Source organism: Nocardia sp. NPDC050793, from assembly GCF_040654065.1.
Lineage (GTDB): Bacteria > Actinomycetota > Actinomycetes > Mycobacteriales > Mycobacteriaceae > Nocardia.
In genome coordinates this window covers 1-57671 of the sequence record NZ_JBFAHG010000008.1, presented here as the reverse complement: position 1 = coordinate 57671, position 57671 = coordinate 1, and the positions used below count along the sequence as shown (strand labels likewise).

At 70.1% G+C, this 57671-nt stretch carries 48 protein-coding genes, 1 pseudogene and 1 riboswitch (1 of these 50 running past the window's edge); of the genes and pseudogenes, 18 read left to right on the top strand and 31 right to left on the bottom strand.

The genetic code is table 11. The features are described from left to right. The 5 genes from AB0H50_RS25325 to AB0H50_RS25305 form a co-directional block, all read right to left on the bottom strand. Positions 1-9243 carry the 5' portion of an amino acid adenylation domain-containing protein gene (locus AB0H50_RS25325; RefSeq protein ID WP_357457075.1) on the bottom strand. 4449 nt of this gene lie to the left of the window's left edge, so the window shows 9243 of its 13692 coding nt (coding positions 1-9243); it begins with the start codon at positions 9241-9243; the stop codon falls past the left edge of the window. A gap of 376 nt (positions 9244-9619) precedes the next feature. Next, the gene (gene lnt, locus AB0H50_RS25320) at positions 9620-11335 is read right to left on the bottom strand and encodes an apolipoprotein N-acyltransferase (protein WP_357457651.1); all 1716 of its coding nucleotides are present in this window, start codon (positions 11333-11335) and stop codon (positions 9620-9622) included. Positions 11336-11337: 2 nt separating this feature from the next. Next, a complete protein-coding gene (locus AB0H50_RS25315) occupies positions 11338-12936 on the bottom strand; it encodes an amidohydrolase family protein (protein WP_357457074.1) in 1599 nt (532 codons plus the stop codon). A gap of 55 nt (positions 12937-12991) precedes the next feature. After that, positions 12992-13474, bottom strand: coding sequence for an FxsA family protein (locus AB0H50_RS25310; RefSeq protein WP_357457072.1), 483 nt, complete (start codon positions 13472-13474; stop codon positions 12992-12994). A gap of 83 nt (positions 13475-13557) precedes the next feature. Then, on the bottom strand, positions 13558-14217 hold the full coding sequence (locus tag AB0H50_RS25305) for a response regulator transcription factor (protein WP_357457070.1): 660 nt from the start codon (positions 14215-14217) through the stop codon (positions 13558-13560). A gap of 119 nt (positions 14218-14336) precedes the next feature. Here AB0H50_RS25305 and AB0H50_RS25300 point away from each other — a divergent pair, with 119 nt between their 5' ends. Beyond that, entirely contained in the window at positions 14337-15038 is a 702-nt protein-coding gene (locus AB0H50_RS25300; RefSeq protein WP_357457068.1) for a DUF4132 domain-containing protein, read from the top strand. 41 nt (positions 15039-15079) lie between these two features. On the opposite strand, the gene AB0H50_RS25295 is transcribed toward AB0H50_RS25300, so the two are convergent. Continuing rightward, positions 15080-16258: a histidine kinase gene (locus tag AB0H50_RS25295; protein ID WP_357457066.1), complete on the bottom strand. Its 1179-nt coding sequence runs from the start codon at positions 16256-16258 to the stop codon at positions 15080-15082. A 91-nt stretch (positions 16259-16349) separates the two neighbouring features. Between AB0H50_RS25295 and AB0H50_RS25290 the strand changes: the two genes are divergently transcribed. Continuing rightward, positions 16350-17117, top strand: a complete 768-nt coding sequence (locus tag AB0H50_RS25290; RefSeq protein ID WP_357457064.1) for a TSUP family transporter — start codon at positions 16350-16352, stop codon at positions 17115-17117. Between the two features lie 95 nt (positions 17118-17212). Here the strand turns inward: AB0H50_RS25290 and AB0H50_RS25285 are convergent, their stop codons facing one another. After that, on the bottom strand, positions 17213-17869 hold the full coding sequence (locus tag AB0H50_RS25285; protein WP_357457062.1) for a helix-turn-helix domain-containing protein: 657 nt from the start codon (positions 17867-17869) through the stop codon (positions 17213-17215). 209 nt (positions 17870-18078) lie between these two features. Here AB0H50_RS25285 and AB0H50_RS25280 point away from each other — a divergent pair, with 209 nt between their 5' ends. Continuing rightward, positions 18079-19617, top strand: a complete 1539-nt coding sequence (locus AB0H50_RS25280) for a TldD/PmbA family protein (RefSeq protein WP_357457060.1) — start codon at positions 18079-18081, stop codon at positions 19615-19617. Positions 19618-19712: 95 nt separating this feature from the next. Continuing rightward, complete coding sequence (locus tag AB0H50_RS25275) at positions 19713-21029, top strand: metallopeptidase TldD-related protein (protein ID WP_357457650.1); 1317 nt, start codon at positions 19713-19715, stop codon at positions 21027-21029. Between the two features lie 65 nt (positions 21030-21094). Here AB0H50_RS25275 and AB0H50_RS25270 read toward each other — a convergent pair whose 3' ends face one another. From AB0H50_RS25270 to AB0H50_RS25260, 3 genes are all read right to left on the bottom strand, one after another. Beyond that, entirely contained in the window at positions 21095-21595 is a 501-nt protein-coding gene (locus AB0H50_RS25270; protein ID WP_357457058.1) for a DUF4333 domain-containing protein, read from the bottom strand. Between the two features lie 218 nt (positions 21596-21813). Continuing rightward, positions 21814-22200, bottom strand: a complete 387-nt coding sequence (locus tag AB0H50_RS25265; protein ID WP_357457056.1) for a PPOX class F420-dependent oxidoreductase — start codon at positions 22198-22200, stop codon at positions 21814-21816. Between the two features lie 52 nt (positions 22201-22252). Next, the gene (locus AB0H50_RS25260) at positions 22253-22801 is read right to left on the bottom strand and encodes a PadR family transcriptional regulator (RefSeq protein WP_357457054.1); all 549 of its coding nucleotides are present in this window, start codon (positions 22799-22801) and stop codon (positions 22253-22255) included. A gap of 118 nt (positions 22802-22919) precedes the next feature. Here AB0H50_RS25260 and AB0H50_RS25255 point away from each other — a divergent pair, with 118 nt between their 5' ends. After that, positions 22920-23639, top strand: a complete 720-nt coding sequence (locus AB0H50_RS25255; protein ID WP_357457052.1) for a glyoxalase — start codon at positions 22920-22922, stop codon at positions 23637-23639. A 31-nt stretch (positions 23640-23670) separates the two neighbouring features. Here the strand turns inward: AB0H50_RS25255 and map are convergent, their stop codons facing one another. Together map and AB0H50_RS25245 are read right to left on the bottom strand one after the other, a co-directional pair. Further along, complete coding sequence (map, locus tag AB0H50_RS25250; RefSeq protein ID WP_357457050.1) at positions 23671-24438, bottom strand: type I methionyl aminopeptidase; 768 nt, start codon at positions 24436-24438, stop codon at positions 23671-23673. 219 nt (positions 24439-24657) lie between these two features. Continuing rightward, on the bottom strand, positions 24658-24804 hold the full coding sequence (locus AB0H50_RS25245; RefSeq protein ID WP_357457048.1) for a hypothetical protein: 147 nt from the start codon (positions 24802-24804) through the stop codon (positions 24658-24660). Between the two features lie 354 nt (positions 24805-25158). Here AB0H50_RS25245 and AB0H50_RS25240 point away from each other — a divergent pair, with 354 nt between their 5' ends. The 4 genes from AB0H50_RS25240 to AB0H50_RS25225 all read left to right on the top strand — a co-directional run bounded on the left by AB0H50_RS25240 (position 25159) and on the right by AB0H50_RS25225 (position 28112). After that, positions 25159-27009 (top strand): hypothetical protein, encoded by a 1851-nt coding sequence (locus AB0H50_RS25240; RefSeq protein ID WP_357457649.1) that lies wholly within the window; start codon positions 25159-25161, stop codon positions 27007-27009. Further along, a complete protein-coding gene (locus AB0H50_RS25235; protein ID WP_357457046.1) occupies positions 27006-27197 on the top strand; it encodes a hypothetical protein in 192 nt (63 codons plus the stop codon). Before AB0H50_RS25240 ends, AB0H50_RS25235 begins: the two co-directional genes overlap by 4 nt. 109 nt (positions 27198-27306) lie before the next feature. Beyond that, complete coding sequence (locus tag AB0H50_RS25230) at positions 27307-27792, top strand: hypothetical protein (protein WP_357457045.1); 486 nt, start codon at positions 27307-27309, stop codon at positions 27790-27792. A 56-nt stretch (positions 27793-27848) separates the two neighbouring features. Next, positions 27849-28112 (top strand): helix-turn-helix transcriptional regulator, encoded by a 264-nt coding sequence (locus AB0H50_RS25225; protein ID WP_357457043.1) that lies wholly within the window; start codon positions 27849-27851, stop codon positions 28110-28112. Between the two features lie 196 nt (positions 28113-28308). Here AB0H50_RS25225 and AB0H50_RS25220 read toward each other — a convergent pair. After that, positions 28309-28551: pseudogene (locus AB0H50_RS25220) on the bottom strand (Dabb family protein); the annotation flags it as partial. A gap of 82 nt (positions 28552-28633) precedes the next feature. Between AB0H50_RS25220 and AB0H50_RS25215 the strand changes: the two are divergent. Then, on the top strand, positions 28634-29083 hold the full coding sequence (locus AB0H50_RS25215) for an SgcJ/EcaC family oxidoreductase (protein WP_357457041.1): 450 nt from the start codon (positions 28634-28636) through the stop codon (positions 29081-29083). Positions 29084-29638: 555 nt separating this feature from the next. On the opposite strand, the gene AB0H50_RS25210 is transcribed toward AB0H50_RS25215, so the two are convergent. The 3 genes from AB0H50_RS25210 to AB0H50_RS25200 all read right to left on the bottom strand — a co-directional run bounded on the left by AB0H50_RS25210 (position 29639) and on the right by AB0H50_RS25200 (position 34432). Beyond that, the gene (locus AB0H50_RS25210; RefSeq protein ID WP_357457039.1) at positions 29639-30148 is read right to left on the bottom strand and encodes a hypothetical protein; all 510 of its coding nucleotides are present in this window, start codon (positions 30146-30148) and stop codon (positions 29639-29641) included. 321 nt (positions 30149-30469) lie between these two features. Further along, complete coding sequence (gene cobN, locus AB0H50_RS25205; protein WP_357457037.1) at positions 30470-34126, bottom strand: cobaltochelatase subunit CobN; 3657 nt, start codon at positions 34124-34126, stop codon at positions 30470-30472. Between the two features lie 28 nt (positions 34127-34154). After that, a riboswitch (cobalamin riboswitch) is annotated at positions 34155-34282 on the bottom strand. A 6-nt stretch (positions 34283-34288) separates the two neighbouring features. After that, entirely contained in the window at positions 34289-34432 is a 144-nt protein-coding gene (locus AB0H50_RS25200) for a hypothetical protein (RefSeq protein WP_357457035.1), read from the bottom strand. Between the two features lie 69 nt (positions 34433-34501). Between AB0H50_RS25200 and cobG the strand changes: the two genes are divergently transcribed. Beyond that, positions 34502-35683, top strand: coding sequence for a precorrin-3B synthase (gene cobG, locus AB0H50_RS25195; protein ID WP_357457033.1), 1182 nt, complete (start codon positions 34502-34504; stop codon positions 35681-35683). Between the two features lie 22 nt (positions 35684-35705). On the opposite strand, the gene ddaH is transcribed toward cobG, so the two are convergent. Then, a complete protein-coding gene (ddaH, locus tag AB0H50_RS25190) occupies positions 35706-36551 on the bottom strand; it encodes a dimethylargininase (protein WP_357457031.1) in 846 nt (281 codons plus the stop codon). Positions 36552-36687: 136 nt separating this feature from the next. On the opposite strand from ddaH, the gene AB0H50_RS25185 reads away from it, so the two are divergent. The 4 genes from AB0H50_RS25185 (at position 36688) to AB0H50_RS25170 (ending at position 40215) form a co-directional block, all read left to right on the top strand. Continuing rightward, a complete protein-coding gene (locus AB0H50_RS25185) occupies positions 36688-37125 on the top strand; it encodes an Lrp/AsnC family transcriptional regulator (RefSeq protein ID WP_068066283.1) in 438 nt (145 codons plus the stop codon). 80 nt (positions 37126-37205) lie between these two features. Then, positions 37206-37841, top strand: coding sequence for a precorrin-8X methylmutase (locus AB0H50_RS25180; protein WP_357457029.1), 636 nt, complete (start codon positions 37206-37208; stop codon positions 37839-37841). Further along, on the top strand, positions 37838-39388 hold the full coding sequence (locus AB0H50_RS25175) for a precorrin-2 C(20)-methyltransferase (protein WP_357457027.1): 1551 nt from the start codon (positions 37838-37840) through the stop codon (positions 39386-39388). The genes AB0H50_RS25180 and AB0H50_RS25175 overlap by 4 nt, the downstream gene beginning before the upstream one ends. 299 nt (positions 39389-39687) lie before the next feature. Further along, entirely contained in the window at positions 39688-40215 is a 528-nt protein-coding gene (locus tag AB0H50_RS25170) for a PadR family transcriptional regulator (protein WP_357457026.1), read from the top strand. Here AB0H50_RS25170 and AB0H50_RS25165 read toward each other — a convergent pair whose 3' ends face one another. The 4 genes from AB0H50_RS25165 to AB0H50_RS25150 all read right to left on the bottom strand — a co-directional run bounded on the left by AB0H50_RS25165 (position 40216) and on the right by AB0H50_RS25150 (position 43776). After that, the gene (locus AB0H50_RS25165) at positions 40216-40965 is read right to left on the bottom strand and encodes a cobalt-precorrin-6A reductase (RefSeq protein ID WP_357457647.1); all 750 of its coding nucleotides are present in this window, start codon (positions 40963-40965) and stop codon (positions 40216-40218) included. Beyond that, positions 40962-41567, bottom strand: a complete 606-nt coding sequence (locus AB0H50_RS25160) for a hypothetical protein (protein ID WP_357457024.1) — start codon at positions 41565-41567, stop codon at positions 40962-40964. The genes AB0H50_RS25165 and AB0H50_RS25160 overlap by 4 nt, the downstream gene beginning before the upstream one ends. 111 nt (positions 41568-41678) lie before the next feature. Then, entirely contained in the window at positions 41679-42926 is a 1248-nt protein-coding gene (gene cbiE / locus AB0H50_RS25155; protein WP_357457022.1) for a precorrin-6y C5,15-methyltransferase (decarboxylating) subunit CbiE, read from the bottom strand. A 94-nt stretch (positions 42927-43020) separates the two neighbouring features. After that, positions 43021-43776: an SDR family NAD(P)-dependent oxidoreductase gene (locus tag AB0H50_RS25150; protein ID WP_357457020.1), complete on the bottom strand. Its 756-nt coding sequence runs from the start codon at positions 43774-43776 to the stop codon at positions 43021-43023. Between the two features lie 106 nt (positions 43777-43882). On the opposite strand from AB0H50_RS25150, the gene AB0H50_RS25145 reads away from it, so the two are divergent. Continuing rightward, a complete protein-coding gene (locus AB0H50_RS25145; protein WP_068066365.1) occupies positions 43883-44281 on the top strand; it encodes a PPOX class F420-dependent oxidoreductase in 399 nt (132 codons plus the stop codon). A 16-nt stretch (positions 44282-44297) separates the two neighbouring features. Here AB0H50_RS25145 and AB0H50_RS25140 read toward each other — a convergent pair whose 3' ends face one another. Then, positions 44298-45425 (bottom strand): Xaa-Pro peptidase family protein, encoded by a 1128-nt coding sequence (locus AB0H50_RS25140; protein ID WP_357457019.1) that lies wholly within the window; start codon positions 45423-45425, stop codon positions 44298-44300. Positions 45426-45576: 151 nt separating this feature from the next. Between AB0H50_RS25140 and AB0H50_RS25135 the strand changes: the two genes are divergently transcribed. After that, the gene (locus AB0H50_RS25135) at positions 45577-46545 is read left to right on the top strand and encodes a 5'-3' exonuclease (protein WP_357457017.1); all 969 of its coding nucleotides are present in this window, start codon (positions 45577-45579) and stop codon (positions 46543-46545) included. 491 nt (positions 46546-47036) lie between these two features. Here AB0H50_RS25135 and AB0H50_RS25130 read toward each other — a convergent pair whose 3' ends face one another. The 7 genes from AB0H50_RS25130 to AB0H50_RS25100 form a co-directional block, all read right to left on the bottom strand. Continuing rightward, positions 47037-47759 (bottom strand): DUF4333 domain-containing protein, encoded by a 723-nt coding sequence (locus AB0H50_RS25130; protein ID WP_357457015.1) that lies wholly within the window; start codon positions 47757-47759, stop codon positions 47037-47039. Positions 47760-47881: 122 nt separating this feature from the next. Beyond that, positions 47882-50581 (bottom strand): RNA helicase, encoded by a 2700-nt coding sequence (locus AB0H50_RS25125; RefSeq protein ID WP_357457013.1) that lies wholly within the window; start codon positions 50579-50581, stop codon positions 47882-47884. 3 nt (positions 50582-50584) lie between these two features. Next, positions 50585-51532 (bottom strand): twin-arginine translocase subunit TatC, encoded by a 948-nt coding sequence (tatC, locus tag AB0H50_RS25120; protein ID WP_357457011.1) that lies wholly within the window; start codon positions 51530-51532, stop codon positions 50585-50587. Positions 51533-51674: 142 nt separating this feature from the next. Beyond that, positions 51675-51935, bottom strand: coding sequence for a Sec-independent protein translocase subunit TatA (gene tatA, locus AB0H50_RS25115; RefSeq protein WP_357457009.1), 261 nt, complete (start codon positions 51933-51935; stop codon positions 51675-51677). A gap of 101 nt (positions 51936-52036) precedes the next feature. Further along, the gene (locus AB0H50_RS25110; RefSeq protein WP_357457645.1) at positions 52037-53068 is read right to left on the bottom strand and encodes a 2-dehydropantoate 2-reductase; all 1032 of its coding nucleotides are present in this window, start codon (positions 53066-53068) and stop codon (positions 52037-52039) included. Positions 53069-53087: 19 nt separating this feature from the next. After that, entirely contained in the window at positions 53088-54068 is a 981-nt protein-coding gene (locus AB0H50_RS25105) for a YafY family protein (protein ID WP_357457007.1), read from the bottom strand. After that, positions 54065-55060 (bottom strand): YafY family protein, encoded by a 996-nt coding sequence (locus tag AB0H50_RS25100; protein WP_357457005.1) that lies wholly within the window; start codon positions 55058-55060, stop codon positions 54065-54067. Before AB0H50_RS25100 ends, AB0H50_RS25105 begins: the two co-directional genes overlap by 4 nt. A gap of 90 nt (positions 55061-55150) precedes the next feature. Here AB0H50_RS25100 and AB0H50_RS25095 point away from each other — a divergent pair, with 90 nt between their 5' ends. Beyond that, positions 55151-55471, top strand: a complete 321-nt coding sequence (locus AB0H50_RS25095) for an MTH1187 family thiamine-binding protein (RefSeq protein WP_357457003.1) — start codon at positions 55151-55153, stop codon at positions 55469-55471. A gap of 11 nt (positions 55472-55482) precedes the next feature. Here the strand turns inward: AB0H50_RS25095 and AB0H50_RS25090 are convergent, their stop codons facing one another. Together AB0H50_RS25090 and pafA are read right to left on the bottom strand one after the other, a co-directional pair. After that, positions 55483-55863, bottom strand: a complete 381-nt coding sequence (locus tag AB0H50_RS25090) for a nuclear transport factor 2 family protein (protein ID WP_357457001.1) — start codon at positions 55861-55863, stop codon at positions 55483-55485. 109 nt (positions 55864-55972) lie between these two features. Then, on the bottom strand, positions 55973-57331 hold the full coding sequence (pafA, locus tag AB0H50_RS25085; RefSeq protein ID WP_218024195.1) for a Pup--protein ligase: 1359 nt from the start codon (positions 57329-57331) through the stop codon (positions 55973-55975). Positions 57332-57671: the final 340 nt, after the last annotated feature.

The window sequence follows — 57671 nt, the reverse complement described above, 5'->3', positions numbered from 1 at the left end:
TTGCGCCACGTGCTCGCGCACCGCGTCGACGTCCACGCCCGCCCGCTCGTCGGACGGCTGAACGAAGGAGACGATTCGGTCCGCGCCCGCGATGTGCCTGACCTCGGTGTGCGCGAATCGCACGCTGGGATGCGCGCCCAGCGCCGCGGTGATCTCACCGAGCTCGATCCGGAATCCGCGGACCTTCACCTGGTGGTCGCTGCGGCTGAGGTACACCAGCTTGTGGTCGGCGCTCCACCGCACCACGTCACCCGTGCGGTACATGCGCTCCCCCGGGGGGCCCAACGGGTCGGCCACGAACCGCGCGGCGGTCAGGCCGAAACGCTCGAAATAGCCTCGCGACACACCGAATCCGCCGAGGTACAGTTCGCCGGGCACGCCGACGGGGACCGGCCGCAGCCGATCGTCGAGCACTGTGGCCCGCGCGCCGCGCACCAGCGTGCCGATGGTGATCGGCGCGCCGACGGCCACCTCGCCCCCGGTGACGACAACAGTGGTCTCGGTCGGACCGTACACGTTCGACATCAGCCGTCCCGGCGCCCACCGGTCGACCAGTTCCGGTCCCCAGGTCTCGCCGCCGATCATCAACGAGCGCAGGTGCGGCAGCGGCCAGCGTTCGTAGTCGATGGTGGCCAGCGCCGCGGGGGTCATGAAGGTGTGGCTGACTCGCTCGCGGTCCATGAGCTCGGCGAGCTCGTCGCCGCCGTAGATGTCCGGCGGGCAGATCACCATGGTCGCGCCGGAACCCACCGCGAGCAGCAGGTCGAGCACGGCGGCGTCGAAGCTGGGCGAGGAGAAGTGCAGCGTCCGCGCGTCCGCGTCGACCCGCATCCGTTCCCTGAGCTCGTCGGCGAAGTTCGACACTCCGCCATGGGTGACCGCGACGCCCTTCGGCTTACCGGTCGAGCCCGAGGTGTAGATGATGTAGGCGAGCTCGGTCAGCGGCACGGTACGTAGCCGCTCGCCGTCCTCGATCGGGCCGTCGTCCGAGTGATCCAGCTCCGCGATCAGGGCCGGGTCGTCGAGCAGCAGCCAGGTGGTCGACACTGCGCCATGGGTCGACGCCGTGTCATCGGTCGGCACCGCGCCGTCGGTCGCCGCACGCAGCCGTTCGGCGTGCGTGGACGCCGTGACGCCGACCTCGCAGCCGGAGTCGGTCAGCATGTGCCGGACACGGTCGATCGGATAGTTCGGGTCCACCGGCACAAAGGCGGCGCCGGACTTGGCGACCGCGAGCACGGTGAGCACCGACTCGATCGAACGGGTCAGGCCGAGCGCGACCCGATCGCCCGCGCCGAGGCCGCGCGCGATGAGGGCACGGGCCAGGCGGTTCGAGCGCCGGTCGAGTTCGGCGTAGGTCAGCGAGATATCGCCGGAGCGAACTGCTTCGCGCCGCGCATTCCGCCTTGCCGTGGCGGTGAAGTAGTCCGCCAAGGTGAGCTGCGGTGTGGTCGCCCCGCCGGTCGCCGGGCCGAGCAGCCTGCGCTCGGTCTCGGTGCGCGCATCGATCTCGCGCACCGGCATGTGCGGGTCCGCGGTGACCGCGTCCAGCACGCGCAGGAAACGATCGACCAGCGTCTCGACCGTCGCGTCGTCGAAAAGCTCTGCTGCGTAGATGAATTCGAAGGCTCGTGCGCCGTCGTCGCGGGTCGCGACCCGCAGTTCCAGTTCGAACTTCGCGCGCGCGATGTCGAGTTCCTCGGCGCTCAGCGCCAGCGCGGGCAACTCCAGGGTCGGCGCGGGGCCGTCCTGAACGGTCAGCGCCACCTGGATCAGCGGGCGGTTCGCCCCGACCCCCGTGACGCTGCCCAGCGCCTCGACGACTCGCTCGAACGGCACGTCGGCGTTGGCCATCGCACTCAGTTCGGTGTCGCGGTCGGCGCGCAGCTGGGCGGTGAACGGCCGGTCCGGATCCACGTCCGAGCGCAGCATCATGGTGTTCACGAACATGCCGACCAGCTCGTCGAGCTTGGTGTCGGTGCGTCCGGCGACCGGCGTGCCGATGACGATGTCGCGTTCGCCGGTGACGAACCGCAGCAGCACGGCCAGCGCCGAGCGCAGCACCATGAACAGGCTGACACCCTGCGCACGCGCGAGTTCGGCCAGCGCGCGCTGCACCGGCTCCGGCACGGTGAACCGCACGGTGCCCGCCTGCTGTGTGGGATCGAGGGGCCGCGGCCGGTCATACGGCAGCGGCAGCTCGGCGGGCAGCTCGGCCAGCTCGTCGCGCCAGTAGGCCAGCTGCGCGGCCGCAGCGCTGTCCGGGTCGTTCTCGTCGCCGAGGCAAGCCCGCTGCCACAGCCCGAAGTCGGCGTACTGCACCGGAAGCGGCGTCCAGTCCGGCACCAGGCCGTCGCGGCGCGCCGCGTAGGCCACCGCGAGGTCGCGGGTCAGCGGGCCGAGCGACCAGCCGTCGGCCGCGATGTGGTGCAGCACGATGCCGAGCTGATAGCTCTGGGCACCGGTGCGCAGCAACGCGATTCGCAGCGGCGTGTCCCTGGTCAGGTCGAAGCCGCCGCGCGCGAGCACGCGCAACGCGTCCTTCGCCGCCGCCTCGTCTACCGCGATCGGCTCCACCGAGGGCAGCGCCCTGCCGATCGGCAGCACCAACTGCTGGGCGCCGCCGCTGTCCTCCGGGTACACGGTGCGCAGCACCTCGTGCCGCTCCACCAGGTCGGTGAGGGCAGCGCGCAGCGCCGCCACGTCCAGATCGCCGTCGATTCGAATGACGAATGCGATGTTGTAGGCGCTGGATTCGGGCGAGAATCGATTGAGGAACCACAGTCGCTGCTGCGGCAGCGACAGCGGGATGCGTCCCGGACGCGGGGTGTGAACAGCCAGCGGCACCCGTTGCGTCCGGGGCGCTTCCGCTATCCGGAGCGCGACCGCGGCGACCGTCGGCTCCTCGAACAGCGTCCGCACCGGCAGGTCGACACCGAACTCCGCGTGCAGCGCGGCGGCCAACCGAGTGGCGAGCAGCGACGTGCCGCCGATGTCGAAGAAGCTGTCCTCGGCGCCCTCGACCGGATGCCCGAGCACCGTGCCGAACAAGCCTGCCACCCGGATCTCGGCCTCGGTGCGCGGCGCCCTGGACGGACCCGCGGCCGCGAACACCGGCTGCGGCAAGGCCTTTCGATCGAGCTTGCCGGTCGGCGCGACGGGCAGTTCGTCGAGCACCATCACCGAGGCGGGCACCATGTAGCCGGGCAGCCGCTGCCGCGCGGTCTCGAGGATCGCGGCCTGCGTGACGGACGCGGCGTCCTGCTCCGCCGTCACATACGACACCAGCCGCGGGTCGCCGTGCTCGCCGGTGTGCACGATCGTCAGCGCGAAACTCACCCCGGGGTGCGCGCGCAACGCGTGGTCGATCTCGCTGAGCTCGATGCGGAAGCCGCGGATCTTGATCTGGTCGTCGGCCCTGCCGAGGAAGCGCAGGCGCCCGGCGTGGTCGGCTACCACCAGATCGCCGGTGCGGTACATCCTTTCACCGCGCCTGCCGTGCGGATTCGCCGGGAAGCGTTGCGCCGTCAGGCTGTAACGCCCCAGGTAGCCGCGGGCCAAGCCGGGGCCGGAAAGGTACAGCTCGCCCGGTGTGCCCGGCGGGACCGGGCGCAGGCGCGCGTCCAGCACGAACAGGCGCATACCGCGCACCGGCATGCCGAGCGGCACAGGGCTTCCTGCCGTCATCGGGCCGGACGCGGTGGCGGCGACGGTGGCCTCGGACGGTCCGTACATGTTGTGCATGCGGTGCCGCGCCGACCAGGTCGTCACGAGTTCCTCGGAGCACGCCTCGCCACCGACGATCACGGCCTCGAGCTCGTCGAGTCCCTCGTCCGGTACGGTGGCCAGCGCGGCGGGAGTGATGAACGCGTGCGTGACGTGTTCGGAGCGCAGCAGATCCGCCAGCTCGGCGCCGCCGTACATGCCCGCGGGCGCGATCACGATGGTCGCGCCCGCCGCGAAGCCGAGCAGCAGCTCCAGCACCGAGGCGTCGAAGCTGGGTGACGAGAAGTGCAGTGTGCGTGCGGAATCCGTGACGCCGAACAGATGTGTCTGCTCGCTGGCCAGCGACGCGATGCCCGCGTGGGTCACCACGACGGCCTTCGGTATGCCGGTGGAACCCGAGGTGTAGATCAGGTACGCCGGGTGGCTGGTCCGTAGCGGGTGGTGCCGGTCGACGTCGGTGATCGGCGCGACGGACTGATCGGCGCATTCGTCGGCCAGTTCTGTCGAGCCGAGCACCAGCCAGTCGACGTACGACTTGCGGTGCCGCCCGCGCGACGCGGGCCATTCCGGCATGGCAGCCAAGCACTCCGGGATGGTCAGGCCGAGAATCGCGCCGGAGTCGGCGATCATGTGCCCGATCCGCTCGGCCGGGTAGCCCGGATCGATGGGCACATACGCCGCACCGGTTTTCGCGACTGCCCAGATGGCGGCGATCGAGTCCAGGCTGCGCGGCAGCGCGACGGCCACCACGACCTCGGGCCCGGCGCCGTGCTCGATCAGCACGCGCGCCAAGCGGTTCGACCTCTCGTCGAGCTCGCGGTAGGTGGTGTCCTCCCCGAGGTAGCGCACCGCGACGGCGTCTGGCAGCCGTTCGGCGGTGGCGGTGAGCAAGCGGGCCAGCGAGATCTGGGGCTCGGCGGGCGCCGCGGCGATCGGCACCAGGTTGGCCGATTCCTTGCGGTCGAGGATGTCGATGTCGCCGACCGGCATCTCCGGCGCCGCGACCGCCGCGGTGAGCAGCGCGACGAACCGCCGCGTGAACCACTCCACCGTGCGCTCGTCGAAAACATCGGTGGCGTAGCGGAATTCGGCGGTGAGCGGTCCCTCGCCGAAACTGTCGTGCACCTCGAGTTGCAGGTCGAATTTGGCGACGTCGGACGCGAGCGGCAGTACTCGCGCCGTCACGTTCGGCAGATCGATGGCGAGCTCCGGCGTGCCGTCGTAGGAGAGCATCACCTGGAACAGCGGATGCCGTGCGGCCGTCCGCTCCGGGTTGACCAACTCGACCAGCCGCTCGAACGGCACGTCGGCGTTGGCGAACGCGTTGAGGTCGGTCTCGCGCGTCACGTCGAGCATCCGGTCGAAGCCCGCCGCCGGATCGACCTCCGTGCGCAGCACCAAGGTGTTCACGAACATGCCGACGAGGTTGTCGAGCGCCGGATCGGAACGCCCGGCGATCGGGGTGCCGACGGCGATGTCGGTGCTCGAGCACAGCCGGGCCAGCAGGGTCGCCAGCGCCGCGTGCAGCACCATGAACATGCTGACGCCCCGGCTTGCGGCGAGTTCCGCTGCGGCACGGCGGGTTTCGGCGGAGATCGTGAAGGCGACCCGGCCGCCGGAGGTGGAGCGACGCATCGGACGCGGGCGGTCGAGCGGCAGGTCGAGCTGATCGGGCAGTCCGGTCAGCGCCGAGCGCCAGTAGGTCAGCTGACGGCTCAGCGCACTGGCCGGATCGTCCTCGTCACCGAGCAGTTCGCGCTGCCAGAGAGCGAAATCGGCGTACTGCACCGGCAGCGGAGTCCACTGCGGGGCGACGCCGTCGACCCGCGCCGCCACCGCGGTCATCAGGTCGTTGGCCAGCGGTGTCACCGACCAGCCGTCACCGCAGATGTGATGCAGCACGATCAGGAACACGTGCTGCTGCGGGCCGGTCTGCCAGAGCGCGACCCGGATCGGGGCCTGGCTGCGCAGATCGAAGCCGTACCCGGCGAACTCGGTGGCCAGCTCGGTGATTTCGGCGCCGATGGCGTCGATCGGGTCCAGGGTGAGCGGGATGTCCGCGGCGGGATGGATCAGCTGATACGGACCTGCGGCGCTCTCCGGAAAAGTGGTGCGCAGGCTCTCATGGCGCTCGATCACGTCGACCAGGCCTGCGCGCAGCGCCGCGTGGTCGAGCGGTCCGTCGAGGCGCACCGCCAGCGGCATGTTGTAGGCGGCGGCGTGCTCGGCGAAGCGATTCAGGATCCACAGGCGCTGCTGCGCCAGCGACAGCGGAATCCGTTCCGGCCGTTCGGCGGGAACGAGCCGCGGCGAGCTGGTGTCCGGGGTGTGCGAGGCGAATCGCTGGGTGAGCGCGGCGACCGTGGAGGCCTCGAACAGGTCCCTGATGGTCAGCGCCGTGCCGAGCGCGACGTTGATCCGGGCCACGGCGCGCGCGGCGACCAGCGAGTTGCCGCCGAGATCGAAGAAGCCGTCCTCCAGCCCGACCGCCTCGATGTCGAGCACCTCGCTGAATATCGCGGCGAGCGCCCGCTCCACCTCGGTGCGCGGCGCGGCGGTGACCGGCATCGTCCGCGCGACGAGGGTCGGCATCGGCAGCGCCTTGCGGTCGATCTTGCCGTTGGCGCTGAGCGGCAGTTCGTCGAGCTCGATCAGCGCCGCGGGCACCATGTAGGCGGGCAGCGTGCGCCGCAGCGAGGCCAGCAGTGTCGTGGTGTCGAGGCGTTCGAAGTCGGCGCCCTGCGACGCGACGACGTAGGCCACCAGTTCGTCGCCGGCGCGTCCCGCGTGCGCGACGCAGACCGCCCGCGCGACGCGATCGTCGTCGAGCAGCGCGGCCTCGATCTCGCCGAGCTCGATCCGCAGGCCGCGGATCTTCACCTGGAAGTCGGTGCGACCCAGGTACTCCAGCACGCCGCGGCCGTCCGCCGTCGGCCGCAGCTGCCAGCGCGCGAGATCGCCGGTGCGGTACATGCGCGCCCCTGGCGTGAACGGGTTGGCAACGAAGCGGTCGGCGGTCAGCCGCGGCTGTCTGAGGTAGCCGCGCGCCAGCTGCGCGCCTGCCAGGTACAGCTCGCCGACGACACCGGGCGGCACCGGCCGCAGCTGCGGGTCCAGCACGTAGGTCTGGGTGTTCCAGACCGGCGAGCCGATCGGCACCGTCTCCGGCTCCTCCGGGCACGGCCAGTAGGTGACGTCGACGGCGGCCTCGGTGGGTCCGTACAGGTTGTGCAGCCGGGTTCCGCGCAGCACCCCGTGGAAGTCGCGAACGGTCGCGGCGGGCAACGCCTCGCCGCTGCAGAACACCCTGCGCAGGCTGACGCACTGACGCACATCGGTGTCGGTGACGAACACCGACAGCATGGACGGCACGAAATGCACTGTCGTGATGCGCTTTTCGGCGATGACGCGGGAGAGGTAGGCGGGATCACGGTGACCGTCCGGCGTCGCGACCACCAGCCGTGCACCGATCTGCAAGGGCCAGAAGAATTCCCAGACCGAGACGTCGAAGGTGGCAGGCGTCTTCTGCAGCACCGCATCGGTGTGATCGAGCGGGTATTCGTGCTGCATCCAGCGCAGCCGGTTCACGATCGCCGCGTGAGATACCCCGACGCCCTTGGGCCTTCCGGTGGATCCCGAAGTGAAGATGACGTAGGCGAGGTGCTCGGGGCGCAACGGCGCCCTGCGGTCGGCGTCCGTCACCGGCGCGGCGTCGAAACGGGAGAGGTCGATGGTGTCCAGCGTCAGCACCGGGGTGTGCGGCGGCAGTGCCAGCCCATCGCGCTCGGCGCCGATCAGGCACACGGGTTCGGCCTGGGTGAGGATGCCGCCGATACGATCGGCCGGGTGATCGGGGTCGAGCGGCAGATACGCCGCGCCCGCCTTGACGATCGCGTACATGCCGACCACCAGCTCGATGCTGCGCCGCAGGCAGAGACCGACCACCGTGTCCGGGCCCGCGCCGCGGGCGATCAGCAACCGTGCCAATCGGTTGGCCTGTTCGTCGAGTTCGCGGTAAGTCAGCGCGCGTCCCTCGAACTCGACCGCCGTCGCCTCCGGGGAGATCGCGACTCGGTCGGCGAACAGCCCGGCCAGCGTGTCGTCCCGGACCGGAGCCTCGGTGGCGTTCCAGTCGCGCAGCACGAGTTCGCGTTCGGTGTCGGTGATGGCGCACAGTGACGCCGCCGCGGTCTCCGGCTCGGACTCGAGGAACTCGCCTAGGAAGTCGAGGAAACGAGCGTGGTGCATGGCGACCTCGGTGTCGCCGTACAGCCGCGGGTTGGCCTCGAAGTCGACGTGGATGTGGTCGGCTTCGCCGTTGTAGAGGTTGATCGAGAGGTCTTCCACCGGTCCCGTGGCGAGCACGTGCAGCGAGCCGGTCAGATCGCCGAACTTCAGCTCGTTGTGGAAAAGCATGATGTTGACCATCGGTCCGAAGAACCCGCGCGCGTCCCTGGAGTAGCCGCAGTCGCGCCGGATGTCGTCGTGCCGGTAGCGCTGGTGGCGCAGTGCGCCGGTGATCTGCAGCTCCGTCGAGCGCACCACGTCACCGACGGTGGTGTCGGCGTCGAAGCGAAGGCGGATGGGCACCACGTTCGACAGCACACCCGCCGAACGACGCAGCGCGACGGTGGTTCGCGCCGCGACGGGCAAGCTGAGCACCACGTCCGAATCGCCGGTCACCGAGCGCACGTAGCACGCCAGGGCCGCCACGAACAGCGTCGAGTTGGACGTGTGGAACGCCGCGGTCGCGGACGTCATGGCGGCGTCGGCGCGGTCGTCGAGCATGCCCATGGCCAGGCGTCTGCCCGGATCGGGGGTGGAGGTGGTGACCGCGACATGGGACAGGCTCAGCGGCCCGCCCGCGTCCGCGAGCTGCTCGCGCCAGTAGTCGCGGTCGGTGCGGAATCGACTCGACTCGCGATAGGCCGACTCGTCAGCGTAGATCTGCGCCAGCCCGGTTGCGCGCGAGACCGACGGCTCCGTGTGGTTCTGCACGGCGGTGTAGATCTCGGCCGTCCGGGTCAGCGCGTTCATCGCGCCGTAGCCGTCTATGACGATGTGATGTCCGCGCGAGTACCAGAAGTACTCGGACTCGCCGACGCGCAGCACCACGTTGGTTGTGAGCGGATCACGTTCCGGATCGATGGGAGAGCTGGCGTGCTCGGTCATCCAGCGCAGTGCGGCAGCGCGCGGATCGGGCTCGCCGCGCATGTCGATGCGACCCCAGCCGGGACGGCGGGACCAGTCGACCACCTGGTGCGGAACACCGTCGATCTCCGCCAGCCGTACGTGCCCAACCTCGGTCTCGGCACCGAAACGCTCGATCGCGTAGAGCAGGCACCCTACGTCGAGGTCCCCGTGGATCTCGACGTACTGGGCGATCGTCAACGGTACGTCGGGCCGAATCCGCTGGGCATACCACAGGGCCGTCTGCGCTGGGGAGAGAGCGAAGGGTTGTGCCGAAAATTCGCCCGAAGTGCATTGGTCGACGGGATCGGTGGCCAATGAACTCATTAATCACTCCGTTCTGCCGCAACTGACGCAAGTCCCCGACCCCCCTACGGCGGGCACGCATCGCGAGCCGTAGGACGTGTGATCCACGCCCTATGATTCGGAGCACTTCAGATGCCGGATGGCCGACGTATTGGATTTGTTTCACATCGAACGACGTTGGCAGAACGTCCTTTTCACCAGCTAAATTTTCGCAAACTCGCAGGTCGGGCAGCGTCGCGGACCGCAAACACCGAGGTCCGATGGCAGGCGCCGCGGACAGGATCGACCTCGCGAGTCGCGTCAGCAAACAGCGCGCAACATCACGAACAGGCTACGGAGGCCGCGCCTGCCCCGGAAAAGACCGGATGTTCGGTTGTCGGTGAGATCGTTATCCAGGTCAGCCGACCGATTGGTCGACCGAAAAGCACTGGTCGGTCGCGTAGACAGACCGCGACCTCCGCCGGCGGGACCATGCAACAACGACGGCGGCAGCGGTCAGGATAGCGGAGACCCATTCCGGTGTGGCGCCGATTCGGGTAGCCAACGTGGTGCTGCTGCGCAACGGCAGGTCCGCGACGAGGGCCGCGGGCACGAACAGATCGGTCTGCTGCGGCACCGCTCCGTCGGCGGTGACGATCGCGCTGACACCGGAGGTCGCCGCGACCACCAGCGCTCTGCCGTGCTCCACCGCACGCACCCGGGACATGGCCAGCTGCTGGTAGGTCATCTCGCTGTCGCCGAAGGTCGCGTTGTTGGTGGGCACGGTGAGCAGCTGCGCTCCGGCCCGCATCGAATCACGGAAGGCCCGGTCGAAGGCGACCTCGTAACAGGTCGCCACGCCGATGTCGACGCCGTCGGCGCGCACCGTGCCGTCGCCGTTGCCGGGCACGAAATAGCCTGCCCGGTCGGCATATTCGGAGAACAGCCGGAAGAAGGATCGCATCGGCAGGTACTCGCCGAACGGCTGGATGATCTTCTTGTCGTGCCGGTCCCCCGGCCCCGCGGCGCCGTTCCACACCATCACCGAATTCGTCGTGGTGCGATCGCCGTTCACCAGCACGGCGCCCACCAGGATCGGCGCGTGGATCGCCTCGAAGGCGCGCGTGATGACCGCCGCGGCGTCGGCGTTGCGCAGCGGATCGATGTCGGAGGAATTCTCCGGCCAGATCACCACATCCGGCTGCCGCACCCGCCCCGCGGCGACGTCGTCGGCCAGCTGCTCGGTGCGCCGGACGTGGTTGTCCAGCACCGCTCGTCGCTGCGCGTTGAAGTCGAGGCCGAGCCGCGGCACGCTGCCCTGAATCGCGGCGACCGTGATCGTCCGGTCACCGTCCTCGGGGGCGGGCAGCGCGGACCGGAGCACCACTCCGGCGACCGGCATGATAGCCAAAGTCGCTGCCGCGGTGACAATTCCGGTCCTCGAGGCGAGGACCGCCCGGGATCTCTCCGACCCGATGCGCGCGGCATCGTCCGCCGAGTTCCGCTCGCCCGCAGCGGACTTCGCCTCATCATCGGAAGCGTCCGGCTCCAGCGCGCCCGCCGAGCGCGTCATGGCCAGCCGTTCGACCAGCGCCGCCAGCCCGGTGCCCGTGAGCGCCACCGCGAAGCCGATCAGCGGCGCGCCACCGACCGTGGCCAGTGACAGGAACCAGCCGTCCGCCTGCCCGAAAGCCAGCCGCCCCCAGGGAAATCCGCCGAACGGAAAGCTCGACCGCACCCATTCCGTCGTCACCCAGGCCAGCGCCACCCACAGCGGCCATCCGGGCAGCCGCCCGATCAGGTTGGTCAGCAGGCCGAACAATCCGAGGTACACCGCGCACGCGGTGGACAACGCCAGCCACGGCGCGGGCCCGACGTAGATTCCCGTCCACGGCAGCAGCGGCACGAAAAAGCCGAGCCCCGCGAGCATTCCGTAGCCGAAGCCGCCGCGCAGGCCGCCCGCGCCGCGGACCGTCGCGGTGAGCACGGCGATGCCGACCGGCGCGAGGAACCAGAACGGCCGCGGCGGAAAGCTGCCGAAGAGAAGCAGTCCCGCGACCAGCGCGGCCACGGCGCGCGCCGCCACACCGCGGAGGTTTTCCGGTGCCACGCGGGTGCGCACGAGGCCGGGCATCGTCATGCCTCGAACAGGGTGACGCCGCGGTGCACGGTGCGCAGGCACCGGGGCAACGCCGAATCCGGTTCCAGCGGAGGCAGTCCCGGTACCCGCGAGCGCGGGTCGGTGGACCAGCGCTGCACGGAGTCGGCGGCCGCCGCGACGACGAGTTCGTCGGCCTCCCAGATCGCGTACGAGGCGGGCGCGCCCGGCACGAGGGTGCCCGCGACGCCGTCGCGCACGCCGCCCGCGCGCCAAGCCCCGCGCGTGGCGGCCGCGAAGGCCGCGCGCGGCGAGATGCCGTGGCCCGGCGTCCGATGGTCGACGGCGGCACGCACGGCCTGCCACGGATTCAGCGCGGTCACCGGCGCGTCCGAGCCGATGGCCAGCGACACACCGGCGGCGGCCATGGCCGCGAACGGATTCAGCGCGGCGGCACGCTCGGCGCCGAGCCGGGCCGCGTACATGCCGTCCCGGCCACCCCATGTCGCGTCGAAAACCGGTTGGACACTGGCGATCACGCCCCACGAGGCGAGCTTGCCGATCTGCTCGGCGTCCACCATCTCGGCGTGCTCGACGCGGTGTCCGCGTGCCGCGACGGCCGGGCCGCCGAGCTCGTCGGCGACCCGCTGGAAGCCGGCAACCACCGCGTCCATGGCCGCGTCGCCGATGACGTGGAAGCCCGCCTGAATGCCCGCCGCGGTGCACGCTCGCAGGTGCGCGGCGATGGCGTCGATGTCCAGATATCCGGTACCCGTCCCGGGCGTGTCGGCGTACGGTTCGCGCAGCCAGGCGGTGCGCGAACCGAGCGATCCGTCCACGAACAGGTCGCCGCCGAGCGCGTGCACGCCGAGTTCGGCGACCAAGGCCTTGGCTTCCTCGGCACTGGTCACGGCCTCGCCCCAGTAGGCGCGGACCTCGACACCGTGCTCGAATTCCAGCAGTTCACGCACGTCGTCGCGGCCCGCGATGTCGGGTCCCGAGCATTCGTGCACCGCCGCGATGCCGCGGGCGGCCGCCGCGTCCAGCGCCGCACGGCGCGCCTCGTCCCGGCGCGCGCGGTCCAGACCGCCCAGCACCGCGGCGCGCACGAGATGGTGCGCCGCGCCGCGCAGCGGTTCGCCCCTGGTGAACCCGGCCGCCGAGGTCACCTCGGGCACCGCGTTCAGCAGCGCCGAGGACACCGCCGCCGAATGGGCGTCCACCCTGGCCAGATACACCTGGCGGCCGGGCCCAGCCGCCGCATCGATCTCCTCGATCGTCGGCGGGCGACCCTCCGGCCAGCGGGTCTCGTCCCAGCCGTCGCCGAGGATCGCGCCGTCCGGGCGGGCGGCGGCGTGTTCGCGCACCGCCGCGAGGCAGTCGGCCAGCGACCGCGTGCCCGACAGGTCGAGTCCGGTGAGTTTCAGGCCGAGCGCCGTCACGTGCACGTGCGGCTCGACGAACGCGGGCGCGACGAACGCGCCGTCCAAGTCGATGACCTCGGCGTCCGGGTGCAGCGCGCGGCCGGGCCGTTCGGCGCCGAGCCACACCACCGTGCCGTCGCTGACCGCCATCGCGGTCGCGTCCGGTGAACTAGAGCTGTAGAAACGACCGCCGATCAGCAACTGGGTACCCACGGGTCACCAGTCTGCCGTATGCCGGATTCGGTCGATCACCGTGGACGGCCCACCGTCAGGCCGGGCCGACCGCCCGGCGGGCGTTGCCCTGACCGTCGTCGTACCACTGCTGCACGACGACGCCGTCGATCACCTCGTCGCCGTCGATGACGACGCCTCGGTACTGCGCGCGGCTCAGCAGGCGGCCGAAGCGGCGAGCGGCGAGCGCGGTGACAATGGGACGCACCAGCATCCTGGTCGGCGGCAGCAGCAACAGCAGCCCGAACAGCGAGGTCACCAGGCCGGGCACGAACATCAGCACTCCGCCCGTCGCGACCAGCGCGCCGTCGGCGACGGCGGTGCCGGGAGCGATCTCGCCGCGTCCGGCGCGGCGGAACTGGTCGAACACCCGCCGCCCCTGGGAGCCGATCAACAGCATGCCCGCCGCGGAGCCCGCGATGAGCAGCAGGATGGTGGGCATCGCGCCGATCAGCTGACCGACGGCGAACAGCGCGGCGATCTCGACGACCACGTAGAGCACGAACAGCAGGGCGGGCATGGCGTTCCTTCCGGACGATCTACCCCTACCAACGCCCGCGGGCGCTGTTTTTCTCCCACGCGCTGCTGATAGCTCGCTGAGATTCAGCCGCCGGGCCGCACCAGCCCGGTCTCGTAGGCGAGCACCACGGCCTGCACGCGGTCGCGCAGGCCGAGCTTGGTGAGCACCCGGCCGACGTGCGTCTTCACGGTGGCTTCCGAGAGATAGAGCTGTGCGGCGATCTCGGCGTTGGAACGGCCGGCGGCGATCTGCTCGAGCACCTCGCGTTCGCGCGCGGTGAGCACATCGAGTACCGACGGGTCGCGCATGCCGGTGGGATCGTCGGCGATGAGCCGGTCCAGCAGCCGCTTGGTGACCTTCGGCGAGACCACCGCGTCGCCCGCGGCCACACTGCGGATGGCCGAGACGAGGTCCTCCGGCGGAGTGTCCTTGAGCAGGAAGCCGCTTGCGCCGGCACGCAGCGCGCCGAGCGCGTGTTCGTCCAGGTCGAAGGTGGTCATCACCAGGACACGGCAGCCGTCGCCCGCCTCCACGATGCGGCCGGTGGCGGTCACACCGTCGACCACCGGCATGCGGACATCCATCAGCACCACGTCGGGGCGCAGTTCCTTGGCCTTGCTGACGGCCACGGCGCCGTTCTCGGCCTCCCCTATCACCTCGATGTCCGGGTGCGCGCCGAGCACCATCTTCAGGCCCATACGCATCAATTGTTGGTCGTCGACTACGAGAACAGTGATCGGCACGGATCCAATCTAGCGGTGCCGGGCGACAATTCGGTTACCGCCTCCGCGCGTCTCGCGGAGTTGTCGGCGCGCGCCGATAGGCTCTGACGTTCTCGGTAATCGACTCTCGTGGTGGGGAGATGTGCGAACAGATTCGGCTTCTGGAGGTCGCGATGATCCAGCAACGCACCTGGACCGGCGGTCAGCATCGGGTTGCTGTCCTCGATCATCCGTTCCTGCGCCATCCGGCGCGACGGCTGGTCTGGCTGGGGTTCGACGAGCGGGCCAACCCGGAGGTGTTTTTCCGTGTCGCGGCGGACGGCACCGCGACCGATCGCGACGGACGGGCGATCGGCGTCGACTCGGCCCGCATCGCGGTAGCCCATCCGCTCCAGCTAGCGGGCGAGCTACCGCACTGGGTCAGTCATTTCACGGATCACGAACTGCGCCAACCCTTTCCGCAACTGGACAGGGAGGTGCGCGCGCTGACCGAGCGGGAGCGGACGGCGACCTCGCTGGAACGCTTCGCGCACCGCATGGTGCCCACCTCCGCGTTGCTGCGTCTGGAGGAATTCGGCTGGCGCCGCGGCGCGCCGATCGACGGGGTGCACGATCACCTCTACCGCCCGGTCGACGGCGACCTGCAAGTGCTGCTGCACCTGGACGACGGCATCGCCGTCGAGGAGTCCGAGCCGGAGGGCGAGCAGGTCATCGAGGCGGTCGAGCTGAGCTCGCGGCCCGTGTCACCGTGGTGGCGCCGGTGCGGCGACACCGCCTTCGGCGCGCTGAACCCGATCACCGCGAGCGAGGTATTGCGCGAGCTGGCGGCGGTCTTCGAATGACGCGGGACCAGGCGGTCGGCCACCCGAGCCGATGACGGTGCCTAGTAGTCCGACGGTTCCGGAACGAGCGGGATGGTGGCGCGCACCCGCCAGGCGCCGTCGGCGGCACGGCCCACGTCCAGGGTCCCGCCGAGGACCGCGATGCGCTCGCGCATGCCGACCAGTCCGAGGCCGCTCCCTTTGATCGGGCTGGCCTCTGGCCCGCGCATCGGAACGCCGCCGGAATCGGTGACCTCGACCAGGACGTCGCTGTCGCGCCTGTGCACCCGAACCCACGCCTTGGGGTGGGCGCCCGCGTGGCGCAACGTGTTCGTCAGCGACTCCTGCACGATTCGGTGTACGCCCAGGCTCACCTCGGGGGCGATGTCATCGATGTCGCCGGTCAGCTCGAGCTCGACGGCGAGACCGGTGCCACGCATCATCTCCACCACCCTGGCGATACCGGCCGTGCCGTGCTGGGGCAGCTGATCGGGCGCGTGCTCGGTGCGCAGCAGCGCGACCGTGCGGCGCAGCTCGCGCAGCGCCTCGCGGCCGGTGCTCGCGATGGTGGTGATGGCCTGTTCGGCGCTGTCCGGGTCGCGCCGCAGCGCGTACTTCGCGCCGTCGGCCTGCACGATGATGACGCTCACCGCGTGCGCGACGACATCGTGCAGTTCGCGCGCGATGCGGGTGCGTTCCAGCGCGACCGCCTCATGGGTGCGCCGCTCCCGGTCGTAGTCGGCGACCGCGAGCCGCGCGGCCACCTCGGCGTCGTAGGCGTGCCGCGCACCGTTGAACTCCGCCAGCGTCCAGCACAGCGCGTAGTACAGCGCGATGAATGCGATCGTCGACCACACCGGCTGATCGAGCAGCAGGGTCGACAGTGTGATGTCGACGACCAGACCCACGAGCAACAGCACGCCCTCGCGCCTGCCGACATAGGCGACCAGCGTGTACAGCATGATCCCGAGCGCGAGCAGCGCCGGGTGCACGGCCCTGTCGTCGAGCAGGTAGCTCAGCAGAGTGGTGCAGATGGCCAGGCCGAGCATGGTGGCCGCGGTGGCCCTCGGGTAGACGCGGCGGAAGGCGACCGGGATCGGCAGCAGTCCGCTGACCACCAGGTACACGGCCTTCTGGTCGGAGTCGCCGATGGCCGTGAGGTCGAGCAGCAGCAAGCCGAACGCGAGGATGGAATCCGCGACGAGGGGCTTGCCACGAAGCCACAGACTGAACCGGCGCATGCGGGCCAGACTAGGCGTACCTCCGCTGCGCACCAGTGAAGCCGCCGTCCCAGGTAGCGCGGAAACATGGGACGTCTGGTTGGGTTGCACCGTGAATCTTGCAGATTGGGCGGCCCTGGTGGCGGCCGCGACCGCAGCGGGATGGGTCGACGCGGTGGTCGGCGGCGGCGGCCTGATCGTCCTGCCGACGTTGTTCCTGGTGGCCCCCGGCATCGCGCCGCAGACCGCGCTGGGCACCAACAAGCTGGCCGCAGTCGCAGGCACCACCGCCTCCGTGCTGACCTTCGCCAGGAAGGTGCCGCTGCAGTGGCGGGTGCTGCTGCCCGCGGCGGGCATCGCCGCCGTGGCCGCGGCGGTGGGCGCGGCAGCGGTCTCGCTGATCGATCGCGACCTGTTCATCCCGATCGTGATGGTGGTCCTGGTATCGGTCGCGATCGTCGTGACGCTGCGCCCGTCGATCGGCGTCACCATCGCCACCCATCCGCCGACCCGCCGCAAGGTAGCGCTCGTCGTGGCGGTGGCCGCCGGGCTGATCGGGTTCTACGACGGCTTGCTCGGGCCTGGCACCGGCACCTTCCTGATCATCACCTTCGCCACGCTGCTCGGCACCGAGTTCGTGCGGGCCGCGGCCATGGCGAAGGTGATCAACTGCGGGTCCAATGCCGGAGCGCTGATCTTCTTCGGCCTCACCGGCCACATCATGTTCGCGCTCGGCGCGACGATGGCGGTCGCCAACGTCGTCGGCGCGATCGCCGGGTCGCGGATGGCGCTGAGCCGTGGCGCCGAATTCGTCCGCGTCGTGCTGCTCGTGGTCGTGGTGGCGATGGTGCTCCGCCTCGGCTGGCAGCAGTTCGGCTGAGCGGCGCGCTCTGTCTGTTCGAAGCGCTCGATCATTCGCAGTGCTCGGTCATCCGCAGTGCTCGGTCATCCGGAGCGCTGAGCCGTTCGAAGCGGTCAGCCCACCGGTTCGGCGTGCGCCGCGCAGCTGGCGGTGAGCCACGGCCGCAGCACGCGGCGGGTGGTCTCGTTGATCTGGCGGTGCAGCCGCTCACCGTCCTCGGGTCCCGCGTGCGGTTGCTGGAAGAGCACGGTGAGCGCGCCGGACACCGCACCGACCACCGCGCCGACCAGCGCCGCGGCGCCGACCTCGTCGAGTTCGTCGGGGAACGCGGCGTGCAACTGCCTGCCGATCTCGCGCTGCGCCACCAGCTGGGCGTGCGCGGCGCGTCCGCTCACCGCGGGCACCGTCCGCGAGACCTGGGCGCGCACCGCGGCGATGCGGGCGCCTAGATCGTCGATGAGATGTTCGCCGGGGTTGTCGCCCGCGGCTCTCAGCGCGCGCAGCAGCACCTCGACCGGACGCTCGCCGACGCGGCGGCTCGCGATGGCGGCCACGGCCATCCGCACTCGCTCGTCGGGTTCGGGGAAGAGCAGTTCTTCCTTGCTGGCGAAGTAATTGAAGAAGGTGCGCGTGCCCACCTCCGCCGCGGCGGCGATGTCGGCCACCGTGGTCTGGTCGTAGCCTCTGCTCTCGAAGAGTTCGACGGCGGCCTCGAGCAGCGCGCGGCGGGTACGGTCACGTTTGCGGTCACGGAGGGCGGATGGCGGCACGCGGGCACAGTACGGCATTCCGCAGCGCGGATGCGGTAACCCGCGTCCCGCGCGTGCCGTTCGCGCCGGTGCCATCCAGCGTGACGGATCGGCTCCCGGCGGATATCTTCCTGCGCCGCTTGGCATTTCGCGCGGCTTGACGCCCGGGGCGATGTGCGCGGCGCGTCCGCCCGATGCCGGTGTCGGCGGGCACCGGTAGCGTAACCGGAGTGAGCATCGTGACTTCCGGGGACGGCTCGGTGATCGACGCCGAATTCCTCGCGCTACCACTGTCCGCGCTGGCCGACGCCGCGCTCGCGGCGGCCACCGCGGCGGGGGCCGAGCACGCCGATCTGCGCGTGCACCGGTTGGTCACGCAGTCCATCCGGCTGCGCGACGGCCGCGTCGAGGCGATCAGCAATGCCACCGATCTCGGGTTCGCCGTGCGCGTGATCGTCGACGGCACCTGGGGTTTCGCCTCGCACGCCGCGCTCACCCCCGGCACCGCCGCGGAGGTGGCGCGCCGCGCGGTCACCGTGGCGACGGCCATGCGCGATCTCAACCGGGAGCGCGTCGAACTGGCCGACGAGCCGCGCTACACCGACGCGCGCTGGGTCTCGGCCTACGACGTCGACCCGTTCGCGGTGCCGACCGCCGACAAAGTCGCTCTGCTGCAAGACTATTCGGGCAGGCTGACCGCGGCCGACGGCGTCGATCACGTAACCGCCTCGGTGTTGCAGGTCAAGGAGCAGACCTTCTACGCCGACACCGCGGGCTCGTCGATCGCCCAGCAGCGGGTCCGGCTGCACCCGCAACTCGAGGCCGTCACCGTCGACTCGGCCGCGGGCGTCTTCGAGACCATGCGCACCCTCGCCGCTCCCGCGGGGCGCGGCTGGGAGTACGTCACCGGCGCCGACGGAATCTGGGACTGGGACGACGAACTCGCGCGCATTCCCGGCTGGCTCGCCGAGAAGGTGAAGGCGCCCAGCGTCACCGCGGGCCCGACGGATCTGGTGATCGATCCCAGCAATCTGTGGCTGACCATCCACGAATCCATCGGTCACGCCACCGAGTACGATCGCGCCATCGGCTACGAATCCGCCTATGCCGGTACCTCCTTCGCCACGCCGGACAAGCTGGGCACATTGCGCTACGGCACCCCGATCATGCAGGTCACCGGCGATCGCACCGAGCGCAACGGCCTGGCCAGCGTCGGCTACGACGACGAGGGCGTGGCCGGGCAGCGCTGGGATCTGGTGCGCGACGGCGTGCTCGTCGGCTACCAGCTGGACCGGGCGTTCGCTCCGCGCCTCGGATTGCCGCGCTCCAACGGCTGCTCCTACGCCGACTCCGCGCATCACGTGCCGATCCAGCGGATGGCCAACGTCTCGTTGCAACCCGACCCGGATCGCGACACCAGCACCGAGGAGCTGATCTCCCGGGTCGAGGACGGATTGTTCATCGTGGGCGACAAATCCTGGTCGATCGATATGCAGCGCTACAACTTCCAGTTCACCGGGCAACGCTTCTTCCGCATCCGCAACGGCGCGCTCGACGGCCAGGTGCGCGATGTCGCCTACCAGGCCACCACCACCGATTTCTGGGGCGCGATGGAGGCCGTCGGCGGCCCGTCGACGTGGCGGCTCGGCGGCGCCTTCAACTGCGGCAAGGCCCAGCCGGGTCAGGTGGCCGCCGTCAGCCACGGCTGCCCATCGATCCTGGTGCGCGGCATCAACGTTCTCAACACCAGGACGGAGGCCGGTCAGTGAGCGAGCCGGGCAGCGACACGGTGCACACGCGCGGCGTGGCGCCCGCGGGCGAAGTGGTGGAACGGGCGCTGGCGCTCTCTCGCGCCGATGAGGCGATGGTGATCGTCACCGACGCGCACGAGGCCTCACTGCGCTGGGCGGGCAATTCGATGACGACCAACGGCTCGTCGGTGTCCCGGGATTGGGCGGTGGTGTCGATCTTCCGCGACGGCCCGCACGCGGCCAGGGTCGGCAGCGTCGGTTCGACAAGCGTCGACCTCGCGGAGATCGAGGGGGTCGTGCGGGCCAGCGAGGCCGCGGCGCGCACCGCGGAACCCGCGAAAGACGCCATGCCGCTGCTGGAATCGGACGCCACCGCCGAGGACTGGGCGGCCGCGCCGGGCAGCACGGGCATCGAGGTATTCGCCGATCTGGCCCGCGACCTGGCGACCGGTTTCGACGGCGCCGACCTGCTCTACGGCTTCGCCCACCACCAGATGCACACCACCTGGCTCGGCACTTCCACCGGCATCCGCCGCCGCTTCGTGCAACCGACCGGTTCGGTGGAGATCAACGGCAAACGCGGTGCCGGCGCGGAGCTGGCCAGTGCCTGGGTCGGTGTAGGCACCGCCGATTTCACCGATGTCGACACCGCCGGCCTGCTCGCCGAGCTGAACCGTCGCCTGGATTGGGCGGGACGCCGCGTCGAGCTGCCCGCGGGCCGCTACGAGACGCTGCTGCCACCGTCTGCGGTCGCCGACCTCATGATCTACATGGCATGGTCGATGGAGGGCCGCGGTGCGCAGGAAGGCCACAACGCCTTCGCCCGTGCCGGCGGCACCCGAATCGGCGAACGGCTCACCGATATTCCGCTCACGCTGTATTCCGATCCGACCGCGGCCGGGCTGGAGTACCGGCCGTTCGTCGCGACGTCCGCCTCGTCGGAGGCGCTGTCGGTCTTCGACAACGGCCTGCCCGCCGCGCGGGTGGACTGGTTGCGCGATGGCGTCGTCGAATCGCTGGTCTATCCGCGTGCCACGGCAGCGGAATTCGACGCTCCCGCCACGGTGCCGGGCGAGAACCTGTTGCTCACCGGCGGTTCCGGCGCGAGCCTGGACGAGATGATCGCGCGCACCGAGCGCGGCCTGCTGCTCACCACGCTCTGGTACATCCGCGAGGTCGATCCGGCGAGCCTGCTGCTGACCGGTCTCACCAGGGACGGCGTCTATCTGGTGGAGAACGGCGAAGTCAGCGCGGCGGTGAACAACTTCCGTTTCAACGAGAGCCCGATCGATCTGCTGCGCAGGGCGACCGAGGCGGGCGCGACCAGGACCACGCTGCCCCGCGAGTGGAAGGACTGGTTCACCCGAACCGCCATGCCGCCGTTGCGGATTCCCGACTTCCACATGTCCTCGGTGAGCCAGGCCACCTGACACGACGCAGGGCCGCTCCGCGTTGGGAGCGGCCCGCACGGGTGGGATCGTGGCGGCGACCGGCCTCAGTGCGGGCGGCCGACCTCGTAGGTGCCGTCGCTGTCGGTGATGGTGACCGACACGGACTTCTGCGTGCTGCCGACCTTCACGAGGCATTCGAAGGTCGCGCCGAGGATGACGGACTGACCCGCCGGGCAACGGACGTCGCGGACGTCGTCGATGCCGTACGAGTCGATGAGCACCAGCTGCACGCCGCGTTGCAGGTCCACCTGGTCCAGCTGGTTCGCCGGTAGGTCGACCGCGCGGACCGGTGCGGCGGGGGCCGAGGTCTGCGCCAGCGGCGCCGAGGCGGACGGTGTGCGCGCCGGGTTGTCGGCCGCCGTGCTCTCGCGGATGTTGACCACCACGAGTCCGGCGATCACGCCGGCGATCGCGATGGCGACGGCGCCTACCAGAGCGGCGACGAGCACGGGAAGCCAACCGCCGTCAGTGGTTTCGGCGCTGTCCGAGTAGTCGGCGACCGGATAGGGCTGCGGGGCCCGCGGCGGCCGAGTCGGTGCTGTCATGAACGATCCCTCCCCCCGGGGCAGGGTCGAGACATCATGTCCGCCTGGGGACTACCCCGGTATGCCCGACGAAGGATAGCCGAGCCGTGATCACGCCGTCCGCCGGTACCCCGGAATCTCCGTGTCCGCCTTGCCTATTCCGGACTTTCCGGGCATTCGGCCAGGTCCGTCCGCCCCCGTCCGCACCTGCCTCGCGGCGGCCGTCGTCCGGCGGCCGCTCAGGCGTCGGGGGTGAACTCGATGCCGATCGTGCCCGCCTTGCCCCTGCGCAGATTGCTGCCCAGGATGACCAACGGTCCGAGCAGCCAGTACTTCTTGCGCAGCAACTTGCGCACGCGTTCGGTGCCTTCGGCGTCGAGCACGCGCCCCGTGCCCGCGACGACGGCCCCGCGCACCCGCTTGCCTCTGGCGTCGCAGGCCTGCACGGTGCAGGCGGGATTCCGGCGCAGCCGCTTGACTTTCCAGCTGTCGGTCTCCGTCCAGATGTACAACTTGCCGCCGTCCGCTACCGCCCACACCGCGGTGCCGACCGGGGTGCCGTCCTTGCGGAAGGTGGTCAGCTGCACGTAGTCGGCGGAGCCTGCCTCCGCGAGCGAGTTCGTCATGATCGCAGCGTATCCGCACGCGCGGCGGAGGCGCGAGGGCAACGCGAACGGATCACTCCGGCATGCGGTATTCGCCCGACTCCAGCCGGGCCAGCAGACCCTCGGTCCATCGGGTCAGGTTGTCGAACACGCCGCTCCACAGCTCGAGCAGATCGGGCATGTGCGGCGCCTCGTAGCGGCCGGGAAAGGTCGGGATCATGGCCAGCAGATCGTCGCGCACCGCGGCCGCGTTGCGCCGCTGCTCTTCCAGTTTCGCGATGACGTGCGCGCACGGCAGAGCGTCCATGAAAGCGATGGCGGCGCCGAGTTCTTCCATATCGATGCTCACCAGCGCGGCGTCCATGAGCCTGCGGAACTCGCCCTCCCCCGCCTCGGTGAGCTCGAACAGCGTCCGGCCCGGCCCCTGGTCGCTGTGCTCGGTGCCCAGCGCGCGCAGTTTCCCTTCCTGTGTCAGCTGTTTGAGCGCGTGGTAGATCGAGCCCGGTTTGACGTTCGTCCAGGTTTCGGCCCGCCACGACAGCAGCTCGCGCCGCACGGCGTAACCGTGCGCCGGTTGGCGGGTGCGGATCACCCCGAGGACGAGCAGACGCACGGCCGCCACACACGGTTCCTTTCTCCCTGACGCGATGAACGACCCATGCTACTCAAATTTGACTTCCTCGAGCGCGTGCGCCTAGCGTGACAGTAATCAAATTTGACTAGCGTCGGAGGAACGACTCATGGACGACTCCCCGGTCCCGATGCTCTGGACCGCGTCGCCGGCCACCACCCTCGACTTCTACCGGGCCATCGGCTACACCGTGACCCACGAACAGACCCGCCCCTACGTCTATCTCGCGCTGGAATTCCACGGCTGCCCTGTGCATTTCAGCTCGCCGCCCACAGGCTTCGAGCTGCCGCCGGAGCTGGTCGGCTGCCTGGTGATGGTCGACGACGTAGCCGCGCGCCACCGCGAGTTCACCGCCGCGCTGCGCGCCGCCTTCGGCAAGGTGCCCGCCAAGGGCCGCCCGCGCATCACTCGCTTCCGGCCAGGACAGAGCCGCTTCACCCTCGTCGACCCTGACGGCAACACCCTGCTGTTCATCCAGCGCGACGAGCCCGAGAGCCTCGAGCACGGCGGCTCACGTGACCTGGAGAATCTGGCGAAAGTCATCGACAACGCGCGCATACTGCGGGATTTCAAGACCGACGACAAAGCCGCCGCGCGGGTGCTCGAAGTCGGCCTCGGTCGCTTCGCCGCGACGGCCGCGCCGGTCGAGCGCGCGCGGGCGCTGGCCATGCTCGCCGAGATCGCGGTCGCCGCGGAAGACCCGGAGCGCGCCGCACGGTATCGCGACGAGGTGCGCGCGCTGCGCCTTTCGGCCGAGGACCGCGAAACGGTGGCCGCGGAGCTCGGGGCGGGCGTGGAGCTGGAGCGTTGGCAGACCGAAACGCGCTGAACCGGAAAATGCTGAGCCGGAACGGGATTCGTCAGGCGACGCGGGTCAGCACCTGCGGCCCGTCGGCGGTGATGGCGACGGTGTGTTCGGAATGCGCGGTGCGCGAACCGTCGGCGGAACGGATGGTCCAGCCGTCGTCGTCGGTGTAGATGCGGTCGGTGGTGCAGGCGAACCACGGTTCGATGGCAATGGTCAGGCCCGGCCGCAGCGGATAGCCGCGACCGGCCCGGCCCGCGTTCGGCACATGCGGGTCCTCGTGCATGGTGCGCCCGAGGCCGTGTCCACCGAACTCGGTGTTGACCGGATAGCCGTAGGCGCGGGCCACCCCTTCGATGGCCGCGGAGAGGTCGCCGATGCGGTTGCCCGGCAACGCCACCGCGATGGCCGCGGCGAGCGCGTCCTCGGTCGCGCGCACCAACCGCAGGTCCGCCTCGGCCGCGGTACCGACGATCACGGTGATCGCCGAGTCCGCCACCCACCCGTCGACACCGACCGCGAGGTCGATGCTCAGCACATCGCCGTCGCGCAGCACGTAGTCGAACGGAAGTCCGTGCAGCACGGCGTCGTTCACGGACAGGCACACCGTGTTCCGGAACGGGCCGCGCCCGAAGGACGGCGCGTAGTCCCAGTAGCACGAGACCGCCCCGCGGTCCCGGATACGTTCGCGCACATAGGCTTCCAGGTTCAACAGGTTGACCCCGACCCGCGCCCGCGTGCGTAGCTCGGCGAGCACGTCCGCGACGAACTCACCGGCCACCCGCATCCGGGCGATCTCCCCGGACGACTTCAACTCCACCATTTTCCGACCTCCACTGCGTCGAATACACCACATGCCGAACCCATCCCTTCCGAACCCATCAGCAGGACAAGTCGGCGGCACATTCGGATGGTATTTTTATACCAGCGTAGCGGCGTCGGTATTTAAATACCAAACGCACACGCGACTGCGCCGTGCCCGGCGACTCCCGGGCCCGCCAGAGTTCGGGAGGCGCGCCCGCCGAATCGCCGGCGAGCGGCCTTACTCCGCGTCGCCTTCGCCTTGCTCCAGGGCGCGCAAGGCCTCCGCCAGTTCGGCCCGCAACCGCTCCGCCGCCTGGCGATCATTGCAATCCTCGGCCGTGGTGATGTCCTGACGAAGCTGGGCGATCGTGTCGCGGGAAACCATGAATCCTCCCTCTCGCTCTCACGGCGTTGTCATTCCACTCCGGGTGTGTCCGGTTTCCCGACGCGGAAACCCCGGCCGCCGCGCGCGAGACTTCCGAGCACGACCGGGTACCGAGCCCGCAGGCCCTCGCTCCGAACAAGTGAACAGTCGTGCTCTGAAATCGGATCGACGATGCCGCGTGCGCCACCTCCCGCGGGTACGCGCGACGCCCCGATGGAAAGGGCTCCGAGCTGCCTACTCCTTGCGTGGCCACGCAAGCTGGTTACACTTCGCCTAATGTGTGCTACCTTCCGTTACATTAATAATGAGACGAGTGTAAACTCAGTGCGGTTGGAGGTTTTCGTGTCCGGCACGATGCACGAAGCGGTAGGACGGCTCGCCGCGCCCGGCACCGAGGGCGGCGGCGCGGCGCTGGATCAGGTGGCGATCATGACCGCCTCCGCGGGCCTGATCGCGCTGACGCTGCTGTGGGTCGGGTACCTGCATCGGACCCGGCGCATCACCTGGCTCGGCGAACTGGCCGATCGCATCGGCGCCGTCTTCAACCGGCCCGGCTGGGTGGCCCTGCCCATCGTGATGTTCCTGGCCACCATTCTCACCGCGCTGCTGGGCTTCATCTGGGATGTCAGCCTGCACGTGGGCAACGGCCGCGACGAAGGACCGCTCGCCAACCCGGCGCACTATTTCATCCTGGCCGGCCTGTTCTTCCTGTTCACGGCCGGGATGCTGGCTATCGTTCTGCCTTTGGACGAGAAGCCGGGCGCGGCGGCGGTGCGGATCACCCGCGCCTGGTACGCACCCGTCGGCGGCATCCTCATCGCGGGCGCCGGCCTCTACGCGCTCATCGGGTTTCCGCTCGATGACATATGGCACCGGATGTTCGGCCAGGACGTCACGCTATGGGGACCCACGCACCTCATGCTGATCGGCGGCGCGGGCCTGTCCCTGGTCGGCGTGCTGCTGCTGGAATTCGAGGGCGGCCGAAACCGGCCGGACCCGGACCGCGCCGACGGGCGCCTGATCTGGACGCTGCGCGCCTTCGCGTTCGGCGGCCTCATCATCGGCCTCTCGGTGTTCCAGGTGGAGTTCGATTTCGGCGTCGAACAGTTCCGGCTGGTGCTGCAGCCGATGCTGATCGTCGCGGCGGCCACCGTCACGCTGATCGCCGCACGGGCGACGCTCGGCGCGTTCAGCACCTTCGTGGTGGTCGGCTTCGCCGCGGTGGTGCGCGGGGTGGTGGCGTTCCTGGTCGGCGGGCCGATCATCGACGCGCCACGTAACGTCTTCCCGCTCTACCTCGGCGCCGCCGTGGTCGTGGAACTGCTCGCCCTGCTGCCGCTGGCGCGTAAACCGCTCTGGTGGGGCGCGGCGGCGGGCTTCGCGGTGGCCACCGTCGGCGTCTGGCTCGAATCCCGCTGGGTCGACGCAATGTTCGTCGATCCGTGGCCCGCGGCAATGTGGCCGGAACTGCTGGCGATGACCGTGCCGACCGGGATCGCGGGCGGCGTCGTCGGCGCGCTGCTGGGCACGGTACTGCGCGGGGAGCCGCTGCCGCGCCCGCCGGTGCGCCGCGCCATGATGGTCACCGCCGTGCTGATCGTCGCCGCCGCCACGACCAACGGCCTGCTCATCCACGTGCCTGACCAGGCGAGCGCCACCGTCGCGCTGCGCGACGCCGAGCCCGTCGACGGGGGCCGCATGGTGACCGCCGACGTGCGGCTCGACCCGGCCGACCTGGTCGGTGCCGACCCAGAATGGCTGCAAATCCTGGCCTGGCAGGGCGGCGTCGGGTCGGACAGCCCCGACCGCGGCCTGGTCGTCGACCAGCTGCGGCGAGTCGGCGACGGGCACTACGTCTCGACGAAACCCGTTCCGGCGCACGGCTCATGGAAGACGGTGCTGCGCCTGCAAGATGGCCGCACGCTGACCGCGCTGCCGATCTTCATGCCCTACGACGCCGGTATCGGCGCGGCGGAGGTCGCCGCTGCGCCGGAGTTCACCCGCCCGTTCGTCGCCGAGATCACGGTGCTCCAGCGGGAGCGTTCGTTCGATCACCCGGCCTGGCTGTTCGGTGCGGCCTCGCTGGTCGTGCTGGTGTGCAGCCTGGTCCTCATCGGCGCGCTGTCCTGGGGCGCGGCCCGGATCAACGACCGCTACTCCACCACCGCCAGGACCGACGCGGCCGCGCCGGTGACGGCGGGATGACCGTGCCCGCCGACGGCGCGGACCTGCTGGCGGACCATTCCATCCTGCTGGCGATCCCGGCCTTCCTTCCGGCGCTCGCCGTGGTGGGCATCATCGTGCTCGTCGCGGTGCGTGATCGCCGTACCGAGCGGCGCGAGGGCGAACAGAGCTCGACATCCCCCGTGAGCAGCGACGAGGAGACCCGATGAAGCGCACTGGGCGATACGCGGCGGTTGCCCTGGCGGTGGCGGTGCCGGGCCGGGTCGAGGTCGAGCTGCATCACGCGCGCAAGACCGTCGCCACGGTGGTCGTGCGCCCGTGACAGAGTTCAGCGCGCACGGGATCTCCGGCGCGACCGATCTGCCGATTCCGTTGTCCTACGCGCTGATCGGTGCGGCCTGGGCGCTGACGTTCTCCTTCGCCGTGCTGACCTTCGCGTGGCGCGAGCCGCGACTGGACCCGGATTCGCCCGGCGCGCCGCTGCCCGAGTTCGCACGCGCCGTGGTGGATTCCGCGGCGGTGCGCACTCTGCTGGGCGGGCTCGGGCTGCTCGGCGCGCTCGCGGTCCTCGCGGTCGGGTTCTTCGGTGCCTCCGACTCGGCGCGCAGTCCGGTGCCGGGGATCGTCTATATCTTCGTGTGGGTCGGGGTGATGGTGGCCTCGCTGGTGCTGGGGCCGGTGTGGAAGATCCTGTCCCCCGCGCGGGCACCGCACCGCTCGATCTGCCGGGAGGGTTCCACTGCCTTCGACAGCTTTTCGATGTTCGCCGGCTGGCGCGCCGTCCTCGATCGGGTGGGGGCCTGACATACCGCACGCCGCGTCGTTTGCGGTATTTAAATACCGCATCTACCCTGGGGCACATGGTTCGTTTGCCGCTGACGCCCGCGCAGATCGAGGCGGGCCGCCGCTTGGGCGCCCGTCTGCGCGCTGCGCGCGGCGCACGCGACCTCACCGAGGTGGCCACCGCCGCCGGTATCTCACCGGAGACGCTGCGCAAGATCGAGACGGGCCGGCTACCGTCGCCCGCGTTCGGGACCGTCGTCGCGCTGAGCCAAGCACTCGGCATTCCGCTCCAGGAACTCGCCGACACGTGGCGCTCGGCCGGGCTGGCCGAATCCGCCTGAGCCGCTGGAGCCGCACCCCGGACGCCAGTGAGATCTCCTCGGCGATCAGCACTTCCGAGATCGACTCCATCAACTCGGCCCAGTCCGGGTACATCGCGATCTTGCGTTCGCGCATGGCCATGATCTTGGCGCCGAGCTCGGGGTCCATGTCGTCGGAGACGTCCGGGCCGATCGCGAGCTTGGCCAGGTGCGGGATGATGCCGGGATCGCCGGCGAGGTGCACCGGGTCGTGCATATAGCGCTCCAGCGCCGCCAGGTCGGCGATGCCGACGCAGTAACTGTGCGTATACCCGGTCGTCGGATCTCCGAGATGCTGTCCCACCGTCGAGAACGACACCGATTCCACCGCCGCCGTGCGCCGCATCGTGGCGAGAACCTCCGCTTTCCGGCCCTCCGCCACCCCATCGCGGAACGCGAAACGCAGCAGGTGAACGATCATGACTACCTCCACGCGTCGGGTACCGCGGGGCCGCGGCCATGGATTTGACCTGAACCTTTGTTCAGGTACGAAGCTGATGGCCATGGACGCAACGACATACGAATCTCCGGTGGTCGAGGACACGACCGTGGATCACACCGAGGACATCGCCGCGATCAAGCGGTTGGTGGCCGATGTGGAGGAGGGCTTCAACAACAAGGACGCGGAGTTGATGGTCAGCGGCTTCACGGCCAACGCGGCGGCGGGCAATGCGGTGGGCATGGTGATCACCGGACGGGAGGCGCTGCTGGAGGCGGGCCGCAAGGGGCTGGCGGGGTTCCTGAAGGACGAGTACGCGCGGTACGAGGTGACCGACATCGTCTTCCTGCGTCCGGATGTCGCCGTCGCGCACAAGGCGGCGCGGGCGATCACGACGGAGGGCGAGTTGATCGACGAGGACCCGGCGATGGTCACGCTGTACGTCCTGGTGAAGGAGAACGGCCGGTGGTGGACCGCGGCGCGGCACAACACGCTCGTTCCGAAGGCCGGCTGAGGAGCCGGGGGAGAACCACCCCCGAACAGAACAGTCCCCGGTAGTCTCCATCGATTCCGTGAGCGTCAGTCGTCGCTGACGTCTCTCCGGTCTTCGACTGGCTTGCCGGGGGCCTAGCCGGATCTTGAAGATTTGTCACTACATTCTTTGGACGTCTCCGCCGTTTGTACGACTCTTCTTCGGTGTTTCCGGTGTACAACCTATAGTCCTCGGTTTTTCCGTCTAGTCAATAGCTGGACACCCCAATTTTCGACGTATTTCCGCCGCTCACCGCCGCCATCGGCGCCCCGCCGCACACTCCCCGCGAACCCGTCGCACACACGGCCGCCCGGCGGCCACGACTGGCCCCTCGGCGAGGCGGTTCCCGCAGCGACTTCCTACGCCTCGCCCAGGTTGTACCGCCTGCGAAGCGTGAAGGTCCGCGAGGACCGATTTACGGAAGAAATGGAATGCGGGGTGTACGGAAATTGCGAGGGCGCGGGAGCGGCCCGTCCGGAATTCTTCCGGTACGGGCCGCGGGTGGTCGCGGGGTCGTTCACCCCGCGATTGCTCGGCTCAGGCGTTCGCGCCGATGATCCCGCCGATCACGGCGCCGATGATGCAGCCGGGAATGGCGGGCAGGATGAGGAAGATCGCGCCGATCAATGCGCCGATCACACAACCGATCGCAATACCGCCGATCGTCGTTCCCGCATCACCGATGAACGCCAGTTCCGGCTGGACCGGGCCGCTCACCGGGGTGAGCGTCAATTCCGTTGCGCTCACGTCGATTACCGGCGCGAAGTGCACCTGCTGCCCCGCCACGGTGTGCAGCGTGGTCGGCAGGCTGCCGATCACCGTGCCGTCGGGCGCGTGCACCAGCACCGCGTCCGGCGCGACCTCGAAGGTCCCGGACGCGAGGGTGAGCGTCGCGCCCGAGCGATCCGGCGCCACCGAGGCGGTGTACTCGACCTCCTGGTCCACCCCCGCCAGCACGCCGCCGGGCGAACCGTTTGCGGTCGCGGTGGCGATGCCGGTGGTCGCGGCAACAGTCAGCACCGCGGCCGCTATCAACTTTTTGATCATGATGAGTCTCCATCATCCGGCCGATCCGAATATTGAGTGCCCCGAGAATCGGCTTTCAGGACATCGATAATGATGCGCCATAGGCACTCTCGGTGTCGATAGAGTGACGAGACCGAATTGTGTTGCAAGATCAGCGAATCGGCCATGAAATTGGGGGGTTGCCAATTCGGGCCGATAGCATTTGCACGCCGTTGTACCCGATAACAAGAACGAAACGACATGCGGCACAATAGAAACCGAGGCGTCGTTTTGCGATGGCATACCGCGGAATGGGCGGCGGGCGGAACCGATCATAACCGGGCCCGCCCGCGCGAGGCCGAGCTACTCGAGTTCGCCTTCGGTCTCCAGGTACACCTGGCGCAACCGGTCGAGCGTCTCCGGCTCGGGTGCGGCCCACATGCCGCGCTCGGCTGCCTCCAGCAGCCGTTCGGTGATGCCGTGCAGCGCCCACGGGTTGGACTGCTCCATGAACTTGCGGTTCACGTCGTCGAAAACGTAACTCTCGGTGAGCTTTTCGTACATCCAGTCGGCGACAACGTCGGTGGTGGCGTCGTAGCCGAACAGGTAGTCGACGGTCGCCGCCATCTCGAACGCGCCCTTGTAACCGTGCCTGCGCATCGCCTCCAGCCAGCGTGGGTTGACCACGCGCGCACGGAACACGCGTGAGGTCTCCTCGGACAGCGTCCTGGTGCGCACCGCGTCGGGCCGGGTGCTGTCGCCGATGTAGGCCTCCGGATTCTTACCCGTGAGCGCGCGCACGGTGGCGACCATGCCGCCGTGGTATTGGAAGTAGTCGTCGGAGTCGGCGATGTCGTGTTCGCGAGTGTCGGTGTTCTTGGCGGCCACCGTGATTCGGCGATAGGCAGAGCGCATGTCGTCCGCCGCGGGGGCGCCGTCGAGATCGCGGCCGTAGGCGTAACCGCCCCAGGCGGTGTAGACCTGCGCGAGGTCGTCGTCGGTGCGCCAGCTCTTGGAATCGATGAGCTGAAGCAAGCCCGCGCCGTAGGTGCCGGGCTTGGAGCCGAAGATCCGGGTGGTGGCGCGGCGCGCGTCGCCGTGCTCGGCGAGATCCGACTGGGCGTGCGCGCGAACGTAATTCGATTCGGCGGGCTCGTCCAGTTCGGCCACCAGCCGGACGGCGTCGTCGAGCAGGGCGAGCACGTGCGGGAAGGCGTCGCGGAAGAATCCGCTGATGCGCACGGTCACATCGATGCGCGGCCTGCCGAGTTCGGGCAGCGGGATCACCTCGAGTGTGGTGACGCGTCGGCTGGCCTCGTCCCACACCGGGCGTACCCCGAGCAGCGCGAGTACCTCGGCGATGTCGTCGCCGGAGGTGCGCATGGCCGAGGTGCCCCACACCGAAAGCCCTACCGAACGCGGGTATTCGCCGTGATCGGCCCGATAGCGTTCGACCAGCGACTCGGCCATGGCCTGACCGGTCTCCCAGGCCAGCCGCGACGGCACCGCCTTCGGATCGACCGAGTAGAAATTGCGGCCGGTGGGCAGCACGTTGATCAGGCCGCGCAGCGGCGAGCCGCTCGGTCCCGCAGGGACGAACCCGCCGTTCAAGGCGTGCAGCACCCGCTCGATCTCGACGCCCGTCTGCCGCAAGCGCGGCACCACTTCGGTGGCGGCGAAACGCAGCACGGCTCGCACCGCGCCGGCCGTACCGGGCTCCGCGCCGCCGACAGCCGCCGCACCCGAAGGCGCCAGGGTGTCTGCGAACTCCGCGACCAGTCCGTCGATCGCGTCGACCGACCAGTCGGCGGCCTGCAACGCGCCGAGCAGCTCGCGCGCCCTGCCCTCGATCAGGTCGACCCGCTCACGGGCCTCACCGCCGGATTCGTTCAGCCCCAACGCCTCTCGCAGACCGGGCACCGACACCTCGCCGCCCCACAGCTGCCGGGCGCGCAACATCGCCAGCACCAGGTCGAGCTCGCCGTCGCCCGCGGGCGCCTGGCCGAGAACGTGCAGTCCGTCGCGGATCTGGACGTCCTTGATCTCGCACAGCCAGCCGTCGACGTGCAGCAGCATGTCGTCGAAGGACTCCTCGTCCGGGCGTTCGGCGAGCCCGAGGTCGTGGTCCATCTTGGCCGCGCGCATCAGCGTCCAGATCTGCTGGCGGATGGCGGGCAGCTTGGCCGGGTCGAGCGCGGAGATGTTGGCGTGCTCGTCGAGCAGTTGCTCCAATCGCGAGATGTCGCCGTAACTTTCGGCGCGCGCCATGGGCGGGATGAGGTGGTCGACCAGGGTCGCGTGCGCGCGACGCTTGGCCTGGGTGCCTTCACCGGGGTCGTTGACCAGGAATGGGTAGATCAGCGGCAGATCGCCGAGCGCCGCGTCGGTGCCGCACGAGGCCGACATGCCGAGGGTCTTGCCCGGCAGCCACTCCAGGTTGCCGTGCTTACCGAGATGCACCATGGCGTCCGCGCCGAAACCGCCCGCCGCCTGGGGCGCCGCCAGCCAGCGGTAGGCGGCAAGGTAGTGGTGGCTTGGCGGCAGGTCGGGATCGTGGTAGATCGCGACCGGGTTCTCGCCGAACCCACGCGGCGGCTGCACCATCAGCACCACATTGCCGAAACGCAGTGCGGCGATGACGATTTCGCCTTTCGGATCGGCCGAACGGTCGACGTACAGCTCGCCCGGCGGCGGGCCCCATGCCTCGACGACGGCCTCGCGCAGGTCCTCGGGCAGGGTGTCGAACCACGCGGTGTAGGCGGCGGCGCCGATGCGAATCGGGTTGCCCTCCAACTGTTCGGCGGTGAGCCAGTCGGGGTCCTGCCCGCCGGCCGCGATGAGCGTGTGGATGAGCGCGTCGCCATCGCGCTCCTCGAGGCCGGGCACCTCGCCCTGGTCGCCGAGATCATAACCGGCGGAACGCAATTCGGTGAGCAGCCGGATGGCGCTCGCGGGCGTGTCGAGGCCGACGGCGTTGCCGATGCGGGCGTGCTTGGTGGGATAGGCGGAGAGCACGACGGCCAGCCGCTTCTCGGCGGCCGGAATGTGGCGCAGCCGCGCGTAGCGTGTCGCGATGCCCGCGACCCGCGCGGCCCGCTCCGGATCGGGGACATAGGTGGACAGGCCGTCGGCGTCGAACTCCTTGAACGAGAACGGCACCGTGATGATGCGGCCATCGAATTCCGGCACCGCCACCTGGGTCGCGACGTCCAGCGGCGAGAGACCGTCGTCGTTGTCCTCCCACTGGGCGCGGCCGCTGGTCAGGCACAGGCCCTGCAGGATCGGCACGTCCAGGTCGGCGAGCGCGCCGACGTCCCACGCCTCGTCGTCGCCGCCCGCCGACGCGGTCGCCGGTTTGGTGCCGCCCGCGGCGAGCACGGTGACGACCAGCGCGTCCGCCTGACGCAATGTGGCCAGCAGCTCGGGCTCGGCGGTGCGCAGCGAGGCGCAGTACAGCGGCAGCGGTCGCGCGCCCGCGTCCTCGATCGCTGCGCACAGTGCGTCGATATAGCCGGTGTTGCCCGCCAGATGCTGGGCGCGGTAGTAGATCACCGCTACGGTCGGCACACCGGCGACGGGCGCCGGGAACCGGGCCTCGCGATCCAGCTCGCCCCAGCTCGGCAGCTGCACCGGCGGCGTGAAGCCGTGGCCGGTGAGCAAGACCGTATCGGACAGGAAGTTGTGCAGCTGCCGCAGGTTCTCCGGGCCGCCCGCGGCCAGATAGTTGTGCGCGTCGGCCGCGACGCCGCCGGGCACCGTCGAGCATTCCATCAGCTCGGCGTCCGGCGCGATCTCGCCGCCGAGCGCGACCATCGGTACGCCGCTGTCGCGCAGCGCGGCGAGCCCGTCCTCCCAGGCGCGTTTGCCGCCGAGAATGCGGACGACCACGAGATCCGCCCCGTCCAGCAGCCCGGGTAGGTCGTCGACCAGCAGGCGGGCGGGATTGCCCAGCCGGTAGTCCGCGCCGCTGGCGCGCGCGCTGAGCAGATCGGTGTCGGACGTGGACAGCAGCAGGATCACGGGTGACCTTCCTCGGGTGACGCGCCCATCGGGTGTGGTGCTCGCCGGAGAGGGTCTGGCTGTTCACAGTGGCGCGACCGCACCGGAATTGCACCGGTTTCCTCGTCGCCCGCCGAGCACGCCGATGCTACCCGGCCCGGTGCGGACCGCCGTACCCCCGGTTCAGGACAGGTCGGCGTTGCCGTCGACGACCTTCAGCAGGTAGTGGAACTTGTTGACGCGCCAGCCCGCGGGCGTGCGCTCGACGCCGAGGTCGTAGCTGCCGAGGTGCGGGTCTTGCCGCGGCCCTATCGATCGCGGGGTCACCGCGCTCGGTGAAGCAGCGCACGGACGCGCGGTCTCACGACCTGATCGCGCACGTAGGCTGAGGGAGCTATGACCCGAACCGCCCCCGATTCCTGCCCCGGTGTGCTCCGGCTCCATCAGGCCGCCGACGGACCGCTCGCCCGCATCCGGGTGCCCGGCGGACACCTCACGCCGGAACAGGTGCTGGCCTTGGCCGCCGCGGCGAGCGAACTCGGCGACGGCGCGATCGAACTCACCTCCCGTGGCAATCTCCAGCTGCGGCAAGTGCGCGACGCCGCGGAGCTGACCGCGCGCGCGACCGCGGCCGGATTGCTGCCGAGCCGGACGCACGAGCGGGTGCGCAATATCGTGGCCTCGCCGCTGTCCGGGCGGGTCGGCGGGCTCGCGGACGTGCGCGGGCTGATCGGCGACCTCGATGCCCGGCTGTGCGCGACGCCCCGGTTGGCGAAACTGCCGGGGCGGGTGCTGTTCACGCTCGACGACGGGCGCGGCGACGTCAGCACGCTGGGCGGCGACATCGGCGTCCACGCGGTCGGTCCCGACGAGTTCGCGCTGCTGCTGGCGGGGACCGATACCGGCGTCCGCGTCACCGGAGCGGAGGCCGTCGATACAGCGCTGGCCGCCGCGGAGGGTTTCCTCGAGGTGAGCTCGGGTCAGTGGCGGCTGCACGAGATCGCGGACGGCCCGGCCCGCATCATCGAGTCGCTCGGCCTGACTCCCGGCACCGAGCGCATGGAAATCGTTGCCGCCCAGGATGTTCCGATCGGCTGGCTGAACCAGGACGACGGCATGGTCGCGCTCGGCGCCGGCGTGCGGCTCGGTGCGCTCGACGCCAGGGTCGCCGAGTTCGTCGCGGCCGTCGAACGTCCGGTGATCGTCACACCGTGGCGCAGCCTGGTCATCGCCGACCTCGACGAATGGGCCGCCGAGCAGGTGGTGCGCGTGCTGGCCCCGATGGGGTTGATCTTCGACGCCGACTCCCCCTGGCTGCACGTCAGCGCCTGCGCGGGACAGCCCGGCTGCGCGAAGTCGCTCACGGACGTGCGCGCCGACGTCACCGCCGCCGTCGAATCCGGCCGCGTCCTGTCCGAAGGCGCGGCGGCCGAGACCGCGCGCGAGCAGATCATCCCCGCCGGGGACGTCACGGTCGCGGGCCGCCAGCACTGGTCCGGCTGCGACCGCCGCTGCGGCCGCCCGCGCGGCGTCGTCACCGACGTGGTGGCGACCCCCGGCGGCTATCGCCTCGACTGAGACATGCGGCTACCACTCGAGGTCAATGCAACTCCAAGGTGCAGCACTTGATCCCGCCGCCCGCCTTCAACAGTTCCGAGACGTCCACCGGGACCGGGAGGTAGCCGCGGGCGCGGAGGGCGGCGGCGAGGTCGGTGGCTTGCGGGCTGAGAAAGACGTGGTAGCCGTCCGAGACGCCGTTCAGGCCGAGGACCGCGGCGTCGGCGGCGGTCGCCTCGATGGCATCGGGAAACAGGCCGGTGAGGAGGGTGCGGCTGGTTTCGTCGAAGGCGGGCGGGTAGTAGGCGATGGTGGCGTCGTCGAGGACCATCAGGACGGTGTCCAGGTGGTAGAAGCGCGGGTCCACCAATTCCAGTGAGATCACCGGGATTTCGAAGTGCAACTCGACCTCGCGGTGGGCCGCGGCGGAGCTGCGGAAACCGGTGCCCGCCAGGAAGCGTCCGCCGACCAAGGCGAAATCGCCCTCGCCCTCGTTGAGTTCCGCCGCCGCCACGACCTCGACGCCGCCGCGTCCGGTGAACCAGCGGTGGAAGGCGGGGCCCTCGGCGGCGCGTTCGGGATGGGTGAAGCGCGCCGACATGATCCGGTCGCCGACGGCGAGGCCACTGTTGGCGGCGAACACCATGTCGGGAAGCCCTGGCTCACCGGGAACCACGTCGACCCGGTGACCGTGGCGCTCGAAGGTCTCGCGCAAGGCGTCCCATTGGGCGAGCGCCAGTGCGCGGTTCACCGGGGCGTCCGGGTCCATCCAGGGGTTGATCGAGTACCGGACGTCGAAATGGTCGGGGCGACACATCACGAACCGGCGCGGCACGGGTCGGCGTGCCGGGGCTGGCTCGGTGGTCTGGAGGGTAGCTACCGATGTCATCGTGGGCTCCCGAGGTCAGGCGCGGATTCGGCTGATCCGAAGGTAAACGGCCTACCATTGCGTCAGGAATGCCGAATCATTGCGCAGATCGCCGTGTGTACGGCGAATCGTTGTGCCGAGCGGAAGGTGATGTGACGTGGACGATACCGACCGCCGGATCCTCGGCCATCTGCTGCGCTCGGCCCGCGCGTCCTTCCAGGAGATCGGCTCCGCGGTCGGTCTCTCCGCGCCCGCGGTCAAGCGCCGGGTGGACCGCATGGTCGCCAGCGGGCAGATCACCGGCTTCACGGCGCTGGTGAACCCGGCGGCGCTCGGCTGGACCACCGAGGCCTACGTGGAGGTGTACTACCGCGACAACATCACCCCGGCCGAGCTGCGCCGAAGCCTGGAGCCGATCCCGCAGGTGGTGGGCGTCTGGACGATCGCGGGCGAGGCCGACGCGCTGGTGCATGTGATGGCCACCGACATGGCCGAGATCGAGTCGACCGTGGAACGCATCAGGGAGAACGCGCGCGTCGGGCGCACCCGCAGCGCGATCGTCATGTCCCGCATCCTCGAACGACCGCGCACCTGACCCGCGACCGGCCGAGGAGCGGCTCCGCCGCGCGCGGGCTGTCGGCGAGGTCCGTTCGGGCGCCCCATAAGGTGGTCCCCATGTCCGACGTGCGCACCAGCTACCTCACCGACGGGGCCGAGATCTATCGGCAGTCGTTCGCGACGATCCGCGCGGAAGCGGACCTGAGCGCGTTCCCGGCGGACGTGGCGCGGGTGGTCGTCCGCATGATCCACGGCTGCGGACAGGTGGATCTGACCGAGGACATCGCCTTCTCCCCCGGTGTCGTCGCGGCCGCGCGGGCGGCGCTGCACGCGGGCGCGCCGATCCTCTGCGACGCCACCATGGTCGCCTCCGGCGTGACGCGCAAACGGCTGCCCGCCGACAACGAGGTGATCTGCACCCTGGCCGACCCCCGCGTGCCGGAATTGGCCGCGGCACTGGGCAATACCCGCTCGGCCGCGGCGCTCGAGCTGTGGCGCGACCGGCTCGACGGCGCGGTGGTCGCCATCGGCAACGCACCGACCGCGCTCTTTCACCTATTGGACATGCTCGACGCGGGCGCCCCGCGCCCGGCCGCGATCCTCGGCATTCCGGTCGGCTTCGTCGGCGCCGCCGAGTCCAAGGACGCGCTTGCCGCCTACGGCGGCGTCGAATACCTGACGGTGCGCGGCAGGCGCGGCGGCAGCGCCATCACCGCGTCGGCACTGAATGCGATTGCGAGCGAAGCGGAATGAGTACAGCGGGCAAACTGTGGGGCGTCGGGCTCGGGCCGGGCGACCCCGAGCTGGTGACGGTGAAGGCGGCGCGCGTCATCGCGGCCGCCGACGTGATCGCCTTCCACTCCGCGCGGCACGGCCGCAGCATCTCCCGCAGCATCGCCGCGCCCTACATGCGCCAGGGCCAGCTCGAGGAACACCTCGTCTACCCGGTCACGACGGAAACCACCGATCATCCCGGCGGATACCAGGGCGCGATCGACGAGTTCTACGAACAGGCCGCCGAACGGCTGGCCGCGCACCTTTCGGCGGGCCGGTCGGTCGCCCTGCTCGCCGCCGGAGATCCGCTGTTCTACAGCTCCTACATGCACATGCACCGCAGGCTGGCCGACCGCTTCGACGCCGAGATCATTCCCGGCATCACCTCCGTGAGCGCGGCATCGGCGGCGCTGGGCACCCCGCTGGTGGAGGGCGAACAGGTGCTGACCGTGCTCCCCGGCACCATGCCGACCGAGGAGCTCACCCGCCGCCTGCGCGACACCGACGCCGCCGCCATCATGAAGCTCGGACGCACCTATCCGGGTGTGCGGCAGGCGCTCTCGGACGCGGGGCGGCTCGACGACGCCTACTACGTGGAGCGGGCGAGCACCGACCGCGAGAAGGTGCGCACCGCCGCCGAGGTGAACGACGCCGACGTGCCGTACTTCTCGATCACGCTGGTGCCAGGCCCGCGGCCGACCACGCCGCTGCCCCGGATCGCCGCGGCGACCGGCGATACGGCCTCGAACTCGACAGCTGTTCCGGCGGAAGCGAATTCGCCCGGCGAGGTGGTCGTCGTCGGTCTCGGCCCCGGCGCGGCGGACTGGACGACGCCGGAGGTGCGCGAGGTGCTGGCCGCCGCCACCGATCTGGTCGGCTACACCACCTACATCGATCGCGTGCCGCACCGCCCGGGCCAGCGCAGGCACGCCAGCGACAACCGCGTGGAGTCCGAACGCGCCGCCATGGCTTTGGATCTGGCGAAACGCGGCGCCAAGGTCGCGGTGGTCTCCTCGGGCGATCCTGGCGTGTTCGCGATGGCGGCCGCGGTGCTGGAGGAATCCGCCGATCCGCAGTGGCAGGACGTGCCGGTGCGGGTGCTGCCCGGCCTCACCGCGGCCAATGCCGTGGCCAGCCGGGTCGGCGCGCCGCTCGGACACGACTACGCGATGATCTCGCTCTCCGACCGGCTCAAGCCGTGGGAGGTTGTCGCGCAACGTCTTTCGGCGGTCGCCGCGGCCGATATGGCGATCGCGATCTACAACCCGGCGTCCTCGCAGCGCACCTGGCAGGTCGGCGCGATGCGCGATCTGCTGCTGGAGCACCGCAAGCCCGGCACTCCGGTGGTGCTCGGCCGCGATGTCGGCGGACCGGCCGAGTCGGTGCGGGTGGTGTCGCTCGCCGATCTCGATCCGGCCGACGTGGACATGCGCACCCTGCTGATCATCGGCGCGTCCACCACCGCCGCGGTCGACACCGCGCACGGCACTCGCGTCTTCACCTCGCGGCGCTACCACCGGGCGTGACGCGCGGGTTGTGGTAGCCGCGGGCTGGTCACGGCTGTCGCCGATCAGCTCCGCCGGACCGGCGATTCGGCCGACGCCGAGCGCGACGCCACCCTGATCGTGCTCGCCGCCGCAGCGCTCACCCAGAGTATGGTGGCCGGGGTTCACACCAACGAGGCGGCGACCGAACTGCTCGACCACCTGCTCCGACGCATACCCGGACCGGGCGCCACACGACAGAGCGAATGACGACCCGAGAACCGACAGCGGGATCGTTGCGCTAACATTCCACTATGGAACGTCGATGAAGGGAGCGTTCGGTGACGACGACCATCCGGCGTAAGCCGTTGAATTCGACGGCCGCGTCGCTGCTCGGTTTCCTGCACGAGGGTCCGATGTCCGGCTGGGACCTGGTGACGATCGCGCAGGACCGGATCGGCGATTTCTGGACGATCACGCAGAGCCAGGTGTACCGCGAGCTGGCAGCCATGGACACGGCGGGACTGGTGGTGAAGGGCGAGACCGGCGCGCGCGAGCGCACGCCCTACCGGATCACCGACGCGGGCCGGGAGGCGTTTCTCGAGTGGGTCACCCGCGATCCCGGCGCCGAGACCATCCGGGTGCCGCTGCTGCTCACCATGTCCTTCGGGGACCACCTCGACGCCGAGCACCTCGACCGGCTCATCGCGGCCAACCGCGAGGTGCACCAGCGCCGCCTCGATCGTTACCTGACGCGGGACTGCGATCCCCTCCGGCCGCACCAGCGGGCCACCCTGGATTTCGGCATCGGCTACGAGCGCGCGGTACTCGCCTGGTTCGATCGGCTGCCCGCGCTGCTCGGGCGCTGATCATGGCGCGCCGGATGCCTTGGCCCGCAACCATTTCCAGGCTTCGGCCACCGTTTCGACAACCTCGGCCCCCGCGGGCAGCGGCGGCCGATCGATCACGACCACCGGCAGACGCGCCGCGCGGGCCGCGGCCAGTTTGGCCTCGGTCCGATCGCCGCCGCTGTCCTTGGTCACGAGCACATCGATACGACGGCTCGCCAGCAGGCGGGACTCCTCCTCGACCGTGAAAGGTCCTCGGGCCAGCAATACTTCGTGCCGCGGCGGTAGCTCGGTCTCGGGCGGGTCGATGGCGCGGATGAGGAACCACTGCCGGGCGAGACCGGCGAACGCGCCGACGCCCTGCCTGCCGATGGTGAGGAAAACCCGCTCGCCCAACTCCGGAAGGGCGCGGGCGGCGGCGGCCGGATCGGGCACGCGAATCCATCGGTCGCCCGGCACTTCGGACCAGCCGGGCCTGCGCAGGTGGATCAACGGCACGCCCGCGTCCCGCGCCGCGGCGGCCGCGTTCGCGGTGATGGTGGCGGCGAAGGGGTGGGTGACATCGACGACGCTCTCGATCCCGTTGGCCGCCAGCCACTCTCGCAGCCCCGCGGCGCCGCCGAAGCCGCCGATCCTGACCGCGCCCTCCGGCAGCCGCGGGTCGCGAACACGACCGGCGAGCGAGGAGACGATGTCGAATCCTCGCTCGCCGGAAGCGATGTGGGCCAGCTGCCGCGCTTCGCCGGTGCCGCCCAGAATCAGAGTTCTCAGGGCTGACCGCTGAAGTAGGCCATGCCCGCGTTCAGCAGCGACGGGCCGCCCGCGACGAGCAGGCCGATCACGCCGCCGATGATGGCGCCGGGGATGACGCCGACGACCAGACCGAGCAGGCCGATCAGACCGCCGATCACGGCGCCGACGGCAGCGCCGAGCGAGGCGCGCTGCAGCTCGGCGAAGAACCACTCCTGCGCGCTGATGTCCTGCACGGCGACCACGTCCGCCTTCGGGGTCAGCGTGAGGGTCTGGCCGGTGGCGTCGAGCGCGGCGGCGATCTCCACCGGAGCGCCGTTGCTTGCCTCGCGCGCGGCGAGCGGGATCGTGGTGACGACCTCGCCCGCGTCGTTCTTCAGCGTGACGGCCTTGCCGTCCGCGTCCAAGGAGAACGCGCCGCCCGTCACCGTGGTGACGATGGACTTGCCCGCGTCGGCGAGCGCCGCGGTGTAGCCGACGCCCTGGTCGACGCCCTGCGCCGCCAGCGCGGCCTGCTCCTGCGCGGCAGGCGCCTCGGCGGGAGCGGCGTAGGTGGTGCCTGCGGTGACACCGGTGGCGGCGACAGCCAGCAGAGCGGTGGCGGCGAATTTCTTGTACTTCATCTAACTCCCCATCAGGAATCGGTTGTCCGATAACGGGCGGATGTCGCGACCGACCCTACCTGCCGACACACCCGTGTTTCACCCTCGCAGTACCGATTTCAGGGTGAACCCCTAGGCCGATTTGACCACCGACCACTGGGCGACCGGCAGCTGGGGACGCCACGCGGTGAATCCGCCCAGCGGTTCGGCACGGTAGATCTGGAACTTCCGCAGCTCACCGCCCCGCGCTGCGGCCATCGCGACAAGCAGCGCTTCCGATTCCGCCGTGACGGCGTTCGCGACCAGTCTGCCGCCCTGGCGCAGATGGGCAAGGCATGTCTCGAGCAGGCCAGCCTGAGTCACCCCGCCGCCGACGAAAATCGCATCGGGCGCGGCCATTTCGTGCATGGCGGCTGCGTTGGCGGCCAGTTCGGCGAGCACTTCGCCGCGCACCTCGACGTGCGGGACGCCCAGCGCGGCCGCGTTGGCGGTGATCTGCTGCCTGCGCCGCTCGAGCCGCTCGAAAGTCACTGCCCGGCAGGCGGGATGCGTGCGGCACCACTCGATGGCGATGCTGCCCGAGCCGCCACCGACGTCCCACAGCAGCTCGCCCGGCGCGGGAGCCAGCGCGGACAGGGTCAGCGTCCGCACCTCGGCCTTGGTGAGCTGTCCGTCTCCGCCGTAAACGGCGTCGGGCAGACCAGGCACACGGGTGCGGCGGACGTGCTCGGCCTCGGCGATGCAGTCGATGGCGACGATGTTGAGCGGATCGCCCGGGTCGAGCTCCCAGGACGCCGCGGCGCCGGACCGCACGCGTTCGGCGGGACCCCCGAGCTGCTCGAGCACGGTGAGGGCCGATGGGCCGAATCCGTTGTCCCGCAGCAATTCCGCGAGACGCGCCGGGGTGTGTTCGTCGCTGCTGAGCACCAGCAGTCGCCGCCCGTCGACGAGGTCGGGCAGCACCGCCGTGACGGAACGGCCCACCGCGCTGACGACTGGCGTGTCCGCCAGCGCCCAGCCGAGCCTGGCACACGCCAGCGACGCCGAGGAGGGGTGCGGTAGCACGCGCAGCGCAGCGGGTCCGAACAACCGGCCCAGCGTGACGCCGATGCCGTAGAACATCGGGTCCCCGCTGGCGAGCACGCAGATCCGCCGCGCGCCGTGCTCGGCGAACAATCCGGGCAACGCGGGCACAAGCGGCGACGGCCACGCACGGCGCTCTCCGCCGAGATCCGTTGGCACGAGCGCCAATTGCCGTGCGGAGCCGAAGATCACCTCGGCTGCGGCGACCGCTTCCCGAGCCGCAGCACCGAGTCCGTCCCACCCGTCGGCTCCGATCCCGACCACCACGATCGGTTCGCCATGCCACGCGCCCGTCATAGCGCGGCAAACCCTCGCGCGTCAGATCTCGCTGGAAAGCCGTTCTGCCGCAACGGTGTTCGCACCCGCATCGAGAACGCGCCACGGAGCGCGCTCATCGAGGCATCCGGCGCCAGAGGAATTGCGGAACCAGGCGCGCGACGACGGCGGCAGGGCCGAGGGCGCGGGGCACCCAGATCTTGGCAGCGCGGCGGCGCAACCCGCGGACGACGGCGTCGGCTACCTGATCCGGCGTGATGGACAGCGGCGCGGGGTCCATGCCCTCGGTCATGCTGCCGATCACGAATCCGGGGCGCGCCAGCAGGAGTTGGACGCCGCTGCCGTGCAGTGCGTCAGCGAGACCACAGGCGAAACCGTCCAGACCGGCCTTGGCCGAGCCGTAGACGTAGTTGGCCCGGCGCACCCGCGCGCCCGCGATGGAGCTGAAGACGACGAGCTGGCCGTGCCCTTGCGCGCGAAGGAGATTCGCGAGGATGGTGAGCACGCTGACCTGGGCCACGTAATCGGTGTGCACCACGGCGAGCGCGTGCTCGGGTTCGCGCTCGGCGCGGGCCTGATCGCCGAGGATGCCGAACGCCAGCACGGCGACGCCGATGGGCCCGTGCTCGGCGGCGATCTTCTCCAGCAGCGCCGGGTGGCTGCCGGTGTCGTCGGCGTCGAACTCCACCGGATACACCGCGCTCGCACCGGCTTGTTCGACGGCCGCGACCGGCCCCGCCAAGTCGTCGCTGCGCCGCGCCGCGAGGATCACTGTCCGTCCGGGCGCCAGACGCCGGGCGATCTCCAGACCGATTTCGCTGCGTCCGCCGAGTACCAGTACCGAGCCCTCGGCGATCCCTCGCATTCCCATGCACCCAGTCTGTCATCCCGGGTTACGCGCTCGCCGATCCCCTCACAACCGTCCGAACACCCGCGTCGCGGCGGCCACCGCGGAACGCAACGGCTACCGTCGAGGGATGCCGACCACCACCGCACAGCTCTCCCCCGCGGCGCTCGAGTTCGTCGCCGAACGTCATCTCGCGACCCTGACCACGCTGCGCGCCGATGGCACGCCGCACGTCGTCGCCGTGGGATTCACCTGGGACGCCGACGCCGGGATCGCGCGCATCATCACCAACGACGGATCGGTGAAGGTGCGCAACGTGCGCCGCTCCGGATACGCGGCGGTGAGCCAGGTCGACGGCATCCGGTGGCTGACCCTGGAGGGACCCGCGACGGTGCTCGACGACCCGGACAGTGTCGCCGACGCCGTCGAGCGGTACGCGGGCCGCTACCGGGTGCCGCGCGAGAACCCGACCCGAGTGGTGATCGCGATCGAGGTGCGCCGCGTCCTGTCGTCGAGCACGCTGCGCTGACTTCGCATTCCGGACGTCACAGCACGGTCAGGCCGTGCGGGCGCGCGTTCATGGATTCGCAGCCGTCGGGCGTGACCACGACGATGTCCTCGATGCGGGCGCCCCACTCACCGCGGAAGTAGATGCCGGGCTCGACGCTGAACGCCATGCCCGGCTGCAGCACCAGATCGTTGCCCGCGACGATGTAGGGCTCCTCGTGCACGGACAGGCCGATGCCGTGACCGGTCCGGTGCACGAACTCCGCACCGAAACCGGCCTCCGTCAACGGATTCCGAGCGGCCGCGTCCACCGAGGCGGCGGTGACGCCGGGCCGGACGGCGGCGACGGCCGCGGCCTGGGCGCGTTCGAGTTCGGCGTAGCGCGCCGCGATGTCGGGGCTCGGCTCGCCGAGCACGTAGGTGCGGGTGGAGTCGGAGTAGTAGCCGGGCTCGACGGGGCCGCCGATATCGATCACCACAACGTCGCCGTTCTCGATGCGCCGATCGGACACCCCGTGGTGCGGGTCGGCGCCGTGCGGACCGCTGCCGACGATCACGAACGCCGCCTCGGTGTGGCCTTCGGCCACGATCGCCGCCGCGATATCGGCGCCGACCTCGGCCTCGGTACGTCCGGCCCGGAGGAATTCACCCATCCTCGCGTGCACCCGGTCGATGGCCGCGCCCGCCCGGCGCAGCGCGTCGACCTCGGCGGCGTCCTTGAGCATGCGCAGCTCGCGCAGCACGGGGGTCGCCGAGACCGGCAGGCCGCTGAACGAGACCGCCAGCGGCAGCAGGTGCAGGGCAGGCATGGCGTCGGCGACCGCGACACGGGAACCGACGTGCAGCGTCGACTTCACCACCTGGTACGGATCGACGCCGTCGACCCAGTCCAGCACCTGCAGACCGAGCTCCCCCGCCGCCGAAGCGGACAGCGACGCCAGTTCGAGCTTGGGAATGATCACCGACGGCGTCGCGCCGTCGGCCGGGATCACCAGGCAGGTCAACCGCTCGAAGGACTCGGCCGCCGAACCGATCAGATAGCGCAGGTCAGGACCGGGGGTGATGAGCAGGGCGTCGAGGTGCGCCGCGCGCATCGCCTCCACCGCCCGCTCGAGCCGGTCTCCGTAGACATTCGCCGCGAACCTGGACTCCGTGTGCCCACTCATACCCGTCGACGTTACCCGTCATCGGACAGCAAACTCGAACACCGGGCGGGGCCACCGGGGCGGGCGCCCCGGCGGGCGGGCACCCGGGCCATCGAGCGAGCGCCAGTCCGGATCGGATACGCCTGTCGGAGCCTGCGGGTAGCCTCAGCGCGTGACCTCTGCTGCGACTTCCGGCCCGCTGCTGCTGCTCGACGGGGCCAGCCTGTGGTTCCGCGCGTACTACGCGATTCCGGACAAGATCACCGCGCCGGACGGGCGTTCGGTGAACGCGCTGCGCGGCTTCACCGACATGGTCGCCTCGCTGATCACCAAGCACTCGCCGAGCAGGCTGGTCGTCTGCCTGGACCTGGACTGGCGTCCGCGGTTCCGGGTGGACCTCGTGCCCTCCTACAAGGCACACCGCCTCGACACCTCGGCCGACGCGGAGGAGGGCGCCGAGGAAGTGCCCGACCGGCTGACACCGCAGGTCGACATGATCCTGGAGGTGCTCGAGGCAGCCGGGATCGCGACCGGCGGCGCGGAGGGCTTGGAGGCCGACGACGTGCTCGGCACGCTGGCGACGCGGGAGCGCACCGACGAGGTGATCGTGGTCAGTGGCGATCGCGACCTGTTACAGCTGGTGCGCGACGAGCCTGCGCCCACCGTGCGGGTGCTGTACGCGGGGCGCGGTTTGGCCAAGGCCGAACTCTTCGGTCCCGCGGAGGTGTCCGCGAAGTACGGCGTGCCGGTGCGCAACGCCGGACCCGCCTACGCCGACCTGGCGACGTTGCGCGGTGACGCCTCCGACGGCTTGCCCGGCGTCGCCGGCATCGGCGAGAAGTCCGCGGCGACACTCGTTTCCCGCTTCGGCTCGCTCGATGCGCTGGTTGCCGCGGTGGACGATCCGGACGCCGATCTGGCGCCGGGCGTGCGCGGAAAGCTGCGCGCGGCCGAGGACTACCTGAAGGCGGCGGCCCCGGTGGTGCGCGTGGTGTGCGACGCCGAGGTCGAACTCTCCCGCCCGGACACGCTGCCCACCGCGCCCGCCGACCCGGACCGCCTGCGGGAGCTGGCGGTGGCCTACAACGCGGAAAGCCCGGTCGCCCGGCTCACCGCCGCACTGGCCGCACCGCGGTCCTGAGGCGCGATCACTCCCGCGACGGCATTCGCCGCACCATCGCACAGGGTGCAATGGTGCGTCCCATGCCTGCGTGCGCCTTGTGTCGCCACGGCGCGATACCCGGGAGATGCGCCACTCCGCCCGCCAGCCGAGGATTCTCGAGGAGCTTCGCGAGACCGCACGATGCGCCCGCGAAGTCGCGCCACGGTGCGTGACGCCGCCGCGTCACCTCATCCGGCGCGATGCGCCATTCCGCCGACTCCGCGGTCTCGCGCTGTGGAAGCTCATGTCAGACACGGCGAGCAATCAGGTCAGCGGCACGATACAAATGACCAGCGCGCATGGTGATCGCCGCGTTTCCGAAAGAATGGTTGGCGAACGCGACGAGCCCACGAACGACGACGCCGGCACCGTGATCGCGGTGCGCCGCCGAATCCGTTCGTGGGCTCGCTACTTCCCTGCCCCCTCCGGACGCCCGCGCCGCAGCACGGGCCGCCCGGCCCGGATCATCCTCAGTTCGGTCGACCGACCTCGTAGGTGCCGTCGTCCTTGGTGATCTTGATGTTGACCTTCTTCTGCTCGCCGCTGACCTTCAGGGTGCACTCGAAGGTGGCGTCCACCTCGACCTCCTGGCCCGAGGGGCAGGAGACGTCGGTGACGTCCTGGATGCCGTAGGAATCCGTGAGCACCTTCTTGACGCCGTCCTGGACGGCGGCCTGGTCCAGCTTGTCCTTGGAGGTCAGCACCACCACGAGGGCGACCACGGCGCCGATCACCAGCACACCGAGCGCGGCCAGACCGATGATCAGACCCTTCTTGCCACCGCCGCCGCTCTGCTGCTGCGGCGGCTGCTGCTGGCCCTGGCCCCACTGCTGCTGGGGCTGCTGACCCCACTGCTGCTGCGGCTGCTGTTGCTGGCCCCAATCCTGCTGCGGCTGACCCCACTGCGGCTGCGGCTGACCAGGGGTCTGGCCCCACTGCTGCTGAGGCTGCGGCTGCTGAGGTTGCTGCGGCTGACCCCACTGCGGCTGCGGCTGGCCGGGGGTCTGGCCCCACTGCTGCTGAGGCTTGTTCTGGTCACCCCAATGCTGGGTGGGCTGTGCCTGCGACGGAGTCTGCTGGCCACCCCAGTGCTGGGTCGGTCCGGCGCCACCGGGCGCCTGCTGTCCGCCCCACTGCTGGGTGGGATCGTTGCGTCCCTCCCCGGGGTCGTTCGGTCCGTACGGGCCGCTCATCTGGTTGCCTCCACTCGCATAGTTACTCACACGGTAGCCCCCCGCCGGCGACTGGTCAGTGCAGAACACGACTCCTCCGCCACGGTCGGTACGCGAAAGAAATCAAATCACAACCGAATCCGCTACGCGGCGTCCACCGCCACGACACCCCGCCGGATGGCCCGGACCGCCTTCGCCGCCGTCCCCGCGATCTCCGGGTCGTCGGCCGTGCCGTGGATCTGATCGAGCAGGTCGATCACCTGCCTGCACCACCGGACGAAATCGCCCGCCGACAGCGGCGCGCCCTGGTCGCCGCTGGCCAGCAACGACTCGGCCAATCCGTCGCCGCGCGCCCATTTGTACACGCCGGTGACGAATCCGAGATCGGGTTCCCTGGTCGGCGGCAGCTTGTGCCGTGCCTCGTCGGAGCGCAGTTCGCTCCACACCCCGATGGTCGAGGCAACCGCGCGCCGGATCGGCGCGGTGGGACCGGTGGGGCCGAGAATGCCGCCCTCCTGGCGAGATTCGTAGACGAGCGTGGACACGACGCCCGCCAGCTCGGCGGGGCCGAGACCGCGCCAGAGACCGTGCCGCAAGCATTCGGCGACCAGCAGGTCGCTCTCGGCGTAGATGCGGGCCAGCCTGCGCCCGTCCGCGGTGACCTCGCCGTCGTGCACGAACCCGCGTTCCTCCAGCAGCCCCACGATGCGGTCGAAGGTGCGGGCCAGCGAGTTTGTCGTGGCGGCAACCTTCTGGCGCATGCTCTCGGTCTCGCGAAGCAGCCGGTTGTAGCGCTCCCCGATCCGGCTCATCTGCTCGCGGTCCGGCCGGGTGTGCGCGGGATGTGCGCGCAAGCTCCGGCGCAGCGTGGCCAGTTCGCGGTCGTCCGCGGCCTCGGACCGCTTGCCGCGGCGCGGACGGCCCGGCGCGCTGATGCCGGTGCTGCGCAGCGCCGACGCGAGGTCGCTGCGGGCGCGGGCGGTGCGGTGGTCGACGCGCCGAGGCAGCCGCATGTGACCCAGCGGCTCCGCGGGCACCGGGAAGTCGGCGACCGATACCCGGCCCGCCCACTTGTCCGCGGTGAGCACCAGCGGTCGCGGATCGTTGGGCGTCGTGTCCGGTTCCAGGATCACCGCGAGCCCGGCGCGGCGGCCGGACGGAATCGCCACCACGTCGCCACGACGCAGCGCCGTCAGCGCGCTCACGGCCGCGCCGCGCCGGTCGGTGCGGCTCTGCTGGGCCAGCTGACGCTCCCGGTGCTTGATCCGCTCGCGCAACGAAATGTATTCCAGGAAGCCGCCTTCCGGGCCGCCGAGCTGGCCGCGCAGCTTGCGCAGCGCGCCCTCGTTGCGTTCGATGCCGCGGACAAGTCCGACGACCGAGCGGTCGGCCTGGAACTGGGCGAAGGAGCGCTCCAGCAGGGCGCGCGATTCGGCGGCGCCCATCCGATCGATGAGGTTGATCGACATGTTGTAGCCGGGCCGGAACGAGCTGCGCAGCGGATAGGTTCGGGTCGACGCCAGGCCCGCCACCGCGCTGGTGTCGACCTCCGGCTGCCAGAGCACCACGGCGTGCCCCTCGATATCGATGCCGCGGCGGCCCGCGCGACCGGTCAGCTGCGTGTACTCGCCGGGGGTGAGCTCGGCGTGCGTCTCGCCGTTGAACTTGACCAGTCGTTCCAACACCACGGTGCGCGCGGGCATGTTGATGCCGAGGGCCAGCGTCTCGGTGGCGAAGACGGCCCGCACCAGCCCGCGCACGAACAGGTCTTCCACGGTGTGCCGGAAGGCGGGCAGCATGCCCGCGTGGTGGGCGGCCAGCCCGCGGTGCAGCGCTTCACGCCACTCCCAGTAACCGAGCACCTCGAGATCGGACTTCGGCAGATCGCCGGTGTGCTTCTCGATGATCGCGTCGATCTCGGCGGTCTCGCCTTCCCTGCTCAGGTCGAGCCGCGACCGCAGGCACTGGGCCAGCGCGCCGTCGCATCCGGCGCGGCTGAAGATGAAGGTGATCGCGGGCAGCAGGCCTTCCTCGTCGAGGCGGGCAAGCACCTCGGGACGGGGCAGCGGGCGGAAGTCGCGGCGCATGCCGCCGCGGCCGCGCGGCACGCCCCAGTTGTTCATCCGGTCCGCCGACTCGCGATGCCGGATGTAGCGCACCAGATCCTCGTCGACGAGCACCTTCTGGTCGCTGGACTTGGTGTCGAACAGGTCGAACATCCGCTTGCCGACCATCACGTGCTGCCACAGCGGCACCGGACGCGTCTCGTCCACCACCACCGTGGTGTCGCCGCGCACGGTCTCCATCCAGGCGCCGAACTCCTCGGCGTTGCTGACCGTGGCCGACAGGCTGACCAGCCGCACGTCCGATGGCAGGTGCAGGATGACCTCTTCCCACACGGCGCCACGGAACCGGTCGGCCAGGTAGTGCACCTCGTCCATCACCACGTACGACAGCCCGCGCAGCGCCTCCGAGGACGCGTAGAGCATGTTGCGCAGCACCTCGGTCGTCATCACCACCACGGGCGCGTCGGGGTTGATCGACTGATCGCCGGTGAGCAGGCCGACGCTGTCGCGCCCGTACCGCTCGGTGAGATCGGCGAACTTCTGGTTCGACAGCGCTTTGATCGGTGTGGTGTAGAAGCATTTGCCGCCGGAAGCCAGTGCCAAGTGGACGGCGAACTCGCCGACGACGGTCTTGCCCGCGCCGGTCGGCGCGCACACCAGCACGCCGTGGCCGTCTTCGAGCGCACGACAGGCGTCACGCTGGAACGGGTCGAGAGTGAATTTCAGCTCGGCGGAGAAACTGGCCAGCTCGCTGGTGCGGGACCGGTGATCTGTCACCGTTCAGAGGGTATCGGAGTAGTCCGACACCGGTCGCGTGGATTTTGCCGCCGGATCCATGATCGACTCCGCGGGCACGATCGGCTCCGGCGCGCCGATCGAGGAGGCCTCGTCGTCGGCCAGTGCGGCCAGCGCCTCCCTGCGCGCGGTGCGCTTGTCGTTGATCCTGGCGACCTGCACCGCCACCTCGAACAGCACCGTCAGCGCCGCCGCGAGCGCCAGCATCGAGAACGGGTCCTGCGGGGTGACCACCGCGGCGAAGACGAACAGGCCGAAGATGATGCCGCGCCGCCACGCCTTGAGCCGCTCATAGGTGAGCACGCCGATCAGGTTCAGTCCGATGATCAGCAGTGGCGTCTCGAAGCTGACGCCGAAGATGATCAGCAGCTGGATGATGAAACCGAAGTACTGGGAACCGCTCAAGGCGGTGATCTGTACGTTGTCGCCGATGGTGAGCAAGAAGTCCAACGCGTGCGCCACCACGACGTAGGCGAGCACGGCGCCCAGCGCGAACAGCACGGTGCCCGATGTGACGAAGCCGACGGCGACCTTGCGTTCCTTCGCGTACAGGCCGGGCGTGATGAACGCCCAGATCTGGTAGAGCCAGATCGGCGCGGCGAGCACGACGCCCGCGGTGAAACCGACCTTCAACCGGAGCATGAACTGCTCGAACGGCGCGGTCGCCAGCAGGCGGCACGACCCGTCCGGGGTCAGCGCGGCCCTGGCCTCGGGCGGTAGCGAGCAGTAGGGTCCGCGCAGGATCTCGCCGAGGCTCTCGATGCCGAGGAACGAATGCGAGTACCAGAAGAAGCCGAGAACGGTGGTCAGCAGCACCGCGAACAGCGACTTCAGCAACCGGCTGCGCAGTTCCTGCAGGTGCTCGACCAACGACATGGTGCCGTCGGGATTCGTCCTGCGCCTGCTGCGCCGGGGATCGAACGGGATTCGCATATCTGTGGATTGCCCCTGTGCTCGAGTGCCGCGCCTGGCGCGGCGGTGTCGCGTCCCGTGGGTTCAGGGACCGAAGCCTTCACGGACCGCCGAACAGCACTGACCGGGGTGAGTCCGACTCACCCCTGCGGGAGCATTCGACTCAGGCCGATTTCGTCTCGGTCTGCGGCGTGGTCGCCTGGTTCACGGGCTGCCCCGGCGGCAGCTGCTGCGCGGGTTGCCGATCGGGTGCGGTGCCCGCGGCGGGGCTCGCCTCGCTCTGCATCTGGCTGACCTCGCTCTTGAAGATGCGCAAGGATCGCCCGAGGCCGCGCGCGGCGTCCGGCAGCCGCTTCGCGCCGAACAACACCACGAACAGCAGCGCGATGATCAGCAGGTGCGACCAGCTGAACGTGCCTGACATCTGTTACCTCCCAAGACTGTGGTAGCACCGATGCTACCGGACCGCCTGACGCCCGAACTCCCCACTTCGCCCGTTCACCGGGCGTTCAACCTCGACTTTTGCTATGCGGGCGGCTCGGCCGCGGCGGCGGCGCGCAGTTGCGCGAGCAATTCCGGCCCCGTCCAGCTTCGCCCGGCGCCCTGCTCGGCCGCGACGATGAGCTCGATGAGCCGCTCGTTCACCGGGGTCGGCGAGCCGACCATCGCGCCGAGTCCGACGATTTCGCCGCAGAGCCAAGTGATTTCGGTCTTACGTCCGGCGGCGAGGTCGTCGGCCATCGAGGAGCGGGCCACCGGATCGATGGCGAGCACCTGTCCCGCGACCCGGCGGAACAGGCCGTCGGGCACGGTCAGCAGCCGGGTCATCAGCTCCGGCGGCAGCGGGGTGAGCCGGGCCGGGCGAATACGCGCCTTGCTCATCGCGGCCAGCGCCTCGCGCTGCGCGAGCGCCAGGCAGCGGCGGTAGTCGCGGTCGGCCAGCTCGTCGCGCAGTGGGCGTCCGGACAGCGCGTTGATCGGATTGTTCAGGTTGAGCAGCAGCTTGGCCCACTGCACGGGCCGCAGATCCCGGTAGCGACGCAGCGGCAGCCCGGCCCGCTCGAAGACCTCGGCGTACTCGGCCAGCGCCGGATCGTCCTGCACCGCGAGCCCACCCTCGGTGCCGCGGTGGAAGCGGCCCTCCGGATGATGCACGACGTTGAACATCACCATGCCTGCCAGCACCACGCAGGTGGGCAGGATCTCCCGGATGACCGTGTCGTTGCCGATGCCGTTCTGCAGGCTCAGCACCACGGTGCCGGGCCGGATCCTGCCCGCCAGCTCGCGCACCGCACCCGCGGTCGCCCCGGATTTCACCGCGACCAGCACCAGGTCGGCCGAGCCGACGTCCTCCGGGCCGGTCGCGAGCGTGAGCCGGTCCGGTGAGACGAGCACCTCACCGCCGTCGAGGTCGGTCAGGCGCAGACCCGAGGCGCCGACCTCGTCGAGCAACCACTGCCTGCCGACGAACGTGACGTCCGCACCGGCCGCCGCCAGTTTCCCGCCGACGAAGACGCCGATGCTGCCCGCGCCGAGCACCATGACTCGCCGCGGCATATTGCCGAGCTCGGTCACCTCACTCCAATTCCTCTAGTCCGGCGTCCCGGTACACGGCGAGCGCCGCGTTGGATCGCTCGCGCACGGCGGCGATCAGTTCCGGCGGGCCGAGTACGGTCACGCCCGAGCCGAAGCCGAGCAGCAGGCGCGCCATCCAATCCAGGGTGGCGAATCGCATGGTCGCTTCCAGGCTGCCGTCCGGGTGCACGGCCAGCCGGTGCATCGGGTACTGGTCGAGCACCCAGCCGTAGTCGCCGCGAATGCGCAGCCGCGCCAGCGGGACCGCCGGGTCGTCCTGGAACAGGTCGAGCGAGGCGGCCGCCTCGGTGGCGGCGTGGCTGGGTGGGCGGGCGGCCTCGGCGAGTTCGGTGGCGGCCTCGATCCGATCGAAACGGAACAGCCGCACGCCCTCGGCCTCCCGGCACCACCCCTGCAGATAGCTGTTGTCGTCGACGAGCACGATCCGGATCGGATCGACGACCCGCTCGGAGACCACGTCGCGGCTGGCCGAGTAGTAGATGATGCGCAGCGCGTGCTGACGGGCGAGGGCCGAGCGCACGGTCGCCACGCCGGGCGCCTCCACCGGCGTGGCCTGTGAATCGTCGGCGAGCCGTGGGGTGCCGCCGGAGATGGCGGATTCGATCTTGGCGATAGCCGCGTGCGCGGCGGTGGGATCGACCATGCCCGGCATTTCCACGATCGATCGCAGCGCCACCAGCAGCGCGGTGGCCTCGGTGGAGGTCAGCCGCAGCGGCCGATCGATGCCTGCGGAGAACGTGACCTCGATGCTCTCCTCCGAGAACGAGAGATCGATGAGATCGCCGGGGCCGTAGCCGGGCAGGCCGCACATCCACAGCTGATTCAAATCGCTCATCAGCTGCTTGGTGGTCACGCCCAGGTCGGCGGCGGCATCTGCCGCGCTGATGCCGGGGTTGGCGATGAAGTACGGAATCATGTTGAGCAGCCGAGAAAGCCGCACCGAGAGCCGGCTGGTCGTCACGCCCGCACCTCCGTCGTGTCGAACACCGAACGCAGCCGGGCGACCACGTCGGCGCGCAGATCGTCGGGGGCGAGGACGAGGGCATCCGGTCCGAGGCCGGTGATGAGCCTGGCCAGCCAGTCGCGCGAGCGGACGGGCACCTCGACCACCATGCCGCCGCGTCCGCCGACGGTGCGTTCCTCGACGACCTGGCCGAGTCTGCGGATCTCCTGGCCGCGTCCGTCGGCGACCCAGACCGTGGCCGAGCCGCTGACCGGCCCGCTGCTGGTGACCCGCGCGACGATGGCGCGCAGGTCGACGTCCTCGGGTTTGTGCACCGCGTTGACGGGGCCGTACGGCGTCACGTCGTCGCCGATGCGGGAGAGACGGAAGCTACGCACCGCGTCGCGGTCGCGGTCGTGGCCGACCAGGTACCAGCGACCGTGATGGGTCACCACGCCCCACGGCTCCACGTCGCGCATCAGATACGGCGCGTTGACCGCGCCGCGATGCTCGAAGCGCACGGCCTGCCCGGCGTCGACGGCCGCGAGCAGCTTGCCGAGCACCGGCTCCGAGCCGCGAGTGCGGGCCGGCACGGCGGGCACGGACGCGACGGCCGCGTCGGTTTCGACGTGGATGCCAGCGGCCCGCAGCTTCAGCAGGGCGCCTTCGGCGGCGGCCGACAGCTCGGGGGACTCCCACATCTGCACCGCGACCGCGACCGCTGCGGCCTCCTCGTCGCTCAGATCGATGTCAGGTAGCTCGTAGGCGTCACGGTTGATCCGGTACCCCTCCAGCGTCGAATACCGGTTCACCGGTCCGACTTCCAGCGGAATACCCAGGTCGCGCAGCTCGTTCTTGTCCCGTTCGAACATGCGGCTGAACGCCTCGTCGCTGGCCGAGTCCTCGTAGCCCGCGACGCTTTCCCTGATCCGCTCCGCGCTCAAGAACTGCCGGGTCGACAGCAGCGCGATGACCAGATTCATCAGCCGCTCGACCTTGGATATCGCCACCCGATAGAGGGTAATCGCCACCTCGGCGTCACCGCGCGGCGGCGCGCGTTTCGCGGCCCGCGGTCGCCGCCGCCCGTGGACAATGGTCCGGTGATCGTTGCCTTCTCAGTGACTCCGCTCGGCACGGGCGTCGACGTCGGCCCCGCCGTGGCCGAGGCGGTGCGCGTCGTCCGGGCCAGCGGGCTGCCCAATCGCACCGACGCCATGTTCACCACGCTGGAGGGCGAGTGGGACGAGGTGATGCGCGTCGTGAAGGACGCCACCGACGCCATCCTCGCGGTCGCTCCCCGCTGCAGCCTCGTCCTCAAAGCCGATATCCGCCCCGGCGTCACCGACGCGATGACCGCCAAGGTGGAGTCGGTCGAGCGCTACCTCGCCGAGGGCAGACGATCTTCGCGCCCCTCCAGCTGAACCCACCGCGATTACTCCTCCGGGAAGCGGGTCTGTTGGTAGCAAGTCAGGCGCCAGCCGTCGGGCGTGCGCAGGTAGATGCTCGACATCACGCCGCGGAAGGCGGGGGTGTTGCCTTCGCGATAGGCGACGGCGACGTAGATCAGGGCCGCGGCGTCAGGGCCGACGTGCACCAAGCGCGGGTCCTGGATTTCGTAGGTGCGCCACGGGGGTGCGTGGCGCAGGGAGTCGACGACGCCCGCACGGTCGAGAACCATGCCGTTGGCGAGCACCATCAGGGCGTCGTCGGTCATGAGGGCGCCGTAGAAGTCCGCCCCTGAGCTCGCACACAGCGCGTCCCAGCCGCGACCTTCGAGGTCGAGCAGCTCGTCGAGCACATCCGTGTCGGTCATACGTCCCACACTAGGCAGGATGCATGCGGCGACGCCGCTGCGACGCTGAGGCTCTCGACGGCTTCGAGCCGCTGGTCCCCGACCCTGAGATCGCGGACCAGCGTTCCGGCTACATCGAGGCGATCAGCCGATCGACGCGCTCGTCGACCGAGCGGAACGGGTCCTTGCACAGCACGGTCCGCTGCGCCTGGTCGTTCAGCTTGAGGTGCACCCAGTCGACGGTGAAGTCGCGACCGGCCTCTTGAGCTGCGGTGATGAAATCGCCGCGCAGCTTCGCGCGCGTGGTCTGCGGCGGGGTGTCGACCGCCGCGTCCACTGCCTCGTCCTCGGTGATGCGCTTGGCCAGACCCTTGCGCTGCAGCAGGTCGAAGACGCCGCGACCGCGCTTGATGTCGTGATACGCCAGGTCGAGCTGGGCGATCTTGGGATCGGACAGCTCCATGTTGTAGCGGTCCTGGTAGCGCTGGAACAGCTTGCGCTTGATCACCCAGTCGATCTCGGTGTCGACCTTGGCGAAGTCCTGCGCCTCCACCGCGTCCAGCGTGCGGCCCCACAGGTCGACGACCTGGTCGATCTGTGGATCGCGATCCCGGTTGCGCAGGTGCTCGACGGCGCGGGCGTAGTACTCGCGCTGGATGTCGAGGGCGCTGGCCTGCCGACCGCCTGCCAGCCGCACCGGACGGCGTCCGGTGAGATCGTGGCTGACCTCGCGGATGGCGCGGATGGGGTTGTCCAGCGCGAAGTCGCGGAACGAGACACCCGCCTCGATCATCTCCAGCACCAGCGCGGCCGTGCCGACCTTCAGCATGGTCGTGGTCTCGGACATGTTCGAGTCGCCGACGATCACGTGCAGGCGCCGGTACTTCTCGGCGTCGGCGTGCGGCTCGTCGCGGGTGTTGATGATCGGGCGCGATCGGGTGGTCGCCGACGAGACGCCCTCCCAGATGTGCTCGGCGCGCTGCGACAGGCAGAAGGTGGCCGCCTTCGGCGTCTGCAGCACCTTGCCTGCTCCGCAGATCAGCTGCCTGGTCACCAGGAACGGCAGCAGCACGTCGGAGATCCGGGAGAACTCTCCCGCGCGCACCACGAGGAAGTTCTCGTGACAGCCGTAGGAGTTGCCCGCCGAATCGGTGTTGTTCTTGAACAGGTAGATGTCGCCGCCGATGCCTTCTTCGGCCAAGCGTTGCTCGGCATCGATCAGCAACTCCTCGAGCACCCGCTCGCCCGCCCTGTCATGGGTGACCAACTGGTGCAGACTGTCGCATTCGGCCGTGGCGTACTCCGGATGCGAGCCGACGTCGAGATACAGCCGAGCGCCGTTGCGAAGGAACACGTTAGAGCTACGGCCCCAGGACACGACCCGGCGGAAAAGGTACCGGGCTACCTCGTCGGGGGACAGCCGACGGTGACCGTGGAAGGTGCATGTCACACCGAACTCGGTCTCGATCCCCATGATTCGTCGCTGCACACCATCGACATTACAGCCATGTCATGTACTCGCGTGGCGCTGCGGACAACACGGACGCATACGGGTTCACAACGATTCGGCACCGTATGCCCGGTGCGCTCGGCCGGTCAGACGCGGATTTCGGGCCGCGGGGCGAAGCGAAAACCCGTGCGCCGAGCGCACGGAAGCGCACAGAATCATCGGCCGTATAGGCATCGCGCGACAGATCTTCCGACGCGCACACCAGCTACCGGCCCGCAGGAAGCTTCCACGGCACGCACGAGCCATACCGAGAAAGGCCCGCGGTGGACCGCCGCGGGGGGGTGCCCCCCGGGCCAGCGGCGTCGACAACACCCCGTCC

Excerpts from the sequence above, each read along its gene's own strand:
- lnt (WP_357457651.1), bottom strand. The coding sequence starts at position 11,335 with ATGCCCGGCCTCGTGCGCACCCGCGTGGCACCGGAAAACCTCCGCGGT.
- AB0H50_RS25310 (WP_357457072.1), bottom strand. The coding sequence starts at position 13,474 with ATGCCCGCCCTGCTGTTCGTGCTCTACGTGGTCGTCGAGATCGCCGCG.
- AB0H50_RS25300 (WP_357457068.1), top strand. The coding sequence starts at position 14,337 with ATGTGCGAACAGATTCGGCTTCTGGAGGTCGCGATGATCCAGCAACGC.
- AB0H50_RS25295 (WP_357457066.1), bottom strand. The coding sequence starts at position 16,258 with ATGCGCCGGTTCAGTCTGTGGCTTCGTGGCAAGCCCCTCGTCGCGGAT.
- AB0H50_RS25275 (WP_357457650.1), top strand. The coding sequence starts at position 19,713 with ATGGTGATCGTCACCGACGCGCACGAGGCCTCACTGCGCTGGGCGGGC.
- AB0H50_RS25270 (WP_357457058.1), bottom strand. The coding sequence starts at position 21,595 with ATGACAGCACCGACTCGGCCGCCGCGGGCCCCGCAGCCCTATCCGGTC.
- AB0H50_RS25265 (WP_357457056.1), bottom strand. The coding sequence starts at position 22,200 with ATGACGAACTCGCTCGCGGAGGCAGGCTCCGCCGACTACGTGCAGCTG.
- AB0H50_RS25255 (WP_357457052.1), top strand. The coding sequence starts at position 22,920 with ATGGACGACTCCCCGGTCCCGATGCTCTGGACCGCGTCGCCGGCCACC.
- map (WP_357457050.1), bottom strand. The coding sequence starts at position 24,438 with ATGGTGGAGTTGAAGTCGTCCGGGGAGATCGCCCGGATGCGGGTGGCC.
- AB0H50_RS25245 (WP_357457048.1), bottom strand. The coding sequence starts at position 24,804 with ATGGTTTCCCGCGACACGATCGCCCAGCTTCGTCAGGACATCACCACG.
- AB0H50_RS25240 (WP_357457649.1), top strand. The coding sequence starts at position 25,159 with ATGCACGAAGCGGTAGGACGGCTCGCCGCGCCCGGCACCGAGGGCGGC.
- AB0H50_RS25235 (WP_357457046.1), top strand. The coding sequence starts at position 27,006 with ATGACCGTGCCCGCCGACGGCGCGGACCTGCTGGCGGACCATTCCATC.
- AB0H50_RS25225 (WP_357457043.1), top strand. The coding sequence starts at position 27,849 with ATGGTTCGTTTGCCGCTGACGCCCGCGCAGATCGAGGCGGGCCGCCGC.
- AB0H50_RS25215 (WP_357457041.1), top strand. The coding sequence starts at position 28,634 with ATGGACGCAACGACATACGAATCTCCGGTGGTCGAGGACACGACCGTG.
- AB0H50_RS25210 (WP_357457039.1), bottom strand. The coding sequence starts at position 30,148 with ATGATCAAAAAGTTGATAGCGGCCGCGGTGCTGACTGTTGCCGCGACC.
- cobG (WP_357457033.1), top strand. The coding sequence starts at position 34,502 with ATGACCCGAACCGCCCCCGATTCCTGCCCCGGTGTGCTCCGGCTCCAT.
- ddaH (WP_357457031.1), bottom strand. The coding sequence starts at position 36,551 with ATGACATCGGTAGCTACCCTCCAGACCACCGAGCCAGCCCCGGCACGC.
- AB0H50_RS25180 (WP_357457029.1), top strand. The coding sequence starts at position 37,206 with ATGTCCGACGTGCGCACCAGCTACCTCACCGACGGGGCCGAGATCTAT.
- AB0H50_RS25175 (WP_357457027.1), top strand. The coding sequence starts at position 37,838 with ATGAGTACAGCGGGCAAACTGTGGGGCGTCGGGCTCGGGCCGGGCGAC.
- AB0H50_RS25160 (WP_357457024.1), bottom strand. The coding sequence starts at position 41,567 with ATGAAGTACAAGAAATTCGCCGCCACCGCTCTGCTGGCTGTCGCCGCC.
- cbiE (WP_357457022.1), bottom strand. The coding sequence starts at position 42,926 with ATGACGGGCGCGTGGCATGGCGAACCGATCGTGGTGGTCGGGATCGGA.
- AB0H50_RS25150 (WP_357457020.1), bottom strand. The coding sequence starts at position 43,776 with ATGGGAATGCGAGGGATCGCCGAGGGCTCGGTACTGGTACTCGGCGGA.
- AB0H50_RS25145 (WP_068066365.1), top strand. The coding sequence starts at position 43,883 with ATGCCGACCACCACCGCACAGCTCTCCCCCGCGGCGCTCGAGTTCGTC.
- AB0H50_RS25140 (WP_357457019.1), bottom strand. The coding sequence starts at position 45,425 with ATGAGTGGGCACACGGAGTCCAGGTTCGCGGCGAATGTCTACGGAGAC.
- AB0H50_RS25130 (WP_357457015.1), bottom strand. The coding sequence starts at position 47,759 with ATGAGCGGCCCGTACGGACCGAACGACCCCGGGGAGGGACGCAACGAT.
- tatC (WP_357457011.1), bottom strand. The coding sequence starts at position 51,532 with ATGCGAATCCCGTTCGATCCCCGGCGCAGCAGGCGCAGGACGAATCCC.
- tatA (WP_357457009.1), bottom strand. The coding sequence starts at position 51,935 with ATGTCAGGCACGTTCAGCTGGTCGCACCTGCTGATCATCGCGCTGCTG.
- AB0H50_RS25110 (WP_357457645.1), bottom strand. The coding sequence starts at position 53,068 with ATGCCGCGGCGAGTCATGGTGCTCGGCGCGGGCAGCATCGGCGTCTTC.
- AB0H50_RS25090 (WP_357457001.1), bottom strand. The coding sequence starts at position 55,863 with ATGACCGACACGGATGTGCTCGACGAGCTGCTCGACCTCGAAGGTCGC.